This window comes from Gordonia sp. (in: high G+C Gram-positive bacteria) (assembly GCF_049647785.1).
GTDB lineage: Bacteria > Actinomycetota > Actinomycetes > Mycobacteriales > Mycobacteriaceae > Gordonia.
Window position 1 is genome coordinate 56,927 of the sequence record NZ_JBARYI010000082.1, and the last position, 57,671, is coordinate 114,597.

53 protein-coding genes, 3 tRNA genes and 1 pseudogene (2 of these 57 running past the window's edge) are annotated in these 57,671 nt (G+C 61.5%); 30 read left to right on the forward strand and 27 right to left on the reverse strand.

Annotated features, from left to right (window positions below):
• From WBA38_RS14250 to rpmH, 9 genes and pseudogenes are all read right to left on the reverse strand, one after another.
• Positions 1-1,049, reverse strand: partial view of a ParB/RepB/Spo0J family partition protein gene (locus tag WBA38_RS14250; RefSeq protein WP_424294172.1) — the 5' portion only. Its footprint begins 1 nt before the window's first position; only the first 1,049 of its 1,050 coding nucleotides appear in the window; its start codon is at positions 1,047-1,049; its stop codon straddles the left edge of the window (only 2 of its three bases are visible, at positions 1-2).
• Positions 1,046-1,939, reverse strand: coding sequence for a ParA family protein (locus WBA38_RS14255; RefSeq protein WP_424294170.1), 894 nt, complete (start codon positions 1,937-1,939; stop codon positions 1,046-1,048). Before WBA38_RS14255 ends, WBA38_RS14250 begins: the two co-directional genes overlap by 4 nt.
• A gap of 140 nt (positions 1,940-2,079) precedes the next feature.
• On the reverse strand, positions 2,080-2,796 hold the full coding sequence (gene rsmG / locus WBA38_RS14260) for a 16S rRNA (guanine(527)-N(7))-methyltransferase RsmG (protein ID WP_424294169.1): 717 nt from the start codon (positions 2,794-2,796) through the stop codon (positions 2,080-2,082).
• 398 nt (positions 2,797-3,194) lie between these two features.
• Positions 3,195-3,373: pseudogene (locus WBA38_RS14265) on the reverse strand (single-stranded DNA-binding protein); the annotation flags it as partial.
• Positions 3,374-4,056: 683 nt separating this feature from the next.
• Positions 4,057-4,713: a protein jag gene (locus WBA38_RS14270; RefSeq protein WP_424293080.1), complete on the reverse strand. Its 657-nt coding sequence runs from the start codon at positions 4,711-4,713 to the stop codon at positions 4,057-4,059.
• A gap of 53 nt (positions 4,714-4,766) precedes the next feature.
• A complete protein-coding gene (gene yidC / locus WBA38_RS14275; protein ID WP_424322977.1) occupies positions 4,767-5,942 on the reverse strand; it encodes a membrane protein insertase YidC in 1,176 nt (391 codons plus the stop codon).
• A gap of 3 nt (positions 5,943-5,945) precedes the next feature.
• On the reverse strand, positions 5,946-6,257 hold the full coding sequence (gene yidD, locus WBA38_RS14280; protein WP_424322978.1) for a membrane protein insertion efficiency factor YidD: 312 nt from the start codon (positions 6,255-6,257) through the stop codon (positions 5,946-5,948).
• A gap of 5 nt (positions 6,258-6,262) precedes the next feature.
• Complete coding sequence (rnpA, locus tag WBA38_RS14285) at positions 6,263-6,694, reverse strand: ribonuclease P protein component (RefSeq protein WP_424322979.1); 432 nt, start codon at positions 6,692-6,694, stop codon at positions 6,263-6,265.
• 25 nt (positions 6,695-6,719) lie between these two features.
• The gene (gene rpmH, locus WBA38_RS14290) at positions 6,720-6,863 is read right to left on the reverse strand and encodes a 50S ribosomal protein L34 (protein WP_124709456.1); all 144 of its coding nucleotides are present in this window, start codon (positions 6,861-6,863) and stop codon (positions 6,720-6,722) included.
• Positions 6,864-7,174: 311 nt separating this feature from the next.
• Between rpmH and dnaA the strand changes: the two genes are divergently transcribed.
• The 12 genes from dnaA to WBA38_RS14350 all read left to right on the forward strand — a co-directional run bounded on the left by dnaA (position 7,175) and on the right by WBA38_RS14350 (position 21,493).
• A complete protein-coding gene (dnaA, locus tag WBA38_RS14295; RefSeq protein WP_424322980.1) occupies positions 7,175-8,788 on the forward strand; it encodes a chromosomal replication initiator protein DnaA in 1,614 nt (537 codons plus the stop codon).
• Positions 8,789-9,357: 569 nt separating this feature from the next.
• Positions 9,358-10,560 carry a DNA polymerase III subunit beta gene (gene dnaN / locus WBA38_RS14300; protein ID WP_424297348.1) on the forward strand — a complete coding sequence of 401 codons (1,203 nt, stop codon included), beginning with the start codon at positions 9,358-9,360 and terminating at the stop codon, positions 10,558-10,560.
• Positions 10,561-10,606: 46 nt separating this feature from the next.
• Positions 10,607-11,527: a phosphogluconate dehydrogenase (NAD(+)-dependent, decarboxylating) gene (gnd, locus tag WBA38_RS14305; protein WP_424297349.1), complete on the forward strand. Its 921-nt coding sequence runs from the start codon at positions 10,607-10,609 to the stop codon at positions 11,525-11,527.
• 6 nt (positions 11,528-11,533) lie between these two features.
• On the forward strand, positions 11,534-12,796 hold the full coding sequence (recF, locus tag WBA38_RS14310) for a DNA replication/repair protein RecF (RefSeq protein ID WP_424297351.1): 1,263 nt from the start codon (positions 11,534-11,536) through the stop codon (positions 12,794-12,796).
• Positions 12,789-13,331: a DUF721 family protein gene (locus WBA38_RS14315; protein WP_424297353.1), complete on the forward strand. Its 543-nt coding sequence runs from the start codon at positions 12,789-12,791 to the stop codon at positions 13,329-13,331. Before recF ends, WBA38_RS14315 begins: the two co-directional genes overlap by 8 nt.
• A gap of 184 nt (positions 13,332-13,515) precedes the next feature.
• Positions 13,516-15,567: a DNA topoisomerase (ATP-hydrolyzing) subunit B gene (gene gyrB / locus WBA38_RS14320; RefSeq protein WP_424297355.1), complete on the forward strand. Its 2,052-nt coding sequence runs from the start codon at positions 13,516-13,518 to the stop codon at positions 15,565-15,567.
• 73 nt (positions 15,568-15,640) lie between these two features.
• Positions 15,641-18,193, forward strand: coding sequence for a DNA gyrase subunit A (gene gyrA, locus WBA38_RS14325; protein ID WP_424297357.1), 2,553 nt, complete (start codon positions 15,641-15,643; stop codon positions 18,191-18,193).
• Between the two features lie 50 nt (positions 18,194-18,243).
• Positions 18,244-19,176 (forward strand): DUF3566 domain-containing protein, encoded by a 933-nt coding sequence (locus WBA38_RS14330; protein ID WP_424297359.1) that lies wholly within the window; start codon positions 18,244-18,246, stop codon positions 19,174-19,176.
• 62 nt (positions 19,177-19,238) lie between these two features.
• Positions 19,239-19,315 (forward strand) — tRNA-Ile (locus tag WBA38_RS14335).
• 27 nt (positions 19,316-19,342) lie between these two features.
• A tRNA-Ala gene (locus WBA38_RS14340) sits at positions 19,343-19,415 on the forward strand.
• Between the two features lie 95 nt (positions 19,416-19,510).
• Positions 19,511-20,497, forward strand: coding sequence for a diaminopimelate dehydrogenase (locus WBA38_RS14345; RefSeq protein ID WP_424322981.1), 987 nt, complete (start codon positions 19,511-19,513; stop codon positions 20,495-20,497).
• Positions 20,498-20,623: 126 nt separating this feature from the next.
• A complete protein-coding gene (locus WBA38_RS14350) occupies positions 20,624-21,493 on the forward strand; it encodes a universal stress protein (protein ID WP_424322982.1) in 870 nt (289 codons plus the stop codon).
• A gap of 106 nt (positions 21,494-21,599) precedes the next feature.
• Here the strand turns inward: WBA38_RS14350 and WBA38_RS14355 are convergent, their stop codons facing one another.
• A complete protein-coding gene (locus WBA38_RS14355; RefSeq protein ID WP_424322983.1) occupies positions 21,600-23,027 on the reverse strand; it encodes an aldehyde dehydrogenase family protein in 1,428 nt (475 codons plus the stop codon).
• A 235-nt stretch (positions 23,028-23,262) separates the two neighbouring features.
• Between WBA38_RS14355 and WBA38_RS14360 the strand changes: the two genes are divergently transcribed.
• Together WBA38_RS14360 and WBA38_RS14365 are read left to right on the forward strand one after the other, a co-directional pair.
• Positions 23,263-24,708 (forward strand): FAD-dependent oxidoreductase, encoded by a 1,446-nt coding sequence (locus WBA38_RS14360; RefSeq protein WP_424322995.1) that lies wholly within the window; start codon positions 23,263-23,265, stop codon positions 24,706-24,708.
• Between the two features lie 125 nt (positions 24,709-24,833).
• Positions 24,834-25,973 carry an alpha/beta hydrolase family protein gene (locus WBA38_RS14365; RefSeq protein ID WP_424322984.1) on the forward strand — a complete coding sequence of 380 codons (1,140 nt, stop codon included), beginning with the start codon at positions 24,834-24,836 and terminating at the stop codon, positions 25,971-25,973.
• A 20-nt stretch (positions 25,974-25,993) separates the two neighbouring features.
• On the opposite strand, the gene WBA38_RS14370 is transcribed toward WBA38_RS14365, so the two are convergent.
• Both WBA38_RS14370 and WBA38_RS14375 read right to left on the reverse strand, forming a co-directional pair.
• Complete coding sequence (locus tag WBA38_RS14370) at positions 25,994-26,395, reverse strand: DUF4190 domain-containing protein (protein ID WP_424293504.1); 402 nt, start codon at positions 26,393-26,395, stop codon at positions 25,994-25,996.
• A gap of 410 nt (positions 26,396-26,805) precedes the next feature.
• Entirely contained in the window at positions 26,806-26,958 is a 153-nt protein-coding gene (locus WBA38_RS14375) for a hypothetical protein (RefSeq protein WP_424293505.1), read from the reverse strand.
• A 95-nt stretch (positions 26,959-27,053) separates the two neighbouring features.
• Here WBA38_RS14375 and WBA38_RS14380 point away from each other — a divergent pair, with 95 nt between their 5' ends.
• Both WBA38_RS14380 and WBA38_RS14385 read left to right on the forward strand, forming a co-directional pair.
• A complete protein-coding gene (locus tag WBA38_RS14380; RefSeq protein ID WP_424293506.1) occupies positions 27,054-27,584 on the forward strand; it encodes a peptidylprolyl isomerase in 531 nt (176 codons plus the stop codon).
• 125 nt (positions 27,585-27,709) lie between these two features.
• Positions 27,710-28,459 (forward strand): rhomboid family intramembrane serine protease, encoded by a 750-nt coding sequence (locus WBA38_RS14385; protein ID WP_424293507.1) that lies wholly within the window; start codon positions 27,710-27,712, stop codon positions 28,457-28,459.
• A gap of 22 nt (positions 28,460-28,481) precedes the next feature.
• Here the strand turns inward: WBA38_RS14385 and WBA38_RS14390 are convergent, their stop codons facing one another.
• Positions 28,482-28,907, reverse strand: coding sequence for a PH domain-containing protein (locus tag WBA38_RS14390; RefSeq protein ID WP_424322985.1), 426 nt, complete (start codon positions 28,905-28,907; stop codon positions 28,482-28,484).
• A 108-nt stretch (positions 28,908-29,015) separates the two neighbouring features.
• On the reverse strand, positions 29,016-29,294 hold the full coding sequence (crgA, locus tag WBA38_RS14395; protein WP_424293509.1) for a cell division protein CrgA: 279 nt from the start codon (positions 29,292-29,294) through the stop codon (positions 29,016-29,018).
• A 55-nt stretch (positions 29,295-29,349) separates the two neighbouring features.
• On the opposite strand from crgA, the gene WBA38_RS14400 reads away from it, so the two are divergent.
• Positions 29,350-30,000 (forward strand): aminodeoxychorismate/anthranilate synthase component II, encoded by a 651-nt coding sequence (locus WBA38_RS14400; RefSeq protein ID WP_424293510.1) that lies wholly within the window; start codon positions 29,350-29,352, stop codon positions 29,998-30,000.
• Positions 30,001-30,007: 7 nt separating this feature from the next.
• On the opposite strand, the gene pknB is transcribed toward WBA38_RS14400, so the two are convergent.
• The 7 genes from pknB to WBA38_RS14435 form a co-directional block, all read right to left on the reverse strand.
• Positions 30,008-31,930, reverse strand: coding sequence for a Stk1 family PASTA domain-containing Ser/Thr kinase (gene pknB / locus WBA38_RS14405; RefSeq protein ID WP_424293511.1), 1,923 nt, complete (start codon positions 31,928-31,930; stop codon positions 30,008-30,010).
• A 6-nt stretch (positions 31,931-31,936) separates the two neighbouring features.
• Positions 31,937-33,256, reverse strand: coding sequence for a protein kinase domain-containing protein (locus WBA38_RS14410; RefSeq protein ID WP_424293512.1), 1,320 nt, complete (start codon positions 33,254-33,256; stop codon positions 31,937-31,939).
• Entirely contained in the window at positions 33,253-34,758 is a 1,506-nt protein-coding gene (locus tag WBA38_RS14415; RefSeq protein ID WP_424293513.1) for a peptidoglycan D,D-transpeptidase FtsI family protein, read from the reverse strand. Before WBA38_RS14415 ends, WBA38_RS14410 begins: the two co-directional genes overlap by 4 nt.
• Entirely contained in the window at positions 34,755-36,182 is a 1,428-nt protein-coding gene (locus WBA38_RS14420; protein WP_424293514.1) for an FtsW/RodA/SpoVE family cell cycle protein, read from the reverse strand. The genes WBA38_RS14415 and WBA38_RS14420 overlap by 4 nt, the downstream gene beginning before the upstream one ends.
• Positions 36,179-37,642, reverse strand: a complete 1,464-nt coding sequence (locus WBA38_RS14425) for a PP2C family protein-serine/threonine phosphatase (protein ID WP_424322986.1) — start codon at positions 37,640-37,642, stop codon at positions 36,179-36,181. The genes WBA38_RS14420 and WBA38_RS14425 overlap by 4 nt, the downstream gene beginning before the upstream one ends.
• Positions 37,639-38,103, reverse strand: coding sequence for an FHA domain-containing protein FhaB/FipA (locus WBA38_RS14430; protein ID WP_424293516.1), 465 nt, complete (start codon positions 38,101-38,103; stop codon positions 37,639-37,641). Before WBA38_RS14430 ends, WBA38_RS14425 begins: the two co-directional genes overlap by 4 nt.
• Before the next feature lie 115 nt (positions 38,104-38,218).
• Complete coding sequence (locus tag WBA38_RS14435) at positions 38,219-39,526, reverse strand: FhaA domain-containing protein (protein WP_424293517.1); 1,308 nt, start codon at positions 39,524-39,526, stop codon at positions 38,219-38,221.
• Between the two features lie 260 nt (positions 39,527-39,786).
• Here WBA38_RS14435 and WBA38_RS14440 point away from each other — a divergent pair.
• A tRNA-Leu gene (locus tag WBA38_RS14440) sits at positions 39,787-39,872 on the forward strand.
• Between the two features lie 211 nt (positions 39,873-40,083).
• On the opposite strand, the gene WBA38_RS14445 is transcribed toward WBA38_RS14440, so the two are convergent.
• The gene (locus WBA38_RS14445; protein WP_424293134.1) at positions 40,084-40,479 is read right to left on the reverse strand and encodes a hypothetical protein; all 396 of its coding nucleotides are present in this window, start codon (positions 40,477-40,479) and stop codon (positions 40,084-40,086) included.
• 480 nt (positions 40,480-40,959) lie between these two features.
• Between WBA38_RS14445 and WBA38_RS14450 the strand changes: the two genes are divergently transcribed.
• The 3 genes from WBA38_RS14450 to WBA38_RS14460 all read left to right on the forward strand — a co-directional run bounded on the left by WBA38_RS14450 (position 40,960) and on the right by WBA38_RS14460 (position 44,098).
• Positions 40,960-41,592: an MspA family porin gene (locus WBA38_RS14450; protein WP_424293135.1), complete on the forward strand. Its 633-nt coding sequence runs from the start codon at positions 40,960-40,962 to the stop codon at positions 41,590-41,592.
• Between the two features lie 63 nt (positions 41,593-41,655).
• Positions 41,656-41,952 carry a hypothetical protein gene (locus WBA38_RS14455; protein WP_424322987.1) on the forward strand — a complete coding sequence of 99 codons (297 nt, stop codon included), beginning with the start codon at positions 41,656-41,658 and terminating at the stop codon, positions 41,950-41,952.
• Positions 41,953-42,694: 742 nt separating this feature from the next.
• A complete protein-coding gene (locus tag WBA38_RS14460) occupies positions 42,695-44,098 on the forward strand; it encodes a hypothetical protein (RefSeq protein ID WP_424322988.1) in 1,404 nt (467 codons plus the stop codon).
• Positions 44,099-44,838: 740 nt separating this feature from the next.
• Here WBA38_RS14460 and WBA38_RS14465 read toward each other — a convergent pair.
• Positions 44,839-45,267, reverse strand: coding sequence for a hypothetical protein (locus tag WBA38_RS14465; protein WP_424293138.1), 429 nt, complete (start codon positions 45,265-45,267; stop codon positions 44,839-44,841).
• Between the two features lie 371 nt (positions 45,268-45,638).
• Between WBA38_RS14465 and WBA38_RS14470 the strand changes: the two genes are divergently transcribed.
• The 4 genes from WBA38_RS14470 (at position 45,639) to WBA38_RS14485 (ending at position 48,044) form a co-directional block, all read left to right on the forward strand.
• Positions 45,639-46,433: a hypothetical protein gene (locus tag WBA38_RS14470; protein WP_424293139.1), complete on the forward strand. Its 795-nt coding sequence runs from the start codon at positions 45,639-45,641 to the stop codon at positions 46,431-46,433.
• Positions 46,434-46,436: 3 nt separating this feature from the next.
• The gene (locus tag WBA38_RS14475; protein WP_424322996.1) at positions 46,437-47,048 is read left to right on the forward strand and encodes an MspA family porin; all 612 of its coding nucleotides are present in this window, start codon (positions 46,437-46,439) and stop codon (positions 47,046-47,048) included.
• Positions 47,049-47,095: 47 nt separating this feature from the next.
• On the forward strand, positions 47,096-47,590 hold the full coding sequence (locus WBA38_RS14480; RefSeq protein ID WP_424293140.1) for a hypothetical protein: 495 nt from the start codon (positions 47,096-47,098) through the stop codon (positions 47,588-47,590).
• Between the two features lie 244 nt (positions 47,591-47,834).
• Positions 47,835-48,044 (forward strand): hypothetical protein, encoded by a 210-nt coding sequence (locus WBA38_RS14485; RefSeq protein ID WP_424293141.1) that lies wholly within the window; start codon positions 47,835-47,837, stop codon positions 48,042-48,044.
• A 205-nt stretch (positions 48,045-48,249) separates the two neighbouring features.
• Here WBA38_RS14485 and WBA38_RS14490 read toward each other — a convergent pair whose 3' ends face one another.
• Positions 48,250-49,374, reverse strand: coding sequence for an alpha/beta fold hydrolase (locus tag WBA38_RS14490; protein ID WP_424293142.1), 1,125 nt, complete (start codon positions 49,372-49,374; stop codon positions 48,250-48,252).
• A gap of 206 nt (positions 49,375-49,580) precedes the next feature.
• Between WBA38_RS14490 and WBA38_RS14495 the strand changes: the two genes are divergently transcribed.
• Together WBA38_RS14495 and WBA38_RS14500 are read left to right on the forward strand one after the other, a co-directional pair.
• Entirely contained in the window at positions 49,581-50,057 is a 477-nt protein-coding gene (locus tag WBA38_RS14495) for a GNAT family N-acetyltransferase (RefSeq protein ID WP_424293143.1), read from the forward strand.
• A gap of 40 nt (positions 50,058-50,097) precedes the next feature.
• Positions 50,098-51,090, forward strand: coding sequence for a carbon-nitrogen hydrolase family protein (locus WBA38_RS14500; RefSeq protein ID WP_424293144.1), 993 nt, complete (start codon positions 50,098-50,100; stop codon positions 51,088-51,090).
• Between the two features lies 1 nt (position 51,091).
• On the opposite strand, the gene WBA38_RS14505 is transcribed toward WBA38_RS14500, so the two are convergent.
• Positions 51,092-51,967, reverse strand: a complete 876-nt coding sequence (locus WBA38_RS14505) for a PhzF family phenazine biosynthesis protein (RefSeq protein ID WP_424322989.1) — start codon at positions 51,965-51,967, stop codon at positions 51,092-51,094.
• Between the two features lie 375 nt (positions 51,968-52,342).
• On the opposite strand from WBA38_RS14505, the gene WBA38_RS14510 reads away from it, so the two are divergent.
• Positions 52,343-53,749, forward strand: a complete 1,407-nt coding sequence (locus WBA38_RS14510) for a DUF222 domain-containing protein (RefSeq protein ID WP_424322990.1) — start codon at positions 52,343-52,345, stop codon at positions 53,747-53,749.
• A gap of 41 nt (positions 53,750-53,790) precedes the next feature.
• Here the strand turns inward: WBA38_RS14510 and WBA38_RS14515 are convergent, their stop codons facing one another.
• Positions 53,791-54,972 (reverse strand): MFS transporter, encoded by a 1,182-nt coding sequence (locus WBA38_RS14515; protein ID WP_424322991.1) that lies wholly within the window; start codon positions 54,970-54,972, stop codon positions 53,791-53,793.
• A 113-nt stretch (positions 54,973-55,085) separates the two neighbouring features.
• On the opposite strand from WBA38_RS14515, the gene WBA38_RS14520 reads away from it, so the two are divergent.
• On the forward strand, positions 55,086-55,592 hold the full coding sequence (locus tag WBA38_RS14520) for a hypothetical protein (RefSeq protein WP_424293023.1): 507 nt from the start codon (positions 55,086-55,088) through the stop codon (positions 55,590-55,592).
• Here WBA38_RS14520 and WBA38_RS14525 read toward each other — a convergent pair.
• Positions 55,581-56,774 carry a CaiB/BaiF CoA transferase family protein gene (locus WBA38_RS14525; protein WP_424293024.1) on the reverse strand — a complete coding sequence of 398 codons (1,194 nt, stop codon included), beginning with the start codon at positions 56,772-56,774 and terminating at the stop codon, positions 55,581-55,583. The two genes, WBA38_RS14520 and WBA38_RS14525, sit on opposite strands and share 12 nt — an antisense overlap.
• 243 nt (positions 56,775-57,017) lie before the next feature.
• Between WBA38_RS14525 and WBA38_RS14530 the strand changes: the two genes are divergently transcribed.
• Positions 57,018-57,671: the 5' portion of a hypothetical protein gene (locus WBA38_RS14530; RefSeq protein WP_424322992.1), read on the forward strand. Its footprint extends 624 nt past the window's final position; 654 of the gene's 1,278 nt are visible here — the first part of the coding sequence; the start codon lies at positions 57,018-57,020; its stop codon lies off the right edge, out of view.

Sequence of the window (57,671 nt, forward strand, 5' to 3'; positions counted from 1 at the left end):
TATTTTTCGGTGTTCTCGGCGATGACGTTGACGATGCGTTCGAGGTCATCAACCGACCCGAACTCGATCAAAACCTTGCCCTTACGCTTGCCCAGGCTCACCGTCACCTTGGTATCGAGACGGTCCGACAGCCGATTCGCCACATCCTTCAGGCCTGGCATCTCGATGGGTCGACGCTTCTTCGCCTCCGGTTTGGCATCCGGGCCGTCGTGATTCGCCAAAGTGACGGCTTCTTCTGTCGCTCGGACCGACAACCCTTCACGGACGATGCGCGCGGCGAGCGCCTCTTGGGCATCGCTGCCAGCGTCGAGTGCGAGAAGCGCACGCGCATGGCCGGCCGACAGCACACCCGCAGCAACGCGTCGTTGCACGGGAATCGGCAACTTCAACAGGCGGATCATGTTGGTGATCACCGGCCGCGAACGGCCGAGACGATTCGCGAGTTCCTCGTGAGTCACGTCGAACTCCTCGAGCAACTGCTGATACGCGGCCGCTTCTTCGAGCGGATTCAACTGTGCGCGGTGGATGTTCTCCAACAGTGCGTCACGCAACATGTCGCCGTCAGCGGTCTCACGAACGATCGCCGGGATCGTAGCAAGGCCAACGTTGGTGCTGGCCCGCCACCGACGCTCACCCATAATGAGTTGATAGCGCACCCCATTGGCCCTGGGGGAGGGGAGTTCCCGGACCACGATCGGCTGCATCAGACCAAACTCGCGGATCGAGTGCTCGAGTTCAGCGAGGGCTTCCTCGTCGAAAACTGTTCGCGGCTGCATCGGGTTCGCTTCGATTTCCGACGGCACGATCTCGCGGTACACGGCACCGACGTCACTAGCCTGCTCGTCGTTACCAGCCGTGGGAGCCAGCAAGTCGGTCGAAGGCTTAGCGGTTGGTCGAACCGCGTTGCCGCCGCCAATCACGACGTCTGCTGCCGCCGATCCCATCCGCGGAGTATTGAGACGGTGGTCGTCTTCCGGCGGACCCGTCGGGATGAGTGCGGCCAGGCCGCGTCCCAGACCGCCACGACGCTGCGTGTCACGTTGATTCATCGAAGTGCCCCTTCAGCCGCTCCGCGGTTCGCCAATTCCCGAGCCGCGTCCAGATAACTCATTGATCCACGTGAACCCGGATCGTATTCAATGATCGTCATGCCAAATCCAGGCGCTTCGGAAACCTTCACGCTGCGCGGAATGATTGTCGTGAGGACCTTGTCGCCGAAGTGGTTGCGAACCTCCGCGGCAACCTGGTCTGCCAACTTGGTACGACCGTCGTACATCGTCAACAAAATTGTCGAGACGTGCAGTTCCTTGTTCAGGTGTGCTTGCACTAGCTCGATGTTCCGAAGCAACTGACCAACGCCCTCGAGTGCGTAATACTCGCACTGAATCGGAATCAGCACCTCTCGAGCCGCAACCATCGCGTTCACCGTCAGGAGTCCTAGCGACGGTGGGCAGTCGATGAGAACGTAGTCAATGTTCAATTCGGCGAGGAGGTCCTCATCGAGCGCATTCCGGAGTCGGCTCTCCCGAGCAACAACCGAGACCAACTCAATTTCGGCACCCGCCAGATCCAAGGTGGACGGTACGCAGTACAGGTTTTCGCTCGCGGGTGACTGCTGGATCGCCTCGCGCAGTGACACATCATCGAGCAGCATCTCGTACACCGATGCGATACCGGGTTGACGGTGATCGATCCCGAGTGCGGTACTTGCGTTGCCCTGCGGATCCAAGTCGATGACCAGTACCCCAAGTCCATGAAGCGCAAGACCAGCTGCCAGGTTGACCGCCGACGTCGTTTTTCCGACACCGCCCTTCTGGTTGGCAATCGTCATGATGCGCGGTCGCGGCGGGCGGGGGAGGCGCCCAGCCCCACCGGGGGTCAAGACCTGGCTGGCGTGTGCCGCCGCCGTCGCGATCGGGGTGTCGTCAAATGTGGGCATCTGTGGAACGGGCGGCGTTTCACGTGAAACGCGCGGCTCCTGTGTCGATCTATGTGCGCTGTCGGGCACCCCGGGACTCCTTTGGTCAGTGCTTTCATTCTGCGCCCTGCGGCGAAATGACACCAATTGAATCTCTTTCCTCAGCCTCGGCGTCCGGCACGACGCGCCTTGCGCGCATCCTTGGCACTCTCAATACGTCGACCCGTGATCAACGTGGTGGGTGTTTCTAACATTGTCCCGCACTCTTCGACCGTCAGGTCACGGATACCGAAGCCCGACACCTTTTCCCGATCACGCGCAATCTCGTCGGCTGCCGACCGCCCCTTTAGCGCAACCAATCGGCCCCCACCACGAATGAGGGGAGCGGACCACTTCGCGAGACGCTCAAGCGGTGCCACCGCACGCGATGTCACGACGTCTGCCGGCTGGACTGCCTTCAGGACTGCCTTTTCCTCGGCCCTTCCACGGACAACGGTGACGTTCTTAAGACCGAGTTCCGTAACGACCTCATCGAGAAATGTTGTTCGTCGCAGCAGTGGCTCGATCAGCGTGATGGCCAGATCTGGTCGCGCGATAGCCAGCGGAATGCCTGGTAAGCCTGCACCCGAACCGATATCGATGACGGTCAAGTCTTCATCGATCGCCTCCGACAGGACAGCGCAATTCAGCAGGTGCCGAGTCCACAGTTGGGGAAGCTCTCTGGGTCCGATGAGCCCCCGCAAGACACCTTCCTCACTAAGGATGCTGGCGTACTTCTCGGCCAGATCCAGACGCTCTCCAAAGATCGCCGCCGCGATCGGAGGTGTCGGCTCGGTTTCGGTATTCGATCCTGGACCGCTCTCGGGTTCGCCCGCCATCACTCTGTCATCCTTCGTCGTTTCACGTGAAACTCACCTCGGTCTAGGAACGCTGCGTTTCACGTGAAACGCAGAATCGCACATTAGATTGTCATGGATCATCCATCAGGGGAACAGCAGCGTCGTTGCCGATCTCCCGCGCGACTTCGTTCGGGGCCTGCCGCAGTCACGATCGATTCCGAAGATCTCGGATGACTGCCTTTCGTCTAGTTTAGTCCCTAAAACGCTTGGCTCTGACCGCCACTGTGCGATCCTTCTCTGGCTCAACTTCCTGTAGGCAGCAACAGCAAGTGAGGCGAGCGCGATGACCTCTCGCATTTGAACTACGTCCTGCAATCTTCTTCGCCAGGCAATGCTGCAATTGGTGACGTCGAGTTTCACGTGGAACGAGATCACGTAGATACCTCGGTACCCAGCTGAGCCAAACGCTGACGGCGACCATCACGCCACCGCGCGACTTCGAGCATCAACCGACACTCCGATCACCATCGACATCAAGATCAATATCGCCATCGAAGTCGAGGATGTCGAGAAACTGCTCAAGATGGCCCGCCGCAACTTCACCGCCTTCAACGAGCCCCACACGCACGGGGGAGGGGAGCAGGTTCGCACCTGAACTATAGGCATGTGATTGTCTTCGCCGAGCAGTTGGCGCCATCGGTGACGACGTCCACGTTTCACGTGGAACGAGATCACCGCCGACCTCGACGTGTCGACCTCGACGCTGTACAACTGGCGCCGACCCACGGGAATGGCTGAGGACATACTCGAAGGATCCATCCGTGCACGAACCTGATCGAGGCCCGCGTCGTCATCGGCGATTTCAAGCACGAACACAACACGCGGCATCGTCATTCAGGCCTGGGCTACTGACCTCGGTCGAGTACGCATGCCTGACGCAGCCACCGGCATCATCCGCTGGCCTGCGAGATCAACAGGGCGGAGTCGGTCACTCCTTGGTAGTCCACAGCAACTTCACCTTCAACGAGTCCCACATGCACGGGGGAGGGGAGCAGGTTCGCACGGGGAAGGGGAGCTACTTCGCGCCTGAACTACAGACGTGTGATTATATTCGCCAAGCAATGACGCCATCGGTGACGTCCACGTTCCACGTGGAACAAGATCACCCATTCAGACAGCCGTAAATCCAGCAGGCGCATCCTGGGAGCCAAAAGGTCACTGTGTCGAAATCTCGAACACCCCCCAAAACGCGTGAAGCCCCGACCCGAAGGTCGAGGCTTCACGGAAAACGAGAGGCGGTCACTCCTTGATGACAACCACCCGACGCTTGGGCTCAACGCCCTCACTCTCGCTGTAGACACCGGCGACAGCCGCAACGGCATCGTGCACGATCTTGCGCTCAAACGGAGTCATCGGGTCAAGGACTTCACGCTCACCTGAATCCCGAACACGTTCAGAGACCTCGGTACCCAGCTGAGCCAAACGCTGACGACGACCATCACGCCACCGCGCGACGTCGAGCATCAACCGACTCCGATCACCGGTTGACTGCTGCACAGCCAAACGCGTCAATTCCTGCAGAGCATCGAGAATCTCGCCGTTCCGGCCGACGAGCTTATTCAGATCCTTGCCGCCATCAATGCTGACAATCGCACGATCACCATCGACATCAAGATCAATATCGCCATCGAAGTCGAGGATGTCGAGAAGCTGCTCAAGATAGTCCGCGGCGACTTCACCTTCTTCAACGAGTTTGTCTTCCTCGTCGTCGTCCTCGTCGCTGTCGTCGCTGTCGTCGTTGTCGTCGTCCTGATCATTGTCGTCGTCGAGAACATCGGCGTCAGGTGTCGCCTCTGCTTCGTCAACCGCAACGGCGCTGCCTTGGGCCTCTTGTTCGACGACTTCCACCGATTCGTCGGTCACGGTGTCATCGGACGACACAGTCTGGTCAGTCATGAATGTGTTCCTTACTCAATTGAAATACGTCTGGGGAAGGGTTCGCAGTGCCGTTACCGGCGGCCCTTCTTTTTGTTGCGCTTGTTGCCGGCCTGCCGTGCACCGCCGGGTTTGGTCTGTCGCTGACCGGGCGAAGTCTTCTTTGGCTGCGTCGCCTTCGAGGCCGTGCCCTGAGCCTTAGCCGGTGTGGCCTTCTTCGAGACATCTACCTTCGTGGCATCGGCGTCGTCGTCCTCAACGGCACCATCAACAACGGCGACGCTGCTTTCGCGTTTTGTCTTGTCCGGTCGTGCGCCGGGCTTCGGTGCAGCGGCTTTAAGTCGCTCTTCCTTCGCGAGCTTGGCTTCTTCTTCTTCCTTGGCGATACGGCCAAAGACGATGTGCTGCTGTGCGTACGTCCAACCATTGTTGGCCACCCAGTAGAGCAGGATGGCGACGGGGAAGAACACACCCGTGACGAGGATGCCGAGCGGGAACACCCAGAGTGCAAGGTTGTTCATGATGCGGGTCTGCGGATTCGCCTCTGCGGCCGCAGTCTGGCGCGACACCGATGCACGCGAGTTCATGTGCGTGGCGAACGAAGCGATCAGCATCAGGGGGACGATCACGGCGGCGATCTGCCAGCGAGTGAAGTCAACGTCAGCTACTTTGCCCGACGACACAAACGCCGCCCACTGCTGTTCCGGCTGTGTCAGGAACGACGACAGCGGGACACCAAAGAATCGGGCGTCGAGGAAGTTCTGTACCTGCTCCGGGCTGAACGCGTAGTTGCCCGTCATCCGGTTCGCTTCCAACGACAGGCTCGGACCGGTATGCGGAACGCCGAAGCCGCCGCCGCCTTCGGGGATGTAGCGGTTGAACGACCGCAGCACGTGGAACAGACCGATGAACACCGGAATCTGCATGAACATTGGCAAGCAACCGAGCAGCGGGTTAAAGCCGTGCTCCTTCTGGAGCTTCTGCATCTCCTCGGTCATCTTGACGCGGTCGTTGGCGTACTTCTTTCGAATCGCCTGCATCTGCGGATTGATTTCCTGCATCTGCTTCGTCGTGCGGATCTGCTTGACGAAGGGCTTGTACAAGATGGCGCGCAACGAGAACACCAGGAAAACCACCGACAGTGCCCACGCAAGACCGTCCCAGCCCGGTGAGTTCGGCAAGATATTGTCGAACAACCAGTGCCAGAGCCACATGATCCATGACACTGGGTAGTAGATGAAGTTGAGCACGGCTCACTTACCCCTATCTGAAGGTGATGCTTTCGCATCACTGTTGGAAGTCTTGTTGCGGAGCCACTCCACGGGTCCCAACTCCGGGACCGGGTCGTAGCCCGGTTTATGCCACGGGCCGCATTTCAGCAGCCGCCAGGTGGCGAGAACCGATCCCCACACGAAGCCGTGCTTCGACAACGCCTCAACGGCGTAACCACTGCATGTGGGTTCAAAACGGCACGTCGGCATGCGGGTCGGGGAAACCCAGGTCCGATAGAGCTCAATCACGAAGATGAGACTGGTTCGCGGAAGGCGGTACAGCTTTTCCAGCATGTTTCTCAGCCCTTCCCGTGCGTCGAATTGTCGCTGCTTAACCCAGCGCACGCGGCCAGAACTTTACGGTGCGCAAACGCGGCACGAAGGACTTCGGTGAGCTCGGCACTGGATTTATCGACGATCCCCGGATATGCGCGGACCACCACATACGTTTCGGTGGGCAACGTCCCGACCGCGGCCGCAGCGAAGGCACGACGAAGGCGCCGCGCGGTCCGATGCCGAACCACCGCGTTACCAACCTTCTTGGAGATGACAAGACCGAGCCACGGGCCGCCGTGCAAGGCAACGTCCGGTCTCAGCCCGCTGGCATCAGGCCAGTCGGTACCGACAGGTGCTACTTGAACTGACAGATCACGCGCCGAAACCCGCACACCCTTGGTGAGTGTGCGGGTGAAGTCGGACTTCTTCGAAATCCGCGCCGCGTCGGCCGACACCGATTTGACCGGGCCGGATTCGCGACTAAGCGGTGAGCTTGGCGCGGCCCTTGGAACGACGACCGTTCACGATGGCGCGACCGGCGCGGGTCCGCATACGCAGACGGAAGCCGTGCACTCGTGAGCGACGACGGTTGTTCGGCTGGAAAGTGCGCTTCCCCTTGGCCACTGGAAACTCCTCGTGTTGGTACTACAGGCGGTTTAACGGGCCCACTCATGGATCGACCGGGGCCGACTCGCGAGCGAGCGCGTATTCCGCAGTCCATGTACAGGCGACCTTTCGAGGGTACTGGGCACAGGAATCCAAATCAAACGACGGGTTACCTGCGGATATCGCGGACACCGAATTACATCGGTGGAATTTATTAACAGATCCATCCACAGGTGTGGACAACTTTGTGGACAACTCGCGCGGAGAGCCTCGTTCGTGGCACTCTCAATCACTGAAAGCATCCGATCGACCGCACTAAAGGGGGGCACGTGGCCGGGGACCGAGACTCGTTCAGCGACGTATGGAAGGCCGTAGTCGCGGACCTCTCGAACGGGACTGGACCGTCAGACGTCGAATCTCTCACGCACCAGCAAAAAGCCTGGCTATCGCTGGTTCGCCCGTTGACGATGACCGAAGGTTTCGCGCTTCTCGCCGTACCATCGTCGGTCGTCCAGGAGCAGATTGAACGCAACTTGCGCGAGGCCGTGCGGATTACGTTGAGTCGGCATTTGGGTCATAACGTCGACATCGCCGTTCGTGTGGACGAAGCTGCCGCTGGCGGGTCGATGACTGTCGATGAATCGAATGATTTTGTGGATACCCATCCACACCCTTCAGCCCCAACTGCAACAAGCATCACATCTTCGGGCTCACTTTCTGGGTCGCCGTACACCGGTAGCGGCATGCAGTCGGACGAAATTCCGACCCCGACCTACCCCGCAAGCCCCGCTATCCCCTCCGATGAGCAGCTCGCCGCTCTGACCTATCAGCAGTCGCAGCGCCGGCCCGTCGAACCGCGTGAGTGGTCGACCTACTTTGAACAGCGCGAGACCACGGCCCCTGACAACGGGACTACCTCGCTGCATCCCAAGTACACCTTCGACACCTTCGTTATCGGCGCATCCAACCGCTTTGCACACGCCTCGGCCGTCGCCGTCGCCGAGAACCCGGCCCGCGCCTACAACCCGATGTTCATCTGGGGTGAATCCGGACTCGGCAAGACGCATCTCCTGCACGCCGCAGGGCACTACGCCCAACGACTGTTCCCCGGCATGCGCGTGAAGTACGTCTCGACCGAAGAGTTCACGAACGACTTCATCAACTCGCTGCGCGATGACCGTCGCGTCGCCTTCAAGCGCCGCTACCGCGACATCGACATGCTCCTGATCGACGACATCCAGTTCCTCGAAGGTAAAGAAGGTATCCAGGAGGAGTTCTTCCATACCTTCAATACGCTGCACAATGCGAACAAGCAGATCGTCGTCTCGTCGGACCGCCCGCCGAAACAGCTCGCGACGCTGGAAGATCGTCTCCGCACTCGCTTCGAGTGGGGGCTGATCACCGACGTGCAGCCACCCGACCTGGAGACTCGCATCGCGATCCTTCGGAAGAAGGCGCAGATGGATCGGCTCGCTGCACCAGATGACGTGCTGGAACTCATCGCATCGAAGATCGAACGCAACATTCGTGAGCTCGAAGGTGCCTTGATCCGCGTCACCGCGTTCGCCTCGCTCAACAACACCGAACTCGATACCGGCCTGGCCGAGGTCGTCCTGAAAGCCCTAATCCCGGATTCGGGGCCGATGGATATCAGTGCGGCGAGCATCGTCGCCCAGACATCTGACTTCTACGATCTGCCGGTCGAGGACCTGACCGGTCCGAGCAAGGTCCGCGCGTTGACGTTGCCGCGCCAGATCGCGATGTACCTGTGCCGCGAGCTGACCGACCTATCGCTGCCGAAGATTGGTGAGACGTTCGACCGCGACCACACCACGGTGATGCACGCGGACAAGAAGATCCGCAAGCAAATGCATGAGAACCGCAACATCTACGACCAAGTGCAGGAACTGACCGCGCGCATCAAACAGCGAGCGAACCGCTAGCCGGGCCGTCAGCTCCAACTCCGACGCAATAACCCTCAAGGGTGGCCACAGACTCAAAAGAGTTTGTGGCCACCTTTTTTGATCGCTCAACCCAACTTTGACCGCGTGCGTGCGACGTAAAGGCCCAGGACAACGTCTACGGCAAGCCTGTGGACATCGTGGTGACAACGGGGCAAATTCTGGGGACAACACTGGGATGGCTGTTGATCGTCTCAGTTGCTCCACAGCCGAGACGATCCATCCACCGATCTCATCCACCGGTCCTGCACAACGGGCCGAGCATCCTGACCTGCAGAAAGAATCAGTTGTCCACAGAACTCACAGGACCTATTACTAAGAAGATTTATTCTTTAAAGAACATCTTTTAAAAGAAGGTGTGTGGATACACACCCTGCCGAACCGCTCGCGCCATCGCGCTCGTGGCCGCCTGCGCTTCGCAACCATCGGATCTGGCCCGAGTTGTCCAAAGAATCGCTGCGCGCTCTACAGTGGGATTCGGCGAGCAACCATCGCCGGACCCGTTGCACGCCGTAACGGACTTGGCACGTCGAGAAGGGGTTACACCACCGATGAAGTTTCGTGTCGTGCGCGACGAATTCGCTGATTCCGTCGCGTGGGTTGCTCGCAGCCTGCCCTCACGTCCTCCGGTGCCGGTTCTCGGGTGCGTGGTTCTGACCGCAGACGACGCTGGCCTCCAGGTCGCAGGCTTCGATTACGAAGTCTCGACCCTTCAGGTGATTTCCGCCGAGGTGGCCGAAAGCGGCAAGGCTTTGGTCTCCGGGCGTCTGCTCGCTGAAATTACGAAGTCGCTGCCCAACAAGCCGGTCGATGTCACCATCGACGGTGCGCGCGTCGCTATCAGCTGTGGCAGCGCTAAATTCTCGCTCCCGACGATGCCTGTCGAGGACTACCCGGAATTGCCAGCGATCCCGGAAAACACCGGTTCTGTTCCGGCAAACCTGTTCTCCGAAGCAGTTGCCCAGGTGGCACTCGCTGCTGGTCGTGACGACACACTGCCCATGCTGACCGGTGTCCGCGTTGAGATCGAGGGCGACAAAGTGGTCCTCGCTGCGACGGACCGTTTCCGCCTTGCGGTTCGTGAAATGCAGTGGTTGCCAACAGATCCCAGTGCATCCGGTGCCGCTTTGGTGCCCGCTAAGACGCTCTCCGAAGCAGCTAAATCGGCCGGTGCCGACGGGACCGGAAATGTGGACTTGGCCTTCGGTGCCGTGCACGCGATCGGTTCCGAAGGCATGCTCGGAATCACGAACGGTGCCAAGAAAACCACCACGCGCCTGCTCGACGCCGAGTTTCCTAAGTTTCGCCAACTGTTCCCGGCCAACCACAGCTCGATCGCCATTGTTGAAAGCGCTCCGCTGATCGAAGCGATTAAGCGCGTTTCGCTCGTCGCCGAGCGGGGTGCCCAGGTGCGCCTCGATTTCAGCAGCGACTCGGTTCTCTTGACCGCCGGAGGCGACGAAGCGGGCAAGGCCGAAGAAGAGTTGCCGGTGCAGTTCTACGGCGAATCGATCCTCATCGCGTTCAACCCGCACTACCTGCTCGACGGCTTGGCTGCGATCGGCACCGATACCGTCGAATTCGGTTTCACCAATCCGGAACCGGATGGCTCCGGCCAGCGTCGTGCGGCAATCCGCCCGGCGGTGCTCCGACCGTCGACCGGAGAAGAACCGCAAACCGACGAGAGCGGTGCCTTCGCCGCGGCCGTCAGCGACTTCAGCTACCTGCTGATGCCGGTTCGTCTACCTGGCTGACCTGCGCCTAAAGTGACTTAATCGCTTTCTCGCCAAAGGAGTCGCAATGCAGCTCGGTCTCGTGGGTCTCGGCAAAATGGGTGCCAACATGCGCACCCGCATCGTCGCCGCAGGTCACGAAGTGGTCGGCTACGACCCTCGGCCCGAGGTGTCCGACGTCGCCAGCTTGGAAGCGATGGTCGACGCACTGAGCACACCTCGAGTGGTGTGGCTGATGGTGCCAGCCGGTGACATCACCCGCGACTCGGTGGCTGCGCTCGCCGATCTGCTGGACTCCGGCGACATCGTCATCGACGGTGGTAACTCCCACTTTTCGGATGACCGTCCACATGCGGACCTCTTGGCAGCTCAGGGAATCGGCTACCTGGATTGCGGAGTTTCCGGCGGCGTGTGGGGGTTGGAGAACGGCTACGGCTTGATGGTTGGCGGCGCAGACTCCGATGTTGCGATCGCCATGCCCATCTTCGACGCTCTGCGACCGCCGGGCGAACGCGCCGACGGCTTTGTTCACGTTGGTCCCGTCGGCGCAGGTCACTACGCAAAAATGGTCCATAACGGTGTCGAGTACGGGCTGATGCACGCCTACGCCGAAGGTTACGAACTGCTGCAGGCTGAACCGCTGATCGAAGACGTCACCGGCACACTACGGGCCTGGACTCAGGGGACAGTCGTGCGGTCGTGGCTGCTGGAACTGCTGGTCCGCGCGCTGGAAGAAGACCCGGGTCTGGCCGACATCTCCGACTACACGACCGATTCCGGTGAAGGTCGTTGGACTGTGGAGGAGGCGATTCGGCATGCGGTGCCGGCGAATGTTATTTCCGCGGCGCTCTTCGCACGGTTCGCCTCCCGCCAAGAAGCCTCACCGGCATTGAAGGCAGTGTCGGCGCTTCGGAATCAGTTCGGCGGTCACGCGGTCGTCGACAACTCGGGTAAGTCCGTCGGCGAGACGGCAACTCCGGCACCCTAGCCCGCCGTGTTTGTTCGCCAACTTGCGTTGCACGACTTCCGTTCGTGGCCGCACGCCGAATTCACCCTGACTCCGGGTACCACGATTTTTGTGGGCCGCAACGGATTCGGGAAGACCAACCTTTTGGAATCGCTCTTCTACGTGGCGACCCTGCGCAGTCATCGCGTGTCATCGGATGCGCCGCTGGTCAGGAGTGGTGCCGATGCTGCCCGCATTACCGCGACCGTGGAGAACGATGGTCGCGAATTGACCGTTGACCTGACAATTCCGTCGCAGGGGGCCAACAAGGCTGCGATCAACACGCGACCGGTGCGCCGCACCAGAGAAGTCCTTGGCATCCTTCGCGCGGTGCTGTTTGCACCCGAGGATCTTTCGCTTGTTCGCGGCGATCCGGGGGAGCGACGACGCTTCATCGACGAACTCGTCGCTCAGTTGCGGCCGATGGCCGCTGGCGCAAAAGCCGACTACGACCGCGTGCTCCGGCAGCGAACCGCACTCTTGAAAACTGCCGGTGCGGCGCTGCGGCGCGGCGGCGATCAGGCCGAGTCCGTGCTCAGCACCCTTGATGTGTGGGACAGCCAGCTGGCTGAATTGGGCGCGCAGGTCACCGCCTCGCGCCTGGCGTTGGTCCGGCAGCTCGCCCCGTTCGTGAGCGATTCGTATGCGTCAATCGCACCGCATTCGCGTCCGGCGTTTATTGAATACCGGTCCGCCGCTGGCGAGGAGATCGACAAAAGTCCAGGTGGAGACGACGAGATCGACGTGATCCGCGAGGTTATCGCCGCGCGCCTCATCGAGGTTCGATCGAAGGAGATCGACCGCGGGATGTGTCTGGTGGGCCCCCACCGAGACGACCTCTTCCTCGGACTCGGAGACGAGCCGGCTAAAGGCTTTGCCAGTCATGGCGAAAGTTGGTCTTTCGCCCTCTCGTTGCGACTGGCGAGCGTCGGTCTACTCCGAGACGATGGCGTGGAACCGATCATCATGCTCGACGACGTGTTCGCCGAACTCGATGTCGCCCGTCGAAACATGCTCGCCGAGTTCACCGCCGACGCCGATCAATTGCTGATCACGGCCGCCGTCGCCGACGACATTCCTGAGTCCATCGTCGGCCGACGAATTTCTGTCGGAGTCTCGGAGCAAGATGGCGTCAGGAAGTCGGTCGTGATCGGTGACGAGAGGATCGGGGACAAGAAGATCGGGGACAAGAAAATGGGGGAGCCCGCTACCGACGAGGCACTGGGGCAGGGGAGTCAGCACAATGCCTGAGGAAAACCCGTCAGAGGCCATGTCCGGCTACGACCTCGCGCGCGCCGCATTGGAAGAGGCCAAGGCGGTCGCCAAAGCGCAGGGTAAGTCCGTCGGCATGGGGCGTGCCGCGCCGCTGCGGAAAAAGCGTCGCAGCGAAGACCGGTCGCGTCGTCGCTGGTCGGGGTCGGGACCGGATGCTCGAGATCCACAACCGTTCGGCAGCATGGTCGGCAAAGTCGTCAAGCAGCACGGCTGGGAGCCGCGCATTTCTGAAGGCACCCTGTTCGGAATGTGGCCGTCGATTGTCGGCGAAGACATCGCCTCGCACGCTGAGCCAACCCAATTGCAGGGGACGGTTCTGCACGTGAGTGCCGAATCTACCGCCTGGGCCACCCAACTTCGGTACATGCAGAGTTCCATTTTGGCGAAGATTGCCAAGGTCATCGGGCATGGAATGGTTACCAGTTTGCGCATCACGGGGCCCCAAGCACCGTCGTGGCGGAAGGGGCCGCGCCACATTTCCGGACGCGGCCCGCGCGATACCTACGGCTAATCGAGCGGCCTGTGGCCGATTTCGTCGCGTGAGCGAGAAAACTAGCCAAACGCATGATCGGTCCCACCGGAGGCGAAATTCGTCGTTCTCCGTCCCTTTTAGGGCGTGGTAAGCGACGTTGTGAGTTCCCTACCCAGTACACTGAGCGGTAACTGTCCTCTACCAGAATGGGAGTTGACCCTCCGTGACAGACACCAGCGGCAACGCACCGAAAAAGTCAGGCAAATCGAAGCCAGCCGAATACGGTGCCGATTCGATCAGCATTCTCGAGGGTCTGGAAGCAGTTCGTAAGCGTCCCGGCATGTACATCGGTTCCACCGGTGAACGAGGACTGCATCACCTGATCTGGGAAGTCGTCGATAACTCTGTCGATGAGGCAATGGCCGGCTACGCCACCCGCGTCGACGTCACCCTGTTGGCAGACGGCGGCATCGAGGTCGTCGACGACGGCCGAGGCATGCCGGTCGGCATGCACGCCACCGGTGTACCGGCCGTCGAGGTCATCATGACCCAGCTGCACGCCGGCGGTAAGTTCGACTCGGACTCGTACGCGGTTTCCGGTGGCCTGCACGGAGTCGGTATTTCCGTCGTCAACGCGCTCTCGACCAAGGTCGAACTCGTCATCGACCGCAACGGCAGCGAATGGTTCCAGAAATACGACTACGCGAAGCCCGGCCCGCTGTCGGAGGTGGGTCCCAGTGACCGCACGGGTACGACAGTCCGCTTCTGGTCGGACCCGGAAATCTTCGAGACCGTCGAATACAACATCGAGACAATCGCGCGTCGCCTGCAGGAAATGGCCTTCCTGAATAAGGGCCTGACCATCACGCTGACTGACGAACGCATCCAGGAAGCTGATCTCGAAGCCGAGGTCGAAGGCGCGGAAGACGACGCCTCGATCCGGTCTGAGGAAGAGATCAAGAAGGCCGTCGCCAAGGTCAAGACCCGGACGTATCACTACCCGGACGGTCTCGTCGACTACATCAAGCACCTGAACTCGCGTGCCAAGTCGCCGATTCACAAGACGGTCATCGGATTCACTGCGAAGGGCACCGGCCACGAGGTCGAGATCGCGATGCAGTGGAATGAGGGTTACGCCGAGTCCGTGCACACCTTCGCCAACACGATCAACACCGCCGAGGGTGGCACCCACGAAGAAGGCTTCCGCGCTGCTTTGACCAGCACCGTCAACCGCTATGCGCTCGATAAGAAGCTGCTCAAGGAGAAGGACGGCAAGCTTTCCGGTGACGATATCCGCGAAGGGTTGGCAGCGGTCATCTCGGTGAAGGTCGCCGACCCGCAGTTCGAGGGGCAGACCAAGACCAAGCTCGGAAACACTGAGGTCAAGAGCTTCGTGCAGAAGGCATGCAACGAGCACTTGGCGATGTGGTTCGACGCCAACCCGGCCGAAGCGAAGACCATCATTCGCAAGGCCGCCGACTCGCAGCAGGCACGTTTGGCCGCCCGTCGCGCTCGTGAACTGGTGCGTCGCAAGACGGCAACCGACATCGGTGGCCTGCCAGGCAAGCTCGCCGACTGCCGCTCTAACGATCCGGTCAAGTGCGAGGTCTACATCGTGGAGGGCGACTCGGCAGGCGGCTCCGCCAAATCGGGCCGAGACTCCATGTACCAGGCGATCTTGCCGCTGCGAGGCAAGATCATCAACGTCGAGAAGGCACGTATTGACCGCGTGCTGAAGAACGCCGAAGTTCAGTCGATCATCACGGCGTTCGGTACCGGTATCCACGACGAGTTCGACATCAGCAAGCTGCGCTACCACAAGATCGTGCTCATGGCCGACGCCGACGTCGACGGTCAGCACATTGCCACGCTGCTGCTCACGCTGCTGTTCCGCTTCATGCGGCCGCTGATTGAGCAGGGGCACGTTTTCATGGCTATGCCGCCGCTGTACAAGCTCAAGTGGCAGAAGGGTGCCGAGCCCGAGTTCGCCTACAGCGACCGTGAGCGCGATGTTCTGCTGCAGGCGGGCAAGGACGCAGGCAAGAAGATCAACATGGATGACGGCATCCAGCGTTACAAGGGCCTCGGCGAGATGAACGCCAGCGAACTGTGGGAAACCACGATGGATCCGGACGTGCGCATCCTCAAGCAGGTCACCCTCGACGACGCCGCCGGTGCCGACGAACTTTTCTCGATCCTGATGGGCGAAGACGTGCCTGCACGTCGTTCGTTTATCGCGCGTAATGCCAAGGACGTTCGTTTCCTCGACGTGTAATTCCGGCCAAGCCAGCTGCGGCGTGTGCCGCAAGACCCTTCAGATTTCGCGGCATCGCCGCAGGAAGTGATTCATGAGCGACGAAACTGATCTGCCAGATGAGAACACTGATGGCGATCGCATCGAGCCTGTAGATCTCGGGCAGGAGATGCAGAACAGCTACATCGACTACGCGATGAGCGTGATCGTCGGACGTGCGCTGCCGGAGGTTCGCGATGGCCTCAAGCCGGTGCACCGTCGTCTGCTGTACGCATCGTTCGACGCCGGATTCCGTCCCGAGCGCGGCTATGTGAAGTCTGCGCGCCCGGTCTCGGAGACCATGGGTAATTACCACCCCCACGGCGATTCCTCGATTTACGATGCGCTGGTTCGCTTGGCGCAGCCGTGGTCGATGCGATACCCGCTGGTCGATGGCCAGGGTAACTTCGGTTCCCGCGGTAATGACGGCGCAGCCGCCATGCGTTACACCGAAGCCCGCCTGACGCCGATGGCGATGGAAATGCTCCGGGATATCACCGAAGAGACCGTCGACTTTGTTCCGAACTACGACGGCAAGGCGCAGGAGCCGACGGTCCTACCGGCGCGCATCCCCAACCTGCTGATCAATGGTTCCAGCGGTATTGCCGTTGGTATGGCGACGAACATTCCGCCGCACAATCTAGGTGAGGTCGCCGACGCGGTGTTCTGGGCATTGGAGAACCCGGATGCCGACCAGGAAACCACCCTCGCCGCCTGCATGGAAGCGGTGAAGGGCCCGGACTTCCCGACGGCCGCGCTGATTGTTGGCAGCCAGGGTATTCGCGACGCCTACATGACCGGTCGCGGCAGTATCCGCATGCGCAGTGTCGTGGAAATCGAAGAGGTCAAGGGCACCACGCAGCTTGTCGTCACGGAACTCCCGTTCCAGGTGAACCCCGACAACCTGATCTCGTCGATCGCCGAGCAGGTCAACGACGGTCGCCTCAAGGGCATCAGCAAGATCGAAGACCAGTCGTCCGACCGAGTCGGCCTGAGAATTGTGGTGACGCTGCGTCGCGACGGCGTGGCTCGCGTGGTGCTGAATAACCTCTACAAGCACAGCCAGTTGCAGACCAACTTCGGTGCCAACATGCTGTCGATCGTCGACGGTGTGCCGCGCACCCTGCGCCTGGATCAGATGATCCGCTACTACGTGGCGCACCAGATCGAGGTCATCGTGCGCCGGACGCGCTACCGGTTGCGCAAGGCGGAAGAGCGCGCGCACATTCTGCGCGGTTTGGTGAAGGCGCTCGACGCGCTTGACGAAGTTATTGCCCTGATCCGCGGGTCGGCGACCGTCGACATCGCCCGCACCGGGTTGATGGACCTGCTCGACGTCGACGAGCTTCAGGCCGACGCGATTCTGGCGATGCAGCTGCGCCGACTGGCCGCCCTGGAACGTCAGAAGATCGTTGACGAACTGGAAGAAATTGAAGTCCAGATCGCTGACTACAACGACATCTTGAACAGCCCGGAGCGCCAGCGTTCGATTGTGCGCGACGAGCTGAAGGAAGTTGTCGACAAGTTTGGCGACGATCGTCGTACCCGGATCATCCCCGCCGAGGGCGATGTCACCGACGAAGATCTCATCGCCCGCGAAAACGTAGTCGTGACCATCACCGAAACCGGCTACGCCAAGCGCACCAAGACCGACCTGTACCGCAGCCAAAAGCGCGGCGGCAAGGGTGTGCAGGGGGCCGGATTGAAGCAGGACGACATCGTCGCCCACTTCTTCGTATCCAGTACGCACGACTGGTTGCTGTTCTTCACAACCAAGGGCCGCGTGTACCGCGCCAAGGCGTACGAGCTTCCCGAAGCGAACCGCACCGCACGCGGCCAGCACGTCGCGAACCTGTTGGCCTTCCAGCCAGAAGAGCGGATCGCGCAGGTCATCCGCATTTCCGGTTACGAGGATGCGCCGTACCTGGTGCTCGCAACGCGCAACGGTCTGGTCAAAAAGTCGCGTCTGGACGCCTTCGACTCCAACCGTGCCGGTGGCATCGCCGCGATCAACCTTCGCGGCGACGATGAGCTTGTCGGTGCTCGCCTCTGCTCGGCCGAGGACGATCTGCTGCTGGTGTCGAAGAAGGGTCAGTCGATCCGCTTCACCGCCGACGACGAGACATTGCGCCCCATGGGACGTCAGACCTCGGGCGTGCAGGGTATGCGTTTCAATCAGGACGACGAGCTGCTCAGCCTGACGGTGGTGCGCCCCGACACCTTCCTGATCGTCGCGACGTCGGGCGGCTACGCCAAGCGGACCGACATCGAGGAGTACTCGGCTCAGGGCCGCGGCGGGAAGGGCGTGCTGACCATTCAGCACGACCCGAAGCGCGGCGATCTCGTCGGTGCACTCGTCGTCGATCTCGACAGTGAGATCTACGCGATCACGTCCGGTGGCGGTGTTATTCGCACCAAGGCCAAGCAGGTCCGCAAGGCCGGTCGTCAGACCAAGGGCGTGCGCCTGATGAATCTGTCGGATGGCGACGAGCTGATCGCGATCGCACGTAACGCAGATGAGCCCGATGAGGACGAGATTGATGTCGTGGAGGGCGACATTGTCGATGACAATGTTGATGGCGACGAGGGCGCGGCTGACGAGAAGTAGGTCGACCAACAGTTAGAGTTGGCCAGTATCCGTTCAGTGAGGAATTGCCTGTGAGCACACCGAAGCAGCCGGACGACAAGAATGTCGAACGCGGGACCGTGGTCCCGCCGTGGAAACGGTCGGAAAAATCGGCCGCGACCGGGCTGACTGCTGGCGAAATGGCTAAGGCCGCCGGCGTGTTGAATGAAGAACGCGCCGGTGGTCCGCCACCCCGCGGTGTGGTTTCGGGTGACCCGAACAGGTCAGATTCGTCGATGGGGACCGAATCCGATTCGCGGCCAACGACTGCCCCGACAACCAAAATGGCGGCTCAGAAACCCACTGGGCCATCATCACCGCCGTCGGGTCCCATACCTGTCCAGAAGCCTGTGTCGCCGGTAAAGCCGGAGCCCACAGCTAAGCCTGAAGCTGTCGCCCCGCCGGTACCGGTCTCACCGCCGCTACCGATGGCCAAACCCGCACAGTTCGTGGAGTCCGACACGCGCAACATTCCGCGCGAGCAACTCGCGAAGAAGGACCAACTGCCCGACCTGGACTCGATCCACCACACCGAGCAGGCGAGGGAACAAGCAGCGGCGCGTGCGTCGAGCCAAACCATCCCTGCCCGATCGGTGGGAGTGCCGTTGCGGGCGGCCGTTCAAATCCGACGCGTGGACCCCTGGTCGGTGTTCAAGGTCGTCGGCGTGCTGTCGATTGTCGGCTTCTTCGTCTGGATGATTGCCGTTGCAATTCTGTACGGCGTACTGGGTGGCATGGGCATCTGGGATCAGATCAATTCCTCGTTCGGCACCATCGTGAACGGCGACGGCAGCACCAGCGGGCAGGACTTGATCAGCGGCGGCCAAGTGTTCATGTTTAGCGCACTCTTCGGGGTTGTCGCCGCAGTGCTCCTGACAGCCCTCACCACCATCTCGGCTTACGTTTACAACGTCTGTGCTGATATGGTTGGCGGCGTCGAGGTTACTCTCGCTGATCTCGATTAAGGGCTTCTGACCAGCCGTTTTGTAGATGCTGCAGAGTTCGGGTAATCTTCAATTTCGGTTCAGGGCCTATAGCTCAGGCGGTTAGAGCGCTTCGCTGATAACGAAGAGGTCGGAGGTTCAAGTCCTCCTAGGCCCACCAAAATTTCATAACCGGTAACCCGGTCTCGGGGCCTTAGCTCAGTTGGTAGAGCGCTGCCTTTGCAAGGCAGATGTCAGGAGTTCGAATCTCCTAGGCTCCACAAGTTGCAGAACCCGGTAGGCGAGAGATCGCCTACCGGGTTCTGTTGTAGCGCCAGCAATATCGGTCCCCAACTCGGTAAAGGAATCAGCAATCGTGAACACCCCAATCCGCATCGGCATCGTCGGCTACGGGAATCTTGGCCGAGGAGTTGAGACCGCGATCGGCCTCAACCCGGACATGACGTTGGTTGGTGTGTTCACTCGCCGCGATCCCGCGAGCGTCGAAACCGTCGGCGACCAGACTTCGGTGTTCCCGATGGCAGACCTCGACCGCGACCGCGACGACATCGACGTCCTCATTCTGTGTGGCGGCTCGCGCAGCGACCTCCCGGAGCAGAGCCCGGCTCAGGCGGCCCGATACTCCATCGTCGACAGCTACGACAATCACGCACGCATCCCCGAGCACTTTGCAGCGGTCGACGCCGCAGCAAAGGCCGCGGGCACCACCGCCATCATCTCGACAGGCTGGGATCCGGGCCTGTTCTCGCTGAATCGAGTCTTCGGCGAAGCGATCGTCCCGCAAGGCAACACCTACACCTTCTGGGGCCGCGGCCTCAGCCAGGGCCACTCGGACGCCGTGCGTCGTGTCCCCGGCGTCGCGGCGGGCGTGCAGTACACGCTGCCGTCGGAGCCAGCGATCGAGCGTGTCCGGGCCGGGGAGAACCCCGAGCTCTCGACCCGCGAACGACACACCCGCGAATGCTTCGTGGTCCTCGAAGACGGCGCCGACGCCGACGCCGTACGCACGGCGATCGTCACCATGCCCGACTACTTCGAGCCCTACGACACCACCGTCAACTTCATTTCCGCCGAGGAACTCGCCCGGGACCACCGGGGCATGCCGCACGGGGGCTTCGTGATTCGTAGCGGCACCACCTCCCAAGGCGCCAAGCAAGTCATCGAATACAGCCTGACCCTCGACTCCAATCCGGAGTTCACCGCCAGCGTGCTGGTGGCGTATGCGCGCGCCGCCGCCCGAATGAACCAGTCCGGCCAGGTGGGTGCCAAGACCGTCTACGACGTCGCTCCCGGATTGCTGTCGCCGCTCTCGGCAGAAGAACTACGCGCCGGCTACCTGTAGCGAGACTGCTGCCGCCTGTGACAGGAGGCACCGGGACCAAGGTCCTCGACTTCCCGCGGGATCCATCCGGCGCACCGAAAGTCTGGAAGCGTTGCCGGTGAGAACGTATTCGGAAGGATGAGGCAGATGACGAGTAATTCACCGGTGTCAGTGGCGGTAGACGGATCGGGTCACGCACTCGAAGCCGTGCGCTGGGCGGCAAAAGCGGCGCAGCGGTTCGGCCGACAGCTAGACGTGGTCACCGTGCTTTCGTCGGCCTCGCCCGCGTTTGGGCGGCTGTCGATGCAGTCGGACAAGACGGCGTTGGCTGCAGCGCGAGAGGCGGCGGAGGCGACGGCTTCGGCCGCCGAAGAGCTCGCTCTGAGCGTCGCGGACGTGACGGTCACCAAGCGGGTCGTCGAAGGTAAGCCGAGCCTGGTGCTGCGCGACGTGTCGACGCGCTCGCATCTGCTGGTCCTCGGTCGCCGCGGCCTGGGCGGTGTGCGCGGGCTGCTGCTGGGGTCGGTGAGTACTGATCTGGCGGCGCACTCCGAGTGCCCCGTCGTCGTGGTATCGACAGGCGCGTTCAGTGACAGCGGACCCGTGGTTGTCGGGGTCGACGGTTCGGTGGACTCGACCGGGGCCTTGGATCAGGCGTTCGCCGCGGCAGCATCGATGAAGGCTCCGCTGCGGGTGGTTCATTCCTTCGGTGGTTTCACCGACGAGGTATTCCAGGGCTACTCCGGACAGATTCTGGAGAATCTGCGAGTCAACGCCCAGGTCGTGATCGAATCCCAGGTGGCCGACGCCGCCGAGAGTCACCCAGAGGTGGCGGTAGACATCGATCTCACCACTGATGCACCGGCGGAGTACATCAGCGGACTGTCCGAGACGGCACGACTGATCGTGGTCGGCACGCGGGGACACGGTGGCTTCCGTGGCCTCGCGCTCGGCTCCACCAGCCAGGCCATTCTGCACGTGGCGCAGTGCCCGGTGATGGTGGTCCAGAACCACTGATCCTCCCGATTCGGGAGACGCCCGCAACGCGAAATACTTGCAACGCAAAGGAGCGCAACGCCGTCACGGCGTTGCGCTCCTTCGCATCTGTGCTGCTGACCTACGACTACGCGCCGTACCCGAGAAGCGATTTCACCTCAAGGAACTCGTCGAAGGCGTAATCACCCCACTCGCGGCCGTTGCCACTTCGCTTATAGCCGCCGAACGGGACAGCCGGGTCGGGCCCCGCGGAATTCAGGGCCACGGAACCGGCACGAAGCTTGGAACCGATTCGACGGACCTCTTCGATGTCCTCACCGGAGACGTAACCAGCCAGGCCGTACTCGGTGTCATTGCCGATCTTGATGGCCTCATCGACCGAGTCGTAGCCAATCACCACCAGCACGGGACCGAAAACCTCGGTCTGTGCGATCTCCATGTCGTTGGTGACATTGGTGAACACCGTGGGACGCACGTAGTAGCCAGCGTCGAGACCCTCGGGACGGCCCGGACCACCCACGATGGGATTTGCCCCGTCGGCGATAGCGCGCTCGATGAGGCCCTGAATCTTGGTGAACTGGGGTTCGGAGACCACCGGTCCGAGCGTAACTCGGGTGGTCGGATCGCCGACGGTGATAGCCGATGCCGCTTCGGTGGCCGCCGCCGTCACTTCGTCGAGCCGGTGCGATGGCACGATCATGCGACTGGGTGCGTTGCACGACTGTCCCGAGTTCACCATCATCGATGCCACACCCGCGGCGACGTTAGCGGCGAGGGAATCGTCGTCGAGCAGGATATTGGGGCTCTTGCCACCCAATTCCTGTGCGACACGTTTGACGGTCGGCGCGGCGCTCTTGGCAACCTCGATGCCAGCGCGGGTGGAGCCGGTGAACGAGATCAGGTCGATGTCCGGGTGCGACGACAGGGCCGCGCCGACGCCGGGGCCATCACCGTTGATGAGGTTGAACACCCCGGCGGGAACGCCAGCGGAGTCGAAAATTTCCGCGACTATGGCCGCCGAGAACGGGGCTACCTCACTCGGCTTGAGGACCATGCTGCAGCCGGTGGCGAGAGCGGGTGCCACCTTGCACATCACCTGGTTCAGCGGCCAATTCCAGGGGGTAATGAAACCGCAGACGCCAATCGGCTCCTTGACGACACGTGACGAACCGCGGTCTTCGGAGAAGGAGAACGTCTTGAGGGCTTCAGCAGCAGTAGCCAGGTGCGCCATGCCGATGGGGACCTGTGCCGCGGCGGAAAGCCCCGCTGGGGCACCCATCTCCTCGGTGACTGCGGCGGCAAGCTCCGGAGCCCGCCTCTGGTACTCGGCGAGGATTGCGCCGATGAGGGCAATGCGGTCATCGACGCTTGAGGTGGACCAGCCTTCAAATGCGTGGCGCGCGGCAATGACCGCGGCGTCGACATCGGCGGCGGAGCCGAGCGCGACTGTGCCTGCGACCTGTTCATTCGCTGGGTTGATGACGTCGAGCATGGTGGGCGTGCCCACGGGATCGACCCACTGTCCATTGATGTAAAACTTCGTCAAGTCCGTCATTGGCCAACTCACTTCTGTCGATGCGTGGCGATCGAGGACAGCGCCAAATGCAGGCGATGTTGATCGCTCGGGACGTGGCTCCCGCTGGGCGGAACACCCTGCCTGTGACAGTACCTGCGTCTGACATGGTGTGAGAGAAATCTCTCGTCACTGAAGTCTCGGAAGGACCACTACATTGGCTGAACCAACTCGTACCGAGGGGCCAACACCTGTCGAGGGGAGCGGTGTCCGGCCCATCCCGGTCGCGCAGATCGACGAATGGGCCGATGAGGCCGACGTGGTTGTTGCTGGCTTCGGCGTGGCTGGTGCAGCCGCGGCGGTCGGCGCGGCCCAGGCGGGAGCCGACGTCCTGGTGCTTGAGCGGACCGGCGGGTGGGGCGGTGCGGCCGCGATGGCGGGCGGCTTCATCTATATGGGCGGCGGTACGCCGCTGCAGCAAGCCTGCGGTTTCGACGACACCGTCGATGCCATGAAGGCGTTCATGAAGGCGGCGTTGGGGCCGGGCACCGATGAGGCGAAGATCGACGCCTACTGCGAAGGAAGCGTCGCTCACTACCACTGGCTGACCGACGAATGCGGTGTGCCGTTCAAAATGAGCTTCTGGGGCGAGCCGGGCTGGGAGCCGCCATACGACGACGGCCTGCAGTACACCGGTGGCGAGAACGCCGCGCCCTTCCACGACACGATTCCAGCGGCCCCGCGCGGGCACGTGCCGCAGATGCAAGACAAGCACACCAGTTCCGAACGCGGCGGCGGATACATGCTGATGAAGCCTTTGACCGATACTGCGGCACGGCTCGGTGTGCGGTCGGCGTACGACATGCGCGTGCAATCCCTCATCGTCGACGGTGAGCGCGTCGTCGGAGTGCTTGCGAAACAGTTTGGGAAGCTCGTTGCCGTGCGCGCCAAGCGGGGCGTAGTCCTGGCCACCGGCAGCTTCGCCTACAACAACACCATGTTGGAGGCGTACGCGCCGAAGATGGTGAACCGGCCCGCGGCGTCGATCGAGGAGCACGACGGTCGTGCCATACAGATGGCGCAGGCAATCGGCGCGGATCTGGCGCACATGGACGCAGCCGAAGTGGCGTACTTCTGCGACCCGCAGTTGTTCATTCGCGGGATTCTGGTGAACGGGCGCGGCCAACGCTTCATTAACGAAGACACATACCCGGGACGGATTGGGCAGGCAGCCCTGTACGAGAACGCGGCGCAGAGCTACCTGATCATTGACGAGGCCGCGTACGAGGAAGGCCTCACGCGACCGACCTCAACCCCGATGCTGCGGCACCGTCCGAAATGGGTGGCCGAAACGGTGGAAGAACTCGAATCGGAGATGGGCCTGCCCGAAGGTGCCCTGGTCGGGACGGTGGATTTGTACAACCGGCATGCCGAGCGTGGTGCCGATCCAATGTTCGGGAAGAAGCAAGAGTGGGTCAAACCGATCGGCTCGCCGGTTGCGGCGATCGACCTGCGGGGCATGGTCGGTGGCTTCACCTTGGGCGGGCTGCGCACCGGTGTCGACGGCGAGGTGATGCACGTTTCGGGTGAGCCGATCGCCGGTCTCTACGCGGCTGGCCGGTGCACATCGGGTGTGTGTGCGGGTGGCTACGCCTCCGGTGCTTCGCTCGGTGACGGAAGCTTCTTTGGGCGGCGCGCTGGCCAGGCCGCGGCCCGCAAGTGAAGGGCTTCATTCCCGAGTAGTACTGGCCGATTAGTCCGAACCCGGTGTCCTTCGAACGGTGTCGCCCTAGTGTCGAGTTCGGAGTGGTGGAGTGTGGACACAAGTGGTCGGGACCGGAGGGCGACATGGTGAAGCCGGGGCAGATTGGACGCGGCGCGATGGCCGCTTTGACGGTCATCGCGTGCGCGTTGACCGGTGTCGTAGGTGCAGGTCCGAGTACCGCCGCACCGGTGAATGCACCGGGCGCAGTGATCGGGGTGTTTGACCGTCCCGCGGGGTGGCGCGGCCTCGAGAACGGACGGTCGTTCGACTACTGGACCCGCGACGGGCAAGGCAAGGCCGTACCGACGAGTGGTGCGCTCTTTGTACCGATGGGCACCGCACCCAAAGGCGGGTGGCCGGTTGTCGCCTACGACCATGGCACCTCCGGCTACGGCACCGGTTGCGGGGGCGAGAGCGCCCCGGATGCGGCACCGAGCGAATTTATTACGCGACTGGTGAGGTCGGGGTACGCGGTGGCCGCCACCGACTATGTGGGATTGGGTCGATTCAATACTGGGGTTCACCCGTATCTGAATACGAGCAGTGAAGCGACCGCCACCATCGACGCGGTGCGGGCCGCTCGGACAATTGAGCCGACGTTGTCCAAACGGTGGGCTGTGATGGGACCGTCGCAGGGCGGGCAGGCTGCACTGGCAACCGGACATCGGCAGGCATACGAGCACCTGGGCCTAGACTTCCGCGGCACCGTCGCCGTCGACCCGGAATCGGATGTCGAGAAGTTGATGCCGTTCCTTGGCCCGTACATTCCAGCGATTCCTGCGCCGTTGAACAAGACCTACGGCTTCTTGCTCGCCACTTTGGCTGGGCTCCGCCAGACGGACCCGCAGGCGCAGGTCAATAGCTATTTGACGCCGTTGGGCCGAAAGTTGGTCGACGGTGTCGGCAACGGTACGTGCGGTGCTCCCAACGATCCAACGATGGCCTTCGGTGATGTCTTCACGAAACCACTCGGTGTTGGCCCACTGCCGGCGCGACTCAACAGATACATGGCGGTCCCGGTCACCGGCTACGACGCACCAATCCTGCTGCTGCTCAACGCCCGCGATGTCACCGTGCCATCGCCGCTGCACGCCAAGTTGGTGGCCGACTTCGCGCTAAACCGGGTGGACTATCGGGTGGTGCTGGGGCAGGGTTCCCACACCGAAATGAACGCTGAACAGTGGGCGGCCTTTGACGCCTTCTTTGCCCGGGCGTTTAGGTAAACGGTGAATAGCGAGAGCGGTTAGATCAAAATCCACAGGTAGGCGAGCAAACCGAGCACGACGAACGCGACCCACAGCCAGCCGATGATGATGGCGGCGGTGGCGAACTCCCGTCCCAACTGGCCCTTACTGGCGTCGATTATGCGGCGGGTGCGGTAACCGAGCCAGATTCCGACTGGTGAGAGCAAGCCGATTGCCGAGAGGAAGAATGCGACCACGGCGGTCCAATTCATTTCGCCGTCGACGGGGCGGGCTGCGGTGGACGATGCGGTCACCGGCTTTTCTTCCTTCTTAGCGGCGGGAGTAACGGCTGGTTTCGAGACCGGTTTGGGAGCAACCGGTGCCGCGGGGGTAGAAATCGGCTTCTGCTCATCGTGCACGGCAGAGTACGCCAGCGTCCTGTCCGGTTCTGGCTTGGTCACTGATACGCCGGGAGCCGGCGAACCACTCCGCTGCGGGTTCGGTGTGGGCCGGTTGGGCATCGGGCGGTTAGCGGCAGGCTGCTGCGGGCCCGGGTTGCCTTGCGGGGGACGATTCGGCCCGGGTGCTACCGGGTTCGGGGCGCCCGGTGCGGGGCGTTGGGCCGGATGAGGGCCACTCGCAGGTCGCCCCGGATTGGGACGCCCAGGGGAATTCGAGACCGGCGGCATCGAAGCGGGGGGATTCGCGCCAGCTGGCGGTCGGCCGGTTGGTGCCGACGCTGACCTTTCCCACGGAGCGGCAGGTCGGCCCGGTTGCTGCGCGGGGCGCGGCGCACCCTGGCTCGGGGTGCCGCTGGGGCTCTGGCTGCGCGGATCGTCGGAAGTCACTTCTACAAATTACCTGTTGGCGATCAACTGGCGCTGTTGCCGCGCACGTCTTCGATGCGCGGCACGGTCGCAGACACCGGCGGATGCTCGGTTCGCGAGCGTCGCAGGACCATCACAATTGCGGTGACGAGGACGGCCAACATCGACGCGAGAACGACCAAGATTTTGTTCGGCATCATTCCAGCGTGCCAGGTGGCACCCCCACATCGCCACCGACAAACACGCGCTGGCTGGCCGGTGACGCCGCCGTCGTCGGCAAGATCATGGTTTCATGGAGGGTGTGAGCGAGCAGAAGAAGACCGCGACCCTGCACACCAATCGCGGCGACATCGTCATTGAACTCTTCCCAAACCATGCGCCTGTCACCGTCGAGAACTTCGTCGGCCTGGCCGAAGGCACCAAGGATTACTCGACCAAGAATGCAAAGGGCGAGTCGAGTGGCCCGTTCTACGACGGCGCCGTGTTCCACCGCGTCATCGACGGCTTCATGCTGCAGGGCGGCGACCCGACCGGCACCGGCCGCGGCGGCCCCGGCTACCAGTTCAAGGACGAGTTCCACCCGGAACTCCAGTTCGACCGTCCTTACCTGTTGGCCATGGCAAACGCCGGCCCCGGCACCAACGGTTCGCAGTTCTTCATCACCGTTGGCCCCACCCCGCACCTGAACCGTCGCCACACCATTTTTGGTGAGGTCAAGGATCCGGCTTCGCAGGCAGTCGTCGACGCCATCGGCAAGACGGCAACCGACCGCAGCGACCGTCCGCTCGAAGAAGTTGTTATCGAGAGCGTCGAGCTCAGCTGACCTTGAACCAAACCTGTTACCGGCATCCCGACCGCCCGACCGCGCTGTCTTGCACGCGCTGCGGGCGGTCGGCTTGTCCGGAGTGCTTGCGTCCGGCCGCGGTTGGCCAGCACTGCGTCGACTGTGTGAATGAGGGCCGTTCGGAGACTCGCGTAAACGCGAAGGCCCCAACCCTCAACACCGGTGCCGCACACCGCGTCCCCTACGTCACCTACGGTCTGATCGCCGTTAACGTCGCCATCTTCGTCCTGTGCGTGCTGCAGGCGGGCAGCGTCAGCAATTTGCAGGCTTCGACGATCATGCGCGAGGGTGCATTGGTCAGCGGCGCCGGTTTCGAAAACGAATACTGGCGACTGGTGACCTCCGGTTTCCTGCACTGGTCAGTGATTCACGTCGCCGTCAACATGCTGTCGTTGTACTTCGTCGGTGCCGACCTCGAGCGGGTTTTCGGTTCGGCGCGCTACCTTGCCGTGTACATGGTTGGTTTGCTCGGTGGCAGCGCCGCGGTGATGGCTTTCCAGACCGGCCCCACCCTGACCGCTGGAGCCTCCGGTGCCATCTACGGCTTGCTCGGGGCGCTCCTGGTGGTGGTCTTGCGCTTGAAACTGCCTGCGACAACGGTGATTGCCGTGATCGTCTTGAACGTGGTGATGTCGGTGAGCATCCCCGGCATCTCGCTGCTCGGGCACTTGGGTGGCTTGGTCTTCGGTGCCGCAAGCGCCATGGCGATCTTGTGGCTACCGATTAAGGTGTTGCCGCCAGAGAAGCAGACCTACCAGCGTGTGACGCGTATCGGCTGGTACGGACTGGCGGCGCTTGCCGTCATCGCCTTAATTATCGGCACTTCGTTCGCGGTTGAGGCCAGCATCGCCTAGGGCTCGCCGCAGCCGGCCATGATCAACCGGCTATTTCAACGGGAAGTCCCGCCAGCTGGAGTCGCTCGACGACGGCGGCGGGACTTTCGCCTAGATCCCAGCGCCCAAACACGAGAAGCCGATCGTCGTGCAGGTCGATCACCAGTTGGTCACTGCTTCCCACGATGCGTCGCGAGCGCAGGACGGAGATCCGCTCCACGTCGCCGACTCCCAGGGTCCGCTTGCCGCGAATCGTACTAACAACCAGCGTCGGGCCGTCGAGCAAGGCTAGCCGCGGGCGTCGCACCAGTGATACGACGCCAGCCACGATCAGCGCGATACTGGCAATACCGATAAACACCATTGCCGCGGGATCGGTGTACGACGCGGCAGCGGCCACCGCGAGCATGAGTCCAGCGCCAACGAGGGCGATGGCTCCGGGAAGCGGCGTCGCCCATTCTTTATGCACAGCTAAGTCATTTCTATCCACAGGACTTATCCACAGTGGGGATGAATTACACACATGTTGTTTCCGTCGTGTGGATAGCTCACCAGGGCTTTTCTTCCGAAGAGGATGTCAGCGCCAGCCCATAGTCATCAACAGGCCGACCACCATGAAGCCGAAACCAATCAACATATTCCAGGGACCGAGGTTGGTCATCCAGTCGAGGGCTGCGTACTTACTGGTCGATGCGCCGAGGTAGTAGACGATGAGCCAAACCAGGCCGAGCAGCATGAGGCCGAACATCACCGACTGGTACCAGATCCCCGACGGACCAGCCTTCACCTTCACCGGGGTGCGGCTGGCGGGGTTGATCGTGTAGTCGGTCTTCTTCCGGACTTTTGACTTAGGCATGCCTCTACGTTATCTGAGTCGATGCCCAGGTGGGGAACCCGTTAACCTGGAAGACGTGCGCATCCTCGTCATCGACAACTACGACAGCTTCGTCTACAACCTGGTTCAGTACCTGGGCCAACTGGGAGTCGAGGCGGTCGTCTGGCGCAACGACGACGAGAAACTCACCGATCTGGAGTCGGTGGTCGCAGAATTCGACGGTATCCTCCTGAGCCCCGGACCCGGCACGCCAGACCGTGCCGGAGCGACCGTCCCAATTGTGTCGGTTGCGGCCAAGGCAGGCACGCCATTGTTGGGCGTGTGCCTCGGGCACCAGGCAATCGGCGAGGCCTTCGGTGCCGATGTGGTCCGGGCACCGGAATTGCTACACGGCAAAACCTCACTCGTTAACCACGATGGCACGGGCGTACTGAGTGGACTACCGCAGCCATTCACGGCCACGCGATATCACTCGCTGACCATCGAGCCGGGTTCGGTGCCCGCCGAACTAGAAGTCACCGGGCGAACCGAATCCGGGATCATTATGTCGATGCGGCACCGGGATCTGCCGATCCACGGTGTGCAGTTCCACCCGGAGAGCGTCCTCACTGAAGGCGGTCACCGGATGCTCGCCAACTGGCTCCGCGTGTGCGGCCTCGAAGTCCCAGAGCCGACGATCGCAGAACTCGAGTCGCAGATGGCTCGAGCCCTGGCGAACGACAACTGATACCGGGTTAGCCCGGAATCAGGCTGGCTCGACCCACGACCACCGACACCGACGCATTCTTTTTCAACCGGCTGCCAGCAGCTGGTGTTTGCGCCACGATCTTGCCGTCGTCCTTACTGGCGAGACCAACACCGCGTTCGCTTGAGTTCAGGGTGTTCGGCTGCCAGCCCGCGCTTTCCAGCGACTTCTGGGCGTCGTCGAGGGTCATGCCTTTGAGATCGGGAACGATAAACATGTTGCCGCGGGAAATCTGCACCTGAATCACGGAGCCCACTTCTACGGTGGTCCCCGGGTTAGGTGAAGTACTGACAACTTGCCCGGCGGGAAGCTCAGAATCCACCTGGACCGGTGTCATCTCCAAGTTCAACTGCTCAAGTGCGGTACGGGCCGCATCCTGCGTCTGACCTTGCAGATCCGGGAGGGTCACCTCGCGTGGCCCGGTGCCGATGTACAAGATGACGGGCGCATTGACCGCGGCCGGAATTCCCACACGCGGGTTGGTACGAACTACCTTGCCCTTGAGGTTGGCGGTGGAATCGGTGTCTTGGGTGCGGACTTCGTCGAAGCCCAACACCTTCAGGGCGTCCTTCGCCTCCGTTGGAGTCTTACCGCGCAGGTCCGGGATTTCCGATCGCTGGGCACCGGACGAGATATAGAGCGTCACTTCCGAACCCTTGGGGGTCGGAACATCGTCGCCCGGCACCGACCTGGTCGCTAAGCCCGCTGCCATGTCGGAGCTGGGTTCCTCGACGCGCTTCACCGTGAATCCAGCTTGCTCGAGGTTGGCTTGGGCGGCGTCGGCGGTGAGGCCAGCAACAGTCGGCACAGCGATCATTGGCTCGGAACCCGACCACGGCGACCACGCGAAAAGGCCGACGAGCAGGAGCGCGATGGCAGCTATCGCGACCACCGCACGCGTCCGACGCTTACGGAAGGGTCCGCTTTCATCACCCTCGGATTCTTCCGTGTCGCCGACAATCGCGGAGATACGACGGCGACTAGGCAGCGACTCGTTACGGACAGTGAGCCGCGGCGACTCGATGAGCGCGGTCTGTTCTTCGTCGGTCAGCAACATGGGTGCTGACGGCTTACCGCCTGCGAGCACCTTGATGAGGTCGGCGCGGAACTCACCGGCGGTTTGGTAGCGGTTCGCCGGGTTTTTGCTCATCGCCATCATGATCACCGAATCGAGTTCGGGTGTGATCTCCGACCGGATCGACGACGGCCGTCGCGGATCTTCGTGAACGTGCTGGTGGGCGACGGCAATAGGCGAGTCACCGGTGAATGGGGGCTCGCCGGTGACCAGTTCAAATAGGACGCAGCCCATCGAATAGATGTCGCTGCGTGGGTCGACCTTGATACCGCGGGCCTGCTCGGGCGACAGGTACTGCGCCGTGCCCATGACAGCCGACGTCTGGGTCATGGTGGCAGAGGTGTCGTCCATTGCGCGGGCAATACCGAAGTCCATCACCTTGACCGCGCCGGTGTGATCGATCATCACGTTGGCAGGCTTCATGTCGCGGTGCACGATGGCGTTGCGGTGCGAAAAATCCATCGCGGCCGCGACGTCGGCCATCCACGTCATGGCCTGCTTCTGGCCGATATGTCCGGCAGCGCGGAGCAGATCGCGAAGGGTGTCGCCCTCCACGTACTCCATCACGATGAACGGGACCGGACCCTCGTCGGTTTCCGCTTCGCCAGTGTCGAAAACCTGCACGATGCTCGGATGGTTGAGCTTGGCGGCGTTCTGCGCTTCGCGTCGGAACCGAAGGTAGAACATGGGATCGCGTGCCAGGTCCGGGCGCAGCACTTTGATGGCGACGTCGCGATGGAGCAGCAGGTCGCGCGCAAACTGGACTTCGGACATGCCGCCGAAGCCCAGCGTCTCGCCGAGTTCGTACCGCTCCGAGAGGTAGTGGGGATCGTTCATGTCAGGTCACCGGCCGATGCCCGGGATGGTCGGAAGGTTGATGGACGGCAACTGGGGCAGTCGAGGAGGTGTCGTCTCCGAGGTAGTTGGCTCCTCGGATGTTGTCGGACGCTCGGAGGTTGTCGACGGGGATTCCGATGGTGTCGACTCCTCCGTCGAAGTGGTCGTGGAGGACGGTCGGTCCCGCGAGGTGGTCTCCGGTTCTTGCGTAACAGTCGTGGTGTGAGAGGTCGCCGGTGCCGCGGGCGGCGTGGGGCTGGAAGTGATCCAGTAACCCACGAGCGCGATGGCCGACAGCAGCAGGAGCGCAGCGACGGCGGTAAGCACCTTGTGCGTGGTGCTCCAGCCTTCGTCGGCGACCGGGGTCGGTGCCGTCCTCGGCTGCGGCCGCGATGCTGGCGCGGGCGTTGGCGAGGTCATTGCGCGGGTTCCGCCGACGGGTGCCGGCGCGATGACTGCGGTCGCTGCCGTACGTGGCGTCGGCGGTCGATTACCCGCTCGGATGGCCGCGACAGCGTCGGCAAATTCGCCACCCGTCGCATACCGGCGCAGCGGATCCTTCGACAGCGTGATGTCGATAAGTTCGCGAACCGGTGCCGGGATGGACTGCGGCAGGGGCGGCGGAGGCTCCTGGATGTGCTTCATCGCGACGGTGATGGCACCGTCGCCCAAGAACGGTCGTCGACCCGTCAGGGCCTCATAGCCAACCACGCCGAGTGAGTACACGTCCGATGCGGCGGTTGCCTCGCCACCGGTCGCCTGCTCGGGTGAAATGTACTGAGCGGTGCCCATCACCATGCCGGTCTGGGTGACGGGGGCAGCATCGACGGCCTTGGCGATGCCAAAGTCGGTGATCTTGACCTGGCCGGTCGGCGTGATCAGGATGTTCCCCGGCTTCACGTCGCGGTGCACGAGGCCCGCGGTGTGCGCAGCCTGTAGCGCACGACCGGTCTGCTCCAACATGTCGAGGGTGTGGGTCAGCGACAGCGAGCCCATGCGGGTGATCACCGAGTTGAGCGGCTCACCGTCGACGAGTTCCATCACCAGGTAGGCGAGTGGGTCGCCGCCGTTACGGTCGGGCGTTTCGCCGTAGTCGAAGACGTTGGCGATGCCGGGATCATTCAGGCGTGCGGTGGTTTGCGCTTCGGTGCGGAACCGTCGCAGGAATTCTGAATCGTTTGAGTACTCGGCCTTGAGGACCTTGACCGCGACACGACGGCCCAGCCGCGTGTCGAGGGCTTCCCACACCTGACCCATGCCGCCCGTGGCGATCAACCGGACCAGTCGGTACCGGTCGGCGATGATGGTGCCGTTCTGTAGGCTCATCGAGCACCTCCCGCGTAAGCGTTGATGACAGCGCGCCCGATTGGTGCCGCGACAACGCCACCGTACGAGTTCTGTCCCCTATTTCCATTTTCAATGATGACTGCGACCGCAATTCGTGCGTTTGATCTCGGTGAGAAGGCGATGTACCAGGCGTATGGGGTTTCGCCGCCTTCGGTCACGCTGGAGTGTTCTGCCGTTCCGGTCTTGGAGGCAATCCCTGCCTGCGCGCCCGCCGTGTTCTGCTCCGATCGCACCATCATGTCAGTAATCTGGTCGGCCTGTTCGGCAGTCAGCGGACGCGATTGGGTCGACGGTGTCGTCGTCGAGATGGTGCGAAGGTCGGCAGTCTGCAGTTTCTCCACCAGATACGGGCTCATCCGGGCGCCACCGTTGGCCACCGACGCAGCAATCTGGGCGTTCTCAAGCACCGTCAAGCGCACGTCTCGCTGACCGATCGCGGATTGACCGAGCGCGGCGAAATCGTCACCGATGTCGCCGACGGTCGACTTAGCGACGGTCATGGGGACTCCTGGCGGATCCTCGCCGACACCGAAAAGCTTCGCGGTTGCCGTGAAGTCGGCGATTGCCGTGTCTTTCGGCATCTTCTCGGTCATCAGCTGGGCGAAGGCGGTATTGCACGAGTATTGGAATGCCTGGGTCAGGGAAACTGTGCCGTTGACCGCACCCGGGCAGGTGCTGCCGCTGTCGTTCGACAGGGTGGCGCTGCTGCCGGGCAGTGTGATCGTTGCCGCCGACGTCAATCGGGTCTGCGGGCCGAGCCCTGCTTTCAGGGCGGTCGCGGTAGTGACAACTTTGAATGTCGAACCGGGCGGGTACAGCGCGTTGAGGGCGCGGTTTGTCATGGGATCACCGTTGCCGTCGCTCGTGTATGTTTCCCACGCCTTTTCGGCCTGCTGGAAATCCTGCGAGGCGAGCTTGTTGGGGTTGTAGCTTGGCGTCGACGCGAGTGCGAGGATCTTTCCGGAACTTGGTTCCAGGGCGACCACTGCGCCGCGGCAGGGGCCTTCGCAGCCAGCGTTGGTGAGCTCGCGGTAGGCGACCTGCTGCAGTTTCGGGTCGATGGTTGTCACCACGTTGCCGCCACGCGGGTCACGACCGGAAAACATGTCCATGAAGCGCTGCGTGAACAGCCGATCGTCGTTGCCGTTCAAAACGGTGTCCTCGGCCTGCTCGATACCGCGGTCTGCGCGGTACACGAATGAGAAGTAGCCGGTGACCGGGGCAAACGCTGCTGGATCGGTAGGGTACCGGCGCAGGTACTTGTACCGGTTGTCGGTCGGGACCGATTCGGCGAGGACCGTGCCGTCGGCAGCGACAATCAGGCCGCGCTGGCGCGCGTATTCATCGAGCAGGACACGTGAGTTGCGGGTGTCCGACCGCAGTTCGTCGGCCTTGAACACCTGCACGTAGGTGGCGTTCGCAAGGAGCGCGACAACCATGATGATGACAAAGATCGCGACCTTCTGGATGGGACGATTCATGGTCGTCTCACCACCTGGGTCGACATCGCGTCGACGGGTGGCGCCTGCCTCGGCCGCGGGCTGTCGGGCTCGCGCGCAGCGTTCGAAATACGGAGCAGGAGCGCCAGCAGAATGTAGTTCGCCAACAGCGACGAACCGCCGTACGCGAGGAACGGCGTCGTCAAACCGGTCAGCGGAATGAGCTTCGAGACACCGCCGAACACGACGAACACTTGGAAGATGATGGTGAAGCTCAGGCCTGCGGCGAGGAGTTTCCCGAAACTGTCGCGCACCGCAACAGCCGTGCGCAGGCCGCGCATCGTAACGACCAAATACAGCATCAAGATGGCACCGAGGCCAACCAAGCCGAGCTCTTCGCCGAACGAAGTCAGGATGAAGTCAGTGTTCGCGAAGGGCACGATGTTGGGGCGTCCAGAGCCGAGACCGGTGCCGAACATACCGCCCGTCGCGAAGCCAAAGAGGCTTTGCGCGATCTGGTAGCCGTAGGTGTCGTACTGCGCGAACGGATCGTTCCAAATCGCGACGCGAATCCGCAGATGTTCAAAGAGTTGGTAGGCCACAGTGGCGCCGAGCGCGAACATGGTGACGCCAAGCATCAGCCAACTGACACGTGATGTTGCGATGTACAGCATCGTCAAGACGGTCGCGAAGATCAGCAGCGGCGTACCGAGGTCGTTCTCGAGGGCGAGGACTCCGATTGCGATGACCCACGCCGCCAGCAGCGGACCGAGGTCGCGGAGCCTCGGAAAATCGATGCCGGCGAACTGCTTACCTGCCGTCGTGAAGAGGTCGCGCCGCGAGACGAGGAAGGCCGCGGTGAAGATGATGATCAAGATCTTCGCGAACTCGCCGGGCTGGATGCTGAAGCCGGGTAGGCGGATCCAGTTTCGGGAGCCGTTAACCTCGGCCATCGACGCGGGCAGGATCGCCGGGATCGCCAGGAAAATGATGCCGCTGATGCCGAGTGTGTATGCGTACCGCGACAGGGTGCGGTGGTCGCGGATGAATGCCAAGGTTAGGCAAAACGCGATGATTCCGAGGAAGGCCCAGAGGAGTTGTTGATCTGCGTTGTGGGTCACGGAGTCGGACTTGACGAGTTCATCGCTGCGTGAGGAACCCAGATCCAGCCGGTGAATCATCACCAAGCCCAGCCCGTTCAATAGAGCTACGCACGGCAGTAAAATCGGATCGGCAAAGGGCGCGAATAGTCGCACAGCCACGTGGGCAACGCCGAACAGCGCGATGAAGGCGGCCAGGTACTTGGCCAGATCCCAACTTAGCGTCTGGCCTTGCGCGGCCTGAACAATGAGCAGCGCGGCGAAGACGACGAAGACGGCGAAGGAGAGCAGGACCGCTTCAGTTTTGCGACCTGCACTCTTCGGCGGTGCCGCCGGTGGAGCGTGAACGGGTGGGGCGGACGTCATCCAGCATCCCGGCAAATTGGATACCCGTCGGCGCCGGTCGACGGTGCATTGGCGGTGGTGGAGGCTTCGATGCGGGCAGTTTCCGAGCGCTCAACTTCGCTGGGAGCGGTCGTCGGCTCAGGCTTCTGGCTCGAGGTTTGCGGCTTCGGCTCGGGCTTGGTGTCAGTGACGGGTGCCGGAGGCGTGCACTTCGGGAGGAACTGCAGCGCCCGAACGCGATCCTGGGTGGACTGCAGGGAGTCGTTCTTGATGCTGTTTCCGACCACCGCGCTGCGGCTCGCCTGCGTCAGGTCTTTCAGGTTCATCGGCGTGCACGATTCGGCGGAATCGAACTCGGTGAAGAACACTGTCGGCGTATCGACCGTCAGGTCATCGACACAGACCTTCTGGTTTGGCTTCTCGACGTTGAAGAACAGCAAGGTGTCGGGTGTGCCGGAGTAAATTTCAACGTTGTTGTTCACCGATGTGACAAAAGTGCTGGCCAGCGCTTTCGACCGCACGATAAAAGCCGCAGCCACGAGAAAACCGATGATCGCCAGCACGGCGATGATGACTAGTGGCCAGCGCCAGCTAGCTTTCTTTTCCGGTTCCGGCGGCTGGTGAATGGTCGGGCGGGTTACGGCGGGTGCCGGATCGCGTAGGGCAGCGGCACGGCCGGCGGCGGTCGACGGATTCGGGACATAACCGGCGGCGTCGTCGTCTCCTGCGGCCCCTCCGAGGATGGGCGTTGAATCGCCGTACTGAGTGTCGATGACGTCGGCGACTACGACGGTCACGTTGTCGGGGCCACCGCTGCGGAGGGCGAGTTCAATTAGGCGGTCGGCGCAAGCCTTGTGGTCTTCGACGGATCCGAGGGTGTCAGCGAGGGTTTCTTCGCTGACGACGTCGGATAGACCGTCGCTGCACAGAAGGTAGCGGTCGCCGGCACGAGCCTCACGCATAATCAGTGTCGGCTCAACCTCCTGACCGGTGAGTGCCTTCATGATGAGTGAGCGTTGCGGATGCGTGTGCGCCTGCTCGGCGGTGATGCGGCCTTCGTCGACCAAACTTTGGACGAATGTGTCGTCGCGCGTGATCTGCGTCAGCTGGCCGTCGCGATACAGGTAGCCGCGGGAGTCACCAACGTGGCACAACCCGAGACGACTGCCAGCGAACAGGATCGCGGTCAGCGTGGTGCCCATGCCGTCGAGTTCCGGCTGCTTGGCTACCTGTTCCGCGATCGCCGCATTGCCTGCGGCCGTCGCACTTTCCAGGGCGGAAAGGAGGTCGCCGCCGGGCTCGTCGTTGTCGAGGGGACGAAGGGCCTGAATCATCAACTGGCTGGCGACCTCGCCGGCCGCGTGACCGCCCATGCCGTCGGCCAACGCCAACAGACGCGCACCGGCGTAGACGGAGTCCTCATTATTGGAGCGGACCAGGCCGCGGTCACTTCGCGCGATATAGCGCAGGACAAGGGTCACGGGCGTAACTCAATCACGGTTTTGCCGACCCGGATTGGGGTGTTGATCGGCGCGCGGACGGCGGTGGTCACTTTGGAACGATCAAGGTAGGTCCCATTCGTGGATCCAAGATCTTCGACGTACCAATCATCGCCACGAGGTGAGAGACGAGCATGGCGTTCGGAGGCGTAGTCGTCAGTGAGGACGAGCGTGGAATCGTCGGCCCGGCCAATCAAGACCGGTTGCGTTCCGAGGGTGATGCGTGTGTTCGCCAAAGCACCGGCCGTCACTACTAGATAACGGGCGGCTCCACGGGTGCGTGCCGCGCGCTCCTTTCGATCTGACCGGATCGATCCGCGAGGGATGTGAGTGCCTGCGGCGCCCGCAAGATCCGCGCGCATCGCCCGAATAATTGCGTACACGAAAAGCCAAAGCAGGATGAGGAATCCGAACCGGATCACCTGCAGCAGGATGCCCTGCATCTACCCCCATCACCTCCCTCACACACTCAAATTCCGATTCGCGGTTGCAAACGGATGCACTAAGCGTTCGGGTGACGAGGTGTCACCCGACTCGCAATCTTATTGCCTCGGTCGACTACTGGAACCGGACGGTGATGTCGGAATGGCCCAACCGGATGCGATCACTGTCGGCGAGTTCCCAGCTGCTGACCTGAAGATCGTTGACGGTGGTGCCGTTCGTCGAGTTCAGGTCGGTCAGCATTGCCGTCTGACCGTCCCAACGAATTTCGACATGCCGACGTGACACGCCGGTGTCGGGAAGGCGGAACTGTGCATCCTGTCCGCGACCGATCACGTTGGAACCCTGGCGGAGCGAGAATGTGCGGTTGCTGCCGTCCTCCAAAACGAGGGTGATCGCCGACGGCGCGTAACCGGCTGCCTGACCGTACGCGGGCTGTGCGTAGCCCTGGTCATAGGCGGGCTGCTGACCGTACTGCTGGTCGTACCCGGGCTGCGCGTACTGCTGCTGGCCTTGGTCGTAGCCCTGCTGCTCGTAGCCGGGCTGCTGTGCGTAGCCCTGGTCGTACCCGGGCTGCTGTGCGTACTGCTGGTCGTAGCCCTGCTGGCCGTACTGCTGGTCGTAGGCGGCGGGCTGCTGACCGTACTGCTGGTCGTAGGCGGGCTGCTCGTACCCTGGCTGCGCGTACTGCTGCTGACCTTGGTCATAGCCCTGCTGGGAGTAACCCTGCTGGTCCTGCTGGCCGTAATCGTACTGTTGCTGGCCGTAGGCCTGGTCGGCGGGCTGTGCGTAGGGCTGGCCCTGTTGGTCGTACGCGGGCTGCTGGCCGTACTGCTGGTCGTACGCCTGCTGACCCTGGTCGTAGCCCTGCTGGTTGTAGTCGTACTGGGGCTGGTTGGGATCGCCTTGGGGGGCGTAACCGTAGTTTTGGCCGCCCTGGTCGTTTCCGGGGGGATTGGTCATGGCTTGGGCTCCTCGGTCGTGACTTTCGGGTCGGTATGTCTTCTTTTGGTCTTCTTGCACCCTAGGTGGTGCCACCGGCTTCGGTGAGGCGTCTGGATTGACGACCCCGCGAGTACGGAATTGTCCGGTGTGTAAAGACGGTGCTGGTTCGAACTCTACGACCACGGACCCATAAGTCTGCCACCCATTGTCTCGAATGAAGTCAGCTAAGTGGCGCGAGAAGATTTTCCTGTTCAGTTCATACTCGGTCCCGACCTGGTCAAGATCCGAGTCACTGAGTGTCACCGTGTAGCTGTTGGCGACCAGGGTTGCGCCGTCTCCGAGGTCCTCCATGGAGGTCTCGGCTTCACGCTGCAGAGCGTTCTCGATCTCCTGTGGTGCGACCTTTCCGCCGAAGACGCGGGCGAACCCACCGTCGACGGCAGACTCGAGCTTGCGCTCGACGCGGTCAAAAAAACTCACGGGATCACGGGCCTTTCTGTGGTGGGCGTGTCGGCGTGCATACCTTGTAGAAGCATGTTACCGGCGATAACGCCATGTTGGAGACCGACAAACGACTCCTGTACCGCGTGTCACATTGGTAACAGAGGGTTGGGTGTCTCGCGATCGGACAAAAGTGGCAGGTCAGCTCAGATTTACCAGCGACGTTTTTCGTTTGCGCCTGCATGCGTGCTATCTTTTTCAAGTCCTTGCGGACACCAGTCGTTTAAACGACTAGCCACGGGCGAGTGGCGGAATGGCAGACGCGCTGGCTTCAGGTGCCAGTGTCCTTCGGGACGTGGGGGTTCAAGTCCCCCTTCGCCCACCAAGAGCGGTTCAGGACGAATCGCACCAAGAGGTCAGGTTGCAGAAATGTGGCCTGACCTCTTTGTTTTGCCTGGCGATGTTTGTTGTTCGGCGTATGGGTCGGATTTGGGGATCTGAGTCCTGGCGTCCCCGATTGCCGACCGTCATTCACGCTTCTTCATTCTTTGCGGTGGGGCGAGCAGTTGGGAGAATTTTCGCGCTCGCCGGTGCGCTTAGGTTGCGAGTGTCGCGGCGGCGGCGATCAGTAAGTGGTCCGTGGTGGCGGTGGGGTTCTCGAGGATGGCGCGTGCTGGTGCACGTTCTGCGAGTCTGGGGTTGCGTCCTTGGAACCAGGCCTGGATTACGCGTGGCGAGGCCCCAAGCTGCTGCTGCAATGCTGCGAAGTTGTAGGCCAGGTGTAGGTGGCCGTGGATCTTTGCGGGCACCGGTACTGCGCCGGTGGCGTAGTCGTTGACGATGGTGGTGCTTGAGGCGCCAGCCAAATATGCCACGAGCCGGGATCCAAGGAGATCACGAAGTTCCTCGACCAGCACAGCATCGTCGAGGTCGTTGCTGCGCGTTGCGATCTTGTTGTAGGCGGTATTGAGAGACGGGATTTCGGGAGCCACGTTTCAATCGTCACACGCGGTTATGACACTCGCGTGGCGGTGCTGACAATCGGCATTGTGCGGCACCCGGGGACGGGGTCGCCAACCTCGGGCACGGCACCTGGAAGAACGAGTCGTGGGGCTAGATTTCGCGTTCACGCCTGGGGGTCGGTGGCCGACGAAAGTGCCGCTACTTTCGGATGCTGCAATCTGGCTTCTAGCTTCTTGTATTTGAACAGGCCTACGTGCATGAGCCTTCTGTGGCGAATTGTGTTGCTAGAGAAGAGATCTCATTAGTTGAGGCGCCTCATCTCCTAAGGGGTTCGAATGACGGATGGATTGCTGATGGTTTGCTGTCGACGGTTTGTGTGGTTGCATGTCTCGGTATAGCAATAGTCGCAGGGGGAAGTTCAGGGGCGTTGCTTCGTAGCTGACGAGGTGTGTTGGTGCGGGGTTCGGGGTGTCTGGGGTTCTCCTGGTTGTTCGAGGGGGATTTTGTTTATGCGCGTTGTGCGTGTTGTTTCGGTGTTGGCTGCTGTGGTGGCGTTGCTGCTCGGTGGTGGTGTGGCGGGGGCGGCACCGGGTGGTTCGTTTGCTGATCGGTCGATTGTGCGGACTTCTGACGATGGTTGGAAGGTGCACTTGGGCAAGTTTGGTGAGCGGGTGCATTCGGTGCCGGCACTAAGTAGTGGCCATGGTTCCTACGAGGCGTTCTTGGATTTGCGTGGGACCGCCGAGATCACCGGTCGCGGATCCTCACCGGTCGACGCCGCCGTCTTGACCACAGGTTTCCAGGTCGCGTGTCAGTGGCAGATGGATGGCGTTCAGGTCGGTGTCACGGGTGGTCCGACAGCGCAGATGTCGATCTCGTACCCGCCGGCAATGGTTATTGGCGCGCAGGTCATGCCAAGTATCTCCACGACGTTGCGGAACGGGACGTCGACGGATGTGAAGTTTGCGACCAAGCAGTTGCGGGGTCCGAAGGCTGGTGCCCGGATGGAGGGTGTGCGGGTGGAGATCTCCGGTTGTGTGGGTCTGGCTAAGCCCGCAGTCCGCGCGTATGTGCGGGTGGCGATGAGCACGGCGGTCAACGACAACACCTTCAGCCTCTACGGCAAGCCGCATCACCTCTAACCTGCCAGGGTTGATCGACCAGGCCTTTTGTTCAAATTCTATGACGTCTTCAGGGGGAATTCTGTGAGTACGGGAACTGATGTGGGTGCTCGACACTCAGAAGAGAGTGTTGATGGTCAGGCCGCTGGGGAGGGGTCGGGGTCGGTGCCGGTGTGGACTGTTGTGTTGTTTGTTGCTGCGTGTGTGTTGTTGGTGTTGGCGGCGATGAATCTGACGAATCTGGGTCCGTGGGCTGCTGAGCACGGTCAGGTGTTGGTGTTTTTGGGGTTCTTTTTGGTGATGTCGATCGCTGGGCGTTGGTTCTGGTCCGGCGTCGACAGCATTGTCGGTGCGGTCCGCGGCAACAAGAACACCGAATAGGGGCGCCAGCGCGATGAGGGGGAAAGCAATGTTTGTGAGGGAACAACGTCGCCGCCGGGGTGCGGCGGTGATTGCTGGGTTGGGGACTCTGGTGGTTTCGGCCGGGATTGCGGTAGCTGCCTTGACCGGTACCAGCGGCAGTGCTGGTGTGGCTGGGGCTGATGCTTTGTGTGATCAGATGCGGGCTCAGTATGGGTCGGGTTGGCCGTGTATTAGCGTGCCGACTTATACGCCTCCGCCGACGATGCAGGCCCCGCCGGAGGCGGGTGCTCCGGGTGCCCCGTCGCAGGGTGGTCCGGTGATTGGTGGTGATGCTGGTCCGGGTCCTGGTGAAGGGAACGGGACCCCGATCGTGGGTGGCCCGACCCCGGAACGGGGTAACCGACCGCCGGCGACCACGGGGCCGGGGAGGACTCCGGCTCCGGCCACCGTCGAGCGCGGCACCGATCAGGGGCAGCCTGGTCGGCCAGGAACCCCCGAACCGACTGTGGTGCCTGCACCGGTGACGGTTGGTGAGCGGCAGGCTCCGGCCGAGACGGCTTTTGTGAGTCCACCTGGCGGTGGCGATGGTGGTGTGATTCCGTTGCCGTTCTGGTTGTTGGCTGCTGTTGCGGCGGTGGGTGCTGCCAGTCCTCGGGCACGGTCGTTGCTTTCTCGTGGTGGATCGACTCGGGCGACGGTGGGGCCCTCGCGGATGGTGCTTATCCATGATGAGTCTTCGCCGAAGACGTATCGGTTTGCGATGAATGTTCCCGACGGCGGTCGCACGGCGGTTAATCCTGATGGTTCGGCGACTGTGTATGACAAGGACGGCAACGCGGTTCGTCAGGTGGCTCGCCCGTGGGCTTTTGATGCTGCTGGCCGGCCGCAGAAGACGTGGTACACCGTCGATGAGAACGGCGACCTCATCCAACACGTCGAACCTTCAGACAATGCCCTGTACCCAATCCTCGCGGACCCGACCGAGGAGGACATGGCTTCGTTGCAGGAGGCGTCTGAGAGGCAGAGCAGCGGTGATTATCTCGCCGCGCCTCCATTTGTTGCGGGTCCTCTGACGCAAGAGCAGCAGCAAGCGAGAAGTCGCACCGAAGCCCGCGATCAAGGGCTAGCGGTTGCACAAGGAACGACAGAAGATGGCACGCCAGTAGTTGTGGTGGGTGATCCAAGCAGTGGAGAAGTTGCGGCTCTGAAGACTGGACCATCCGCAGCGGAGAATGCCAATATGGCGTCGTTGCAGGAGGCGTCTGAGAGGCAGAGTAGTGGTGATTATCTCGCCGCGCCTCCATTTGTTGCGGGTCCTCTGACGCAAGAGCAGCAGCAAGCGAGAAGTCGCACCGAAGCCCGCGATCAAGGGCTAGCGGTTGCACAAGGAACGACAGACGATGGCGCACCGGCGACCATAGTTGGCGATCCAGAAACGATGAACGTCTCTATGGTCCAAACGGCACCATCTCCGAGCATGATCGAAGATATCCCCGAACTCCAAAGGCAGTCAGATTTGGCCGAGTCTATGGATAAGGTTACTGCCGTTATTCAGGGGCCGGGACTGGAAGAAGACCGAGCTGGGGCCGCGCATCGATCGCAATTGCGAGAAAATGGGTACATAGTAATTAGCCAAGCTGATGAAAACGGTGTAGAAATCAACGTCGTAATTAATCCGCAAACGGGGACCGAGACACTGCTCCGGCCTGGGGATAGGATATTTATTGATCCGGCTACTGGGCAAGAGCGGGTGCTAGATAAAGCCGCGGCTTCTGCTTATCGTAGTTGGCTCAGTGATAATGACCGTGATCAAACACTCAATTGGTCGGGACGCTCAGCGGGAGCCTTGGGTGACGGGCTAGATGTAGTCGCAAAGGGTAGCGAGGCCGGGAGCCGTGAACGATCCTTTTATAAGAACTCTGGAAAATTTGCTCGACGGTTTGGGTTGGGTGCCACGATTCTGCTGGAAGTCAACTCGGTTTACTCCGAAGACAAAACTGTTATGGATGGACTGAAAGACGCTGGAGGAGTTACTGCATTCAGTATGGCCGGTGCGGGTATTGGAGCAGCAATAGGTGGTCCCGCAGCCCCGGTGACTGCTGCGATTGGATCTATCATTGGAGGTCTCGCCTGGGACCTAGGTAAAGGGCGGGGGTGGTGGTAGGAATGACAATAGTTCTCGGGATATTGGCTGCGGCTATTTTATTCACGACTAGGATTGCTTTATTCCTTTATCCATCGGTGGCAGCACGAGGTGCACACATCCGCGTTGTCTATAATTCAACTTTGGCCATCTCTCTCGCTATCGTGCTTGCTATAGGGGTAGCGCTGATCTTTTTTGGGAACCCAATTCTGTCCGGCTCCGTAATTGGACTCACGATTTATATGTTCTTCAGTAGCATTGGTGTTCTTGTGAACGGAAGCGCTTCCTCCGAAGGGCGGCAATAGTCTCGTTTCGAAGGGTTCTGTGATGGTTATTGTAATATTAGGTTTCGGTGCGATCTTCATTGGCTTTTCGATTGCGCAAAACCTTGCATCAAGAGGGCGGTTTCGCTGGGGTCTTGGAATTTGTGCAATTTCGGTTCTCCCGATAGCAATATTTGGGGTATTGCCCGAGTCTGGAGGGATTTCGGCAGTCGTGTCTTGGGTCGTTATTACCGTAATAATTTGGCTGCGAGCCTGGATGACTTGGGATGGACTAACCATTTCCGGATTGCGTGAAATGTGCCGGTCTATCCTATTTGGCGAACCTCCTTATCGGAAATAGCGGTTCTTAAAGGCTGCGGCTGAGATAAGCGCAGCGAGTCCGTATGGAGAAGAGGATGTCATATTCGATCTCTCCCGAGGTTTCGGGAGGCCTAGGGGATGGAACTGAGTGTGAGCAATCTGGTCGACCCCGCCGAGTTAAGAAATTAGACTACGTCGCGTGTCGCTCTGCGGATCGCGATCAGTCCAGTCATAAACCCAGAACTGCTTTCGAAAAACCCGGCTTCCATCGGGCTGACGCTCAACCACCGTACGAAGATTTGAAGAGTACCGGCCGAGTGCGTAGATATGGTCAGGTTGACTACCTGCGTAAACCTTCCATCCGCTGTCTGCTTCGTATGTGCTGGCGTGCGGGTGCGTTCGGAAGTAGATTTCCGAATCCTTCAAAGCTTCTGCCTTGGCCGAGGCGAGGTCATCAGGAAGAGACCTCACGTCGGGGCCGTAACCTCCGTCGTAGGCGTCGCGTCCTAGGCCGTCGACTTCATCCTCGGTGAGATTGTAGGTGTCGCCGACTGCTTCGCCCTCGCCGGTGGGGTCGAGGTAGTGATCGAGGATGTTGGCTGACATTTCCCAGCCATTGGCCTAAAAGTACGCGATCGTGACTCGGCCATCAGCCCTTGCCGGTTGGCCCTGAGTACCTCGCAATGGCGCATTCCATGCGCCCTCCTTATCGCCGTAGTTCTAATTCCGCTCCCCAGGGAAATCCGTAACATCTACAGTAGGTGGTTTGAGCAGTGTGGAAACTAGAAATTCTGGACGAGGCGAGATTGCCTCAGTATTGGCACAGTATCCAGCCGTAGGTGACAGGGAGATTGACGGACATCATTACGAGGTTGTCAGGGAATACCAACTCCCCCTTTCGCCCATCTGACATTTCCCGAGTTCATCCGAATTCTGCCACAGTAGTCGATCGAATCTTTCGAAGGAGTTTCCGAAAAATGAAGTTTGACCATCTGTCAGGATCTGGAACATTAGCGTCTGACGAACTTGAACTGGAATCAGTATCCAGCCGGATTGTCAATTTGTTCGAAGGCCTCCATCAAATTGCGCCAGAGACGTTTCCAGAGGAATGGTATGACACATTCCAATACGTCGGAAGCAGTGGGAAAATCCCGGAGCAGCTAATCGATCTGTCTAACGTAGCCAACGCAAGAAGTTTGGCAGAACGAGGCCAAATGGACGTGGACAAAGGTGTGCAAATCAGCACCACATCTTCGATAAGGCTGAGGACGCCCGGCGATATACCGTTCCAGGTTGACGGCAAGATCGGAGGATTCGCCGGAACTGTTAATAGTTTTCTACTGATAGTAAACCCTGCTCGCTACTCGCTCGCCCGAGACCGAGACTATCTCATCCTCAGCAAACATGAGATTCGCGAGGCTGTCATCCATATCGCTCGCGTTTTGCGGTTTGATGAAATCTTGTACTTTGCTTCTGGTGGGCAGCCGAACCCACAAGTGAATCTTCCCCCTATAGGCGACAGGGCCGCACGCAGAAAGGCTAGTGGCCCGCGCTGGAGAGGTCAATTGGGGTGGTTCACCTACCTCGACACAAGTGTTTGGGAAATGGACATTGATGAATCCGCTTTGCCCCCGAATGTTCTGATCGAGCCAGTCCTCAACGGCGTGACCATCCAACTCGGCGACGACCACACTAATGTTCCCGATCTTTTGCTCGCTCAGGCCCGCCGTGCGATCGGATGGGAGTACCGGCGGGACGTATTGTCGAAATAAGGACTGTTCGCTTTCGACGAGCTTTCCTGGCAGGGGGCAGGGGGCTCGTACGAGGCTCTCTTGGATTTGCGTGGGACCGCTGAGATCACTGGTTGCGGATCCTCACCGGTCGATGCTGCTGTGTTGACCACAGGTTTCCAGGTCGCTTGTCAGTGGCAGATGGATGGCGTTCAGCTTGGTGTTACTGGTGGGCCGACGGCGCAGATGTCGATCTCGTACCCGCCGGCAATGGTTATTGGTGGGCAGGTCATGCCGAGTATTTCCACGACGTTGCGGAATGGGACGTCGACGGATGTGAAGTTTGCGACTAAGCAGTTGCGGGGTCCGAAGGCTGGTGCCCGGATGGATGAGGGGGAAAGCAATGTTTGTGGGGGAACAGGGTCGCCGTCGTGGTGCGCCCAACCCCAGATACGGTGCCTAAGGATCTGGAGCCTTCGGCGAGGGGTGAACACCTGGGATTCCACCCGGGGGAATGGGTCGAGCTGTCCTCCTGGGACATGCTTTGGCATCGGCCCAGGGAGTGGACTGCTCGAGGTTATCCATCGCCTCCTGCCCCAGCGGGAGTGGATCGTGGAAAGGTTGGGAAATTCATCACATCATCCCTTTGGAGTATAGGGGCGGACATACATTTGAAAATATGATCCCTTTACCTAAAGAAATCCATGCGCTATTTAGTGATTGGTTCCGATTTTATGGATAACGAAATCCTTGCAATCCTCGACTCGTTCCCACCAGTGGAATCGTCGAGTGGTGATTTTAAATTTACTGCGAGTACGGTCTATCAACCGCCCGCCTCAATGCAGGAAATAAAGGACTGGGAGGAACGCTCATCGTGTCGAGCTGGAGTATTGAATGACTTGTGGAGCGTGACGAGAACGACTCGTCTCTATTACTCCAACGGCGGAAGTGGCCTGACATTACTTAGTCCAGAAGATAGTGCTCTTGCATCGGTGTTGGGTTACGAGTTAGATGAGGACGGATTTCATGAACGCGACGTCGTGATTGGTAAATTCGAGGTGATTCCGGATTCAATCATCTATAGTCCTGAGGAAGACGTTATCCTCTGGGCTGGAGTTATCGATAGTCGTGACGACTGGGATCGGTTTGAGAGTGTCGCAAACTTTTTGGGCGAGTACAAGAACTATCCCAATTTGTGATTTCCGATTGAGTCCTGGTGGACGGGTGGTGTCACAGAGGGTCTCGGGAAGTCATTCTTCATAAAGTTGGGACGATGCGCGAAGTTCGGTGACATGTTGACGATCACGGATTCTTCGCCACTAAGTACCCTTAGTCGGACCAGGTGCGGAGACCCTGGGCGCTGCCGGGCACTGTCCGATTGCGTTCCGGCCTTATGCAGATGACCCGATCGGCGCCGAACTCCCATAGGCATAGGCTGTGGCGATGCGAGTGAAGTTCCACGGTGGCCACTTCGACGGACGAGAACACCACGTTGAACCCGGGGCCACCGAGGCCAGGCTGCCGCACCTCATCGATCACGGCGACGGCACCTCGCCAGACCTTGTCGACGAACGCAAATCTCTGCTCCCGCGAGATGCGCTCATTGAGCGTGTTCCCCAATGTCCGGACGTGGCCGAATCATTGAGCTACTGAGGCAGTACACCACAGATTTGCCCTGTGCCCGGCAACTCCATCAGGGTTGCCGGGCACGATTTCTGCGTCGACGCTGACCACCGCGAACGTCAGTTCACGTGTGAGTCAACCTCCCCTTGAGCCGAACCCTGTTAATGGCGGGGGACGCTTTTGATGGTCCTTCGTTCTTAAGCACGAATGGACACCTGCTCGAATTGGACCGCACCTAACGTCGTTGAGTCTGGACATGCTCGTCGAGGAACTGCTGTGTCATCTCGGCAATCGCTGCGGCGTGGGCATGAAAAAGGTAGTGGTGGCCGTCCATGATGGTGACCTGCTGAATAGCCGAGTTGCTTATCGCCGCGCGGTGGGAGGACTCCCATTCCGGGTCAGCTTGGAGCGATGAAGATGCAAGGATCGACATCGCGGGCATGGACGCGGGGAATATGGCTCCCTTGATTTCGCGCACGTTTTCGGCTTCGTGGGCGGTCTCGTCCAGCATGGTCGGGTTCAACACCCACGAGTACCCGCGTAGGTACAGGTCCTGCTGGTCCTTGGTGTACTCGGCCGCGTCGCCCAGGCTCTCCTGGTAGTCAGCCACCAGCCCCAGGTAGTTGGTTCCCTTGTCCAAGGCGATCAGGTCTCGTACGCCGCCGACCGCGGTGACGGCGGACATCCAGCCCGGCCACGCAGGAGCGCTCCCGGCAAGATCTGTCGTATAGCGCTCATCGTCCAGCCCCACAACCGCGGCGACCTCGTCGGAGTGCCGGGTGGCCCACCACATCGCGTACAGACCCGAGATCGAGTGGGGCATCAGGACGTAGGGGCCTCCGAGCCCCAGTTCTCGAAGCGCGGCCCGGGTCTCGTCGACGATCGCCTCGCTGGTGCGCGGGACGTCGGTGCCATCGCTGAGGCCCAGCCCGAATGGCTCGACGGTGACGACCGTGTTCTGCGCGGCCAGGCGCTGGGCCAGCGGGTTGAAGCTGATAATCGGTTCCGGCGTGCCCAGGCCGGGCATCAGGACGATGGTCCGCGGTCCCGAGCCCTGGACGGCTACGCTCATCCGGTGCCCGTCCACCTCGACGTAGCGGTGGACGGAGCCGATCTCGTTTTCAATGGCCGCCTTGTCGCGGGGTGTCTGCCACCAGTGGAAACCCGCCGAAATCGCAACGGCAACAACGATTACCGAGACCAGGCTGACAAGAATCCGTCGCACCACCCGAAGTAGTCGGTGCCGTGGGTTCCGGGGCGTCGGATCCGCTAGTCCACTCAGCCGAGCGTCATCAGTCAGCCCTCCCGATTCCGATTCCACGTCGACGGGAATCGGGTCTGTCGCCCCTGTAGTTCCCATGCAGCCAACGTAGCCGATGTCAACGACGCAGCCGAGGAATTTACTACACTGCGTAGTAGGCGATCTGTTCGAGTTATGTCCGAGGCTGACGCTTAATAGTTTCCGCAGCTGTTCGTATGTGATCGCTACGGAACCTGTTGATGGCGGGGGCGCGGGGTCGCGAAATTCGGTGGACCGGGCGGGTACCCAACTGCGACACTCGGCCGATGGAACCTGTGGTTACGTTGACCGCCGCTGACGCTGGAGAAGTCCTTACCCTGCAGCGCGCTGCGTATGTCACCGAGGCACAGGCTCACGATGACGTCGAGTTGCCGCCACTCACGCAGTCGCTCGACGAACTGGTCACCGAACTTGCCTCGCCCGATGTGATCGCAATTGGCCTGCGAAGTGAGGTGGGGCGCCTGGTCGGTGCTGTCCGCGTGCAACTGTCACCGGACTCTGTCGCCGAACTGGGCCGGCTCGTCGTCGTACCGGACTTGCAAGGGCAAGGTCTCGGTAGTCGACTGCTGCAGCTCGCCGAGGAACGACTACCGGAGCAAGTCAGCCACCTCACGCTCTTCACCGGCGAGCGCAGTGCTGCGAATCTGCGGCTCTACGAACGGTTCGGTTATCGCGAGACGCACCGAACCCCAACGCCCGCCGGCTACGCGTTGGTTCACCTCAGCAAATCAATTCGACGCTAGCGACCTGTCCCGGAAAACGGGCATTCGATAGGTTCGGTACATGGGCGATGTCGAGTATCTTGCAGTGTCGGTACGTGGTGCAGCCATTCAGTTCGAAGGCGTCCCAGGCGACGTCGACGAGAATCTGCGACGACTGCGCGCGCTAATCACCGAGGCCATCGACCGCGGCGCGACGTTGATTGCCATCCCCGAGTTCGCGACCTCTCCGCTGCCGCTTATGGCTGAAGTACATCGAAGCGTGATGCCGCCGTCGAATGCGGCGGTCGACATGCTGGCCGACATCTCGCGCCGCGAGTCGGTACGTATCGGCGGTTCCATGCTGATCGCCGACGGCGACGAGATCTACAACCGCTACCACCTGTTTGAGCCCGACGGCAGCGTCCACCTCCACGACAAAGACCTCCCCACCATGTGGGAGAACGCCTTCTACGGACCCGGCAACGACGATGGAGTTTTCGAGACCGGGCTCGGCCGCATGGGGGCGGCAGTGTGCTGGGAACTGATTCGATCGCAGACTGCCCGACGCCTGGCCGGAGTCGACGTCGTGATGACCGGAACGCACTGGTGGACGGTGCCAAGCAACTGGGGCCCGATCGTCAACCGAGCCTTTGGCCCGCTGGCCCAGTACAACCGCTACCTGTCCGAGCAAGCTCCGGTGGAATTCGCTCGCCGCGTGGGGGCGCCGGTGCTGCAGGCGTCGCACTCTGGGCGATTCCGGACCGACTTCCTGTTGGCACCGGGGACCAGCACGGCAGTCGGATATGAGACGTCGTATGTCGGTGCCACGCAGATCGTCGCAGCTGACGGCACTGTTCTGGCTTCCCGGAACACGGCCGAGGGGCCGGGCGTGGTGGTGGCCGAGGTTCAGCTTGGCGCGCGCCAGCCACCCGTCCCCGTCGAAGAGAGCTTCTGGATCCCGAAGCTGCCCGCTGCACTTCGGGCGTACTGGCATCAGCAGAATCTGGCGGCAAAGTCTTACTACCGCCGCCAAGGACGCGACGCCGGCCTGGCAGCGGCGGCGAACTGCGACTAAGTCAGTCCAGTTCGACTGAACCGCGGACGACGGTGTTCGTCGCGCCGCCGACCCATGTTCGGCCCTCGTCGAATCTGACGTGCACGCGACCTCGGCAGCCCAGCACCGTTCCCTGAGAAGCGACGTACGACGACGGGAGTTGACCTCCGGGAATTAGCCACTGCGCGATCCCCGCATTGAGTGAGCCGGTGACCGGATCCTCAAAACCCTGCGAGCCCCCGACGAAACCGCGAACTTCGACGTCGCAGTCGGACCCGGCGGGGTAGCGCCCGACGATGCCGATCTCTAAGCCATCCATCGCGGCGAAGTCAGGCTCAACGCCGAGGACGGTGTCGGCATCTTTAAGGAGAGCCGCCACCCATTTGGGGCCGTTCACCACCCAATACGCAGACTGGATCTCCGCGGGCGGGAGCCGGAGGGCGGCGGCGATCCGGGCAATGCTGTCAGCGTCGGCTGGCTCGTGTCTCCGCAGGGGCGGAGCCTCGAACGCGAGAACCTCACTGCGCCGCACCCGAACAAGTCCGGCAGCACACTCTTGGACGACGGAGTCCTCGTTCTGTGGTGATCCGCCAGCTTCGAGCCATGCATGCGCGCTACCCAAAGTGGGGTGACCGGCAAACGGAAGCTCTTCGGTCGGGGTAAAGATTCGCACGCGATAGTCGGCCGCGGGGTCGGTAGGCGGCAGCAGAAACGTCGTCTCGCTGAGATTCGTCCAGCGGGCAAATGCCGCCATCTGGTGGTCCGTCAACGACGCCGAATCATGAACGACGGCAACGGGATTGCCGTACAGCCGGTCGGTCGAAAATACGTCGACCTGGTTGAAGGGGAGCGCGCCTCGGGTGTGCTGCTGACCTGGGACAAGGGATGCATCCGTCATGACGATATTGTGTCAAATTCTTCGTATCGAACACTTGTGCTAATCAGATAGCGAGAGTAACGTATATCACATCAACTACTCGACTTTGTTCGAGCGGCTGGTGTTCTTTGAAAACTTAAAAGCGCGTCGCGGCACACGGCGACACCAACTGCTTCCACGGCATTGCCGAGGAAGTAAGGGTGAGTGCTGCGACGGCACATGGGTGGTACCGCTGGCCTGGCGGCATGGGGCTGTCGGGCGCGGTTACTGCCTGCTCGACGGCCCTTTCGGTGGGTCGATTAGTTGCTGCGCCAGCTCAGTGGCTCCCGGTGATCCCGGGCTCGGCCGGGTGCGTTGGTGGGCCGAATATTTCGTTTCTTGAAAGAGGGGAATGTCATGAGCGTTTCTGAAGTGGTCAGGGAGTTCGCCGATCGGCTCTCCGATGAGCTCTCCGGGGTGGAGGGGCGAACCAGCGATGGTTCGGGCGGTGGTTCGTTGGCGGGGTTGCTCGCCAATGCTTCGCCTGCCGGGATCGATGACGGTGAAGTCCTTGCGGTGTTGGTCGAGGGCGTGCGATTGCTGAATGTGGCGAATGTGCTTCTGGCGCAGACGGTGCAGAGTGCGGTGCGTGTGGGGGTTCCGATGCGGAAACGGTTAAAAACCGGGGCCGACTTGTTGTTGGGGTTGGGAGTTCCGCCGGCGGTGGCGTATCGGCTGGCTCGCGTGGGGAAGGCTTTTGAGTCGGTGGAAGCCCTAGCCGGGTTAGCGGGTCAGGCCCTGGTCGGTGGGGTAGCGATTGAGCACGCGGACGCGGTGGGTGAGGGCCTGACCTTTGTCGGGAAGCGGGTTGAACTCGATCCCGAGGCCGAGGTGCAGGTGGCGCGTCGGTTGATCGTGCAGGAGCGTCCCGGTGATGTTCGGGCTCGGGCGCGGGAGATCGCGATCGAGTTGGCGCCGACCGCGGCGGAAGTGGATCCGGAGGTGGTTCCGGTAGCCGAGAACGCCGAGCTCAATGAGATGAGTGTGGTGGTCGGGGCTGATGGTCGCACGAGTGTGGAGCTGGACGTGGATGTGGTGTTGGGGGAGGAGCTGTGGCAGGCGCTCGACCCGTTGTGCCGACCGGTGTTGGCACCCGATGGGAGTCGGGATCCGCGGAATGTGGGGCAGCGTCGGGCGGACGCGTTCGGGCAGATCGTGCGAATGTACCTGGCCGGAAGTGACCGGCCCACGAATGGTGGGGTTCTGCCGCACGTGAGTTTGTTGGTTCCGGTGGTGGCCGAATCTGGTTCGGGGAGTTCAGGCTCGGCCACGGGGGTGGCGCAGCGAGGTTCTGTTGGGTCGGGGCGGGTCGCATCGCTCGGGTTTACCGGGCCAGTGTCGGACCGGACGGTGGGTCTGGTGTTGTGTGATTCGGCGTTGCGTCGCATCGGGGTAGACGGGCAGGGTGCGGTGTTGGATGTGGGGCGTGAGCATCGGACGGTGACCGTTCCGATTCGCAAGGCATTGGAGGCCCGCGACCGCGGTTGCGCTGCTCCGGGGTGTGGACGTCCGGTTGGGTGGACTGATGCGCACCATATTGTTCCGTGGTCGCAGGGTGGGGAAACCAGCGTGGAGAATTCGGTGCTGCTGTGCCGGATGCACCACACGATGGTTCACCACGGCGGTTGGGAAGTATTCCTGGGCACCGACCATCACCCGTGGTTCGTCGTGCCAGCCAACCCGGCACGCCCGGGCGGTCAGCGTCGGATAGTGCGCTCGCACGCACGACGCACCCTCACGCTCGCCGAGGACGCGGCAGCCTAGCGGCGGCAACCTCCGACAGGCATAGCTGGGCGACGGCGCAGCTACGCAGTGCGAACACGTTTGGTTAACGGCAAACCGAGGAAGGCGAGCGCGGCAAACACTGCTGCGGCAATAACGGTGGCTGTCACCAAGCCGAGTGGGTGGGCGATCAGGCCAGTCGCAATCGACGGGATCGAAATCGACAGATAGCCGACGACGAAGTAGCTCGTCGTGACGTTGGCACGCTGCTCTGGTGGCGTCACCGCCGTCAAGGCACGCATACCCGCCATGAATGCCAAACCCTGCCCGAAACCGGTCACCACTATGGCCGCGATGAACAGTGGCAAGTTGGTCGCTAAGAGGGCCCCGATCAGCATCAGGGAACTGACAACAATGCCGATCAGGCCAACCACCATCAGCGTGCGATCCGGCAAGGACCGGAACACGATCTGCGCAGCCGCCGAAACCAAGAAGAAGAGGGCCAACACAATGCCGATCACCGCCGACGAACTCGCACCCAGATCCGTCGTGAGCAGGTTGGGAGCCACTGCCGAATACACGCCAGCGAGCGAGAAGCCGGCAACCGCACCCGGCACCGCCGCGAGAAACACGGCTCGTGACTCTTCCGGAAGTCCCGGGAGCTGAAGGGAAATGCCCTTCCGCGTCGGCGGAGTTTCATGCACCCAGTACAGGGCAAATCCGGCGATCACCAGGAGGACGAGGTGAATGAGGAACGGATCGAACAGTGGATCCGGCACCACTGGCGCAATAGTTCCGGCCATCAAAATGCCCAGCCCAAGACCGCCCATGTTGGCTGCCGTCGCAACAGTTGAGGCCAAGCCCAGACGACCCCGCGGCGCATTGCCGATCACCGTGACAGTTCCCGTCGCAGTGAAGACTCCGGCGGCCAGGCCGGAAAGGATGCGCCCCAAATACAAGATCCAAAGGGCACCGCCGACAAGGAAAGCCACCGCCGACACCGCGGACAGCACCAAACCCAACAAGAGGATCGGCTTGCGCCCAACACTGTCGGACATGCGGCCGAAAATGATCAGGCCAGCGATCACGCCAGCCGCGTAGACGGCAAACAAGATGGTGGTGATGGCGGCACCGAAACCGTATTCCAACTGGAACCGCGGGTATAGCGGCGTCGGTAGCGTCGTGCCCATCATGACGACCGCAAAGACATACGCGGCGAGGAACATCGGCACCAACGTGGTCGGTTCCTTGACGTCGGACTTCACGATTTCGTGCCTCCTGGAATGCCGCGGTCTAGTCGAGTACGACCATCCCGCCGCCTCATCTATTCCATAGGTATCAATAGGCAGGTATCGATCGCCTCAGGCACAGTGGAGTTGTGAGGACAGCAATTTCGACGTTCCGTGCGTCGCCGAAACTCGTCGCCGAGGCCATCCGCGAAGCGAGCGGCCGTCAACTTCTGGTGGCGACCGTCGTTTCGCTCGGGGTACTCGCGGTGATGGGTATCGGTACCGTGATGATCCCAAACACCCTGTTCAGTCGTGAGATTGCGCCGACTATGTGGAGCTATCCCGTCTGGATCGTCACTGCGATTCTGTCCGGACTACTGGCAGCGACGTATGTGGCGCCAGCCGATCAGATGCCAGCGGGGGAAAGCCCCCGCGAAGGTCGCTGGGGAGTCATCGGCACCCTGCTGACCTGGTTCGCGATCGGATGCCCGGTCTGCAACAAGATCGCGCTAATCGCGCTCGGATCATCGGGTGCGATCGCCTACTTCGCGCCCATCCAACCGGTTCTCGCCGTCATTGCCATCGCTCTACTGTGGTTCGCGTTGGCACGCAGACTTGAAGGTGCCAAGGCCTGCGCCGTCCCGCTAGCGGTGTAGCCGCGCCACGCCGTTGGCCACCAACTGCTCGATACCCTGCGGATCAACACCAGCCTCGGCCAGCAGTTCAGCCGTGTGCTGCCCCAATGCGGGAACATCGCCCATGCGGGCCTCGACGTCGTCGAACGTCACCGGCGGCAATAGCGCGCTGATTGGGGAAAACTCGGTCCCGACCGTGCGCCACCGATTGCGGGCAGCCAATTGCGGATGCGCCGCCACATCTTTCAATTCGTTGATCTGGGCGGCGGGGACACCGGCTTCGGCGAGCTTTGCGTCCAGGTCGGCCGTCAACCAACCGCGGGTCCGATCGGCGACAGCAGCGTCGCACGCGGCGCGATTCTCAACGCGCGCCATATTCGTCTGGAATCGCGGGTCGGTCGCCAACTCCGGAACCCCGAGCACCGCAGTCAGCGCAATCCAGCCGCCATCGCTTTGCACGCCAATCAAAATCTCGCCGTCGGCAGTCGGGTACGAGTCGTACGGGGCGATCGTCACATGGCTGACGCCCATCCGGGCAGGCTGTTGCCCGGTGTAGAGCTGCGTATAGAGCGAATGCCCCATCCATTCGACGGTCGACTCCAGCATCGAAACCTCGATCGCCGCACCGACGCCGGTCCGGTAGCGCCGCAACAGCGCGGCGAGGATTGCCTCAACGCAGTACATCCCCGACGCGATGTCGGCCGTCGGGATTCCGGTCTTCACCGCATCGCCGGGCGTCCCAGTGATAGAGATCAGGCCGCTCTCCGCCTGAATCAGCATGTCGTAGGCTTTGCGCTGCTCGAAAGGTCCACCTCGGCCATAGCCGGACAGATCGACAGTCACGAGTTCGGGATGGGCGGCGCGAAGGTCGCTGGCACCGAAGCCGAGGCGCTCCGCGGCCCCGGGTGCGAGATTCTGCAGGAACACGTCGGCCTGCCGGATCAACGAATGCACTGCTTCGCGCCCGCTCGGTGCCTTCAAGTCGACGGCAATGGACTCCTTGCCACGGTTGAGCCACACGAAATGGGCTCCCGAGCCGTGGACGGCGGCGTCGTAGGCCCGGGCGAAGTCGCCTCCGTCCGGACGTTCCACCTTGATCACCCGCGCACCCAAGTCGGCGAGGTGTCGCGAGGCAAGGGGTGCCGCCACCGCCTGCTCAATACTTACGACCGTGACGCCGTCGAGGGGGAGCGAAGAAGACATGGCAATCACTATTGCACGGCAGTCAATGTGGCACCGAGACCGACGAAGCAGCGATGTGATGGGCAAACTCTGTGACCTCAGCGTGATCTTGCACTCCCTGGCGGAACCCAAAATTCGACATATATGTAGGAACTAGCAGGCGGTTGACCTGGGAGAATCATGAGAAAGTGGTGAGACGAAAGTCAACTCCCGTCTAATCCGGGAATTTTGGTTAGCAAACGTGCCGATGTTCTACTGCCGAGTATGAGTCGACGACGAGTATTTTCGGGTAGCCGTTCGGTGGCTGCCCTGGGCGTTGCTGTGGTCAGCATCGCGGCGTTGGTTATGGGGTCGATCGCAGCGCCACCGGCGCACGCGGTGAGCGAACTTGAGCGCTACCTAAACTTGCCGATGGTTAATCGGGACGCCAGCCAGGGACCCGGGGGAGTCAATCCGAAACTTCCCACCGACCCCAAGGTCCTGAAGGGACTTGTCGAAGAGGCGCGTGAGCGAGGGGTCGCACCGACTTCGTACCAAGCTCTACTACTTCAGTATCGACTCGCCGATACGACCGCCGCTGCGGGCATTGACCTCAAGTCGTGGAATCCGCGCGCAGGTGTCAGCGCCAATCGCGTGAACCTGGAACGGTCGTACACGTTCTACAAGAACCTGCAGCTCTCGCATCGCGAATTGCAGTGGGCTGGCATGGCCGGGCTGGTCGGTGCCGATTTTGGCGGCGGTCTCCTCGACTTCGAGCTCGCTACCAACGTCTACGACTTTGCGCGCCTGGCACCCGTTGCGCACGCCATCGTCGCCGAAACGAATCGCTCGCTGGGGCCGGTGTTCGTGGACAAGCTCCCCGAGGGACTTCGTGCCCTCGCCCGCGTCGGCGCCAAGATCACCGCTGCTGACCTGCGG

Bases quoted from the DNA above. Each gene is read 5' to 3' on its own strand.
- WBA38_RS14255 (WP_424294170.1), bottom strand. From the start codon at position 1,939: ATGCCCACATTTGACGACACCCCGATCGCGACGGCGGCGGCACACGCC.
- rsmG (WP_424294169.1), bottom strand. From the start codon at position 2,796: ATGGCGGGCGAACCCGAGAGCGGTCCAGGATCGAATACCGAAACCGAG.
- WBA38_RS14270 (WP_424293080.1), bottom strand. From the start codon at position 4,713: ATGACTGACCAGACTGTGTCGTCCGATGACACCGTGACCGACGAATCG.
- yidD (WP_424322978.1), bottom strand. From the start codon at position 6,257: ATGCTGGAAAAGCTGTACCGCCTTCCGCGAACCAGTCTCATCTTCGTG.
- dnaN (WP_424297348.1), top strand. From the start codon at position 9,358: ATGAAGTTTCGTGTCGTGCGCGACGAATTCGCTGATTCCGTCGCGTGG.
- gnd (WP_424297349.1), top strand. From the start codon at position 10,607: ATGCAGCTCGGTCTCGTGGGTCTCGGCAAAATGGGTGCCAACATGCGC.
- WBA38_RS14315 (WP_424297353.1), top strand. From the start codon at position 12,789: ATGCCTGAGGAAAACCCGTCAGAGGCCATGTCCGGCTACGACCTCGCG.
- gyrA (WP_424297357.1), top strand. From the start codon at position 15,641: ATGAGCGACGAAACTGATCTGCCAGATGAGAACACTGATGGCGATCGC.
- WBA38_RS14350 (WP_424322982.1), top strand. From the start codon at position 20,624: ATGACGAGTAATTCACCGGTGTCAGTGGCGGTAGACGGATCGGGTCAC.
- WBA38_RS14355 (WP_424322983.1), bottom strand. From the start codon at position 23,027: ATGACGGACTTGACGAAGTTTTACATCAATGGACAGTGGGTCGATCCC.
- WBA38_RS14365 (WP_424322984.1), top strand. From the start codon at position 24,834: ATGGTGAAGCCGGGGCAGATTGGACGCGGCGCGATGGCCGCTTTGACG.
- WBA38_RS14375 (WP_424293505.1), bottom strand. From the start codon at position 26,958: ATGCCGAACAAAATCTTGGTCGTTCTCGCGTCGATGTTGGCCGTCCTC.
- WBA38_RS14380 (WP_424293506.1), top strand. From the start codon at position 27,054: ATGGAGGGTGTGAGCGAGCAGAAGAAGACCGCGACCCTGCACACCAAT.
- crgA (WP_424293509.1), bottom strand. From the start codon at position 29,294: ATGCCTAAGTCAAAAGTCCGGAAGAAGACCGACTACACGATCAACCCC.
- pknB (WP_424293511.1), bottom strand. From the start codon at position 31,930: ATGAACGATCCCCACTACCTCTCGGAGCGGTACGAACTCGGCGAGACG.
- WBA38_RS14410 (WP_424293512.1), bottom strand. From the start codon at position 33,256: ATGAGCCTACAGAACGGCACCATCATCGCCGACCGGTACCGACTGGTC.
- WBA38_RS14415 (WP_424293513.1), bottom strand. From the start codon at position 34,758: ATGAATCGTCCCATCCAGAAGGTCGCGATCTTTGTCATCATCATGGTT.
- WBA38_RS14420 (WP_424293514.1), bottom strand. From the start codon at position 36,182: ATGACGTCCGCCCCACCCGTTCACGCTCCACCGGCGGCACCGCCGAAG.
- WBA38_RS14430 (WP_424293516.1), bottom strand. From the start codon at position 38,103: ATGCAGGGCATCCTGCTGCAGGTGATCCGGTTCGGATTCCTCATCCTG.
- WBA38_RS14450 (WP_424293135.1), top strand. From the start codon at position 40,960: ATGCGCGTTGTGCGTGTTGTTTCGGTGTTGGCTGCTGTGGTGGCGTTG.
- WBA38_RS14460 (WP_424322988.1), top strand. From the start codon at position 42,695: ATGAATGTTCCCGACGGCGGTCGCACGGCGGTTAATCCTGATGGTTCG.
- WBA38_RS14465 (WP_424293138.1), bottom strand. From the start codon at position 45,267: ATGTCAGCCAACATCCTCGATCACTACCTCGACCCCACCGGCGAGGGC.
- WBA38_RS14470 (WP_424293139.1), top strand. From the start codon at position 45,639: ATGAAGTTTGACCATCTGTCAGGATCTGGAACATTAGCGTCTGACGAA.
- WBA38_RS14480 (WP_424293140.1), top strand. From the start codon at position 47,096: ATGCGCTATTTAGTGATTGGTTCCGATTTTATGGATAACGAAATCCTT.
- WBA38_RS14485 (WP_424293141.1), top strand. From the start codon at position 47,835: ATGCGAGTGAAGTTCCACGGTGGCCACTTCGACGGACGAGAACACCAC.
- WBA38_RS14490 (WP_424293142.1), bottom strand. From the start codon at position 49,374: ATGGGAACTACAGGGGCGACAGACCCGATTCCCGTCGACGTGGAATCG.
- WBA38_RS14495 (WP_424293143.1), top strand. From the start codon at position 49,581: ATGGAACCTGTGGTTACGTTGACCGCCGCTGACGCTGGAGAAGTCCTT.
- WBA38_RS14500 (WP_424293144.1), top strand. From the start codon at position 50,098: ATGGGCGATGTCGAGTATCTTGCAGTGTCGGTACGTGGTGCAGCCATT.
- WBA38_RS14505 (WP_424322989.1), bottom strand. From the start codon at position 51,967: ATGACGGATGCATCCCTTGTCCCAGGTCAGCAGCACACCCGAGGCGCG.
- WBA38_RS14510 (WP_424322990.1), top strand. From the start codon at position 52,343: ATGAGCGTTTCTGAAGTGGTCAGGGAGTTCGCCGATCGGCTCTCCGAT.
- WBA38_RS14525 (WP_424293024.1), bottom strand. From the start codon at position 56,774: ATGTCTTCTTCGCTCCCCCTCGACGGCGTCACGGTCGTAAGTATTGAG.